Below are 57,432 nucleotides of genomic sequence, written 5' to 3' on the forward strand. Positions count from 1 at the left end.
TAACAACAGCGCGATACCCGCCTGCTGCAAACCGGCCACGAAACCGGGCCCGGCCGATATCCCGATGACCGCAATGAAGACATTCAGGCCCAGCGTATTCATCAACCACAGCGACGGTGCGGGAATGCGACCGAAGGTCGGGTGAACGGTGCGCAGCCACCCCAGCAGCAGCCCGGCCAGCAACGCGCCACCAGTGGTAGACAGGCTGATCGGAAAACCGCCCATTGTAATTGCAAGCGTGCCGATGACACCCCCGATGAAAATGCCCCAGCCCACAAAGGCCAGATCGGTCGTGTCAACGGGCCGGTCGGCGTACCCGATTTCGGCGATGGCCGCCTCGACATGGCGCTTGCTGCCCAGAATGGTCAGAATGTCACCGCGATGCAGAACCGTGCCCGGCAGCAGCGGCAGATCAATCATATTGCGCGTCAGCTTCGACACATACACGCCACGGGCCTGAGGCATCTTGCTGAGCTCATCCAATGTCTTGCCGTGCACGTCCTTGCTTGTGATCAAAACGTCCAGTTTTTCCGATGGGATACTCAGCAGCTCGGGCGCATCGGTTTCTTTGAGGCTGGGCTCCAGCGCTCCGACAAGATCACCGCGTCGGCCTGAGAACATCACGACATCACCCGCTTGCAGCACCGTGTCCGCGTCAACCTCAACGATCTTGCCACCTCGGCTGAGGCGTTCGGCATAGACGCGGACACCGGGCAACAGGTCGTTGACGGGCTGGCCGAGCAATTCGCTGCCTTCGGGAATCTCAAAAGCGCGCGCCTCGATCGCGCGATAGGCCGAAACGATGCCGCCTCCGGTCTCGACATCTTCGCCGCCACTCAGCTTGGCCTCGTATTCCTTGCAGGCGGCCACCAGGTCAACACCGATCAGGCGCGGGCCGATCTTGGCCAGAATGATAGCCGACCCGATCGTGCCGTAGATATATGTCACCGCATAGGCGACCGGGATCTGGTTGGAATAGGTTTTGGCCTGCTCGGCCGACAAACCCAACTGGTTGATCTGGTCCGTCGCCACTCCGATCGCCGCAGAAATCGTTTGCGAGCCGGCATACAGGCCCGCGGCGTAGCCAAGCTCGAGCCCGGCGATCTTGGCCGACACGACCGGAACGATCAGACACAGGGCTAAAACACTTAGCGCAAAAAGCACCTCGCGCGCGCCGTCAACCTTGAGGCCGCGAATGAACTGCGGCCCAACGCCGTAGCCAACTGCGAAGATGAACAGGATGAAGAAGGTGGACTTCACCGCTGAATCGATACTGATCTGTGCCTGCCCGATCACGACGGCCGCCAACAGGGTGCCCGTGACCGAACCCAGACTGAACCCCATGACCTTGATTGGTCCGACCAAAAACCCGATGCCGATGGCGAGAAAGACAGCCAGTTCCGGATAGGTTTGCAGGATATTCACCAGCCAATCGACCATACTGCGCCTTTCGGGTTTGTTACGTCGCTCAGTCCACCCTGAACGTCAGCTGTCCGGAGGCCCGGACGATTGCGATCAGCGCAGGAATTTCCAAGGTCACGATACCCCACGGGTACCGTTTGTCCATTGAATTATCTGAATTTGTTTGGCGTCCGAGCCGCGCGGAGTTGTGTCCGCCAGCGGCGGCACAGGTTTGGAAAATCGTCGGCAACCGCCTGGATCAATCGAACCTGCGCACTGATTTCGGCCCCTGCGATGTCACGGAATGCAGGGACAGCGAATGATCCATGTTCCGCATACGGTGGCGCAGCATTTCACGTCCAAGCCGCGCCAAATCAGCTGCGTAGTCAGGGTTTGCGGCAACATTCTTGGCCTCGCCCCGACCGTGGTGGTCGAACAACAACGGCGGCAGGTCGGCTGCAAACTCGACCAGGGTAAAGCGTTCGTCACGCAGGATGCCCAGACACGAGTCGCTGTGACCCGTCCCAAGGTCACCCTGAAACTGAGTGGGCGTCAGCGGATCGGCAAAGTCCAGCTCACTAAAGGAATACCGGCGCCAGTCCCGAGGCACGGCACCACGCAGCAGCGGCAACAAGGATCGACCATCCATCGAGTTCGGGATCTCTTGCCCTACCCAGTCCAGGATCGTGGGTGCGACATCAATTGACTCGGTCGGCACTTCGACACGCTGGCCGGCCATCTGAGCATTGCCAGGCATACGAATGATCAGCGGCGTGTGGTAAGCCGCGTCATACACCGACATTTTGCCCCAGGAATAATGATCGCCCAGCATCTCGCCATGATCCGCGGTGATCACCACCAGCGTGTCATCGTACTGGCCGCTGTCCTTGAGAAACCGGATGACCCGGCCGATATGATGGTCGACCTCGGTTGCCAATCCAAGATAGACGGCCCGCAGGGTCTGAGTGTTCTCATCCGTCGGCTCCACCTCGGCAAAACCTTGCACGCAGTCTTTTGGTGTATTCGAGGCCAGAGCGGGTCCAAAGAACGGGTGCCCGACCTTTTCGTCCTCCGGGCTGGGCAGACGGTTTGGCAAAGGCAACGCGTTGGGATCGTACATCCGGTTGTAGGGCGCGGGCGCCACCAGTGGCGGATGCGGTCGGATATACGTCAAATGCGCGAACCATCCCGAGTTCCGATAGGCGGCAATTCCGTCCAGAAAACCGTTGGTTAGAAATGCGGTGTCGCTGTCCTCGGCCGTGTAGAGGGCCGGGTCGTTCAATTTTGGGGCCGACCCATCCGGCGAAACCGGCTTGTAGAGATCCCAGTAGTCTTCAAACTCGTATCCCCGGCGCATTAAGTAGGAACGCCAAGGATAGGACTCCTCAAGGCGCATTTCGAGTACTTCGTGAAACCCGTGCATCGGATTTTCGTAGGTCTTCACCGACGGATCATTCGGATGATGAACCCGTGGATCGGCCGAGGTGTCCGTATAGCCGAACAGCATCGGCAGATAGCCGGCTTTTCGCATCTCGGTCGCGATGTTCGGCGTGTCATGGCGCAGCGGCGTGCCATTGCGGACCGAACGATGGTTCATCGCGTATTGCCCGGTCAGGATAGAGGCGCGGGACGGTCCGCAGGGATTGGTTACGGAAAAATGCCGGTCGAACGAAACGGCCTCGTCCATGAAGGCGCGCAGATTGGGCAGGTTGACATGATCAGCCAGAGCACCGCGCAGACAATCGGCCCGCAATTGGTCGATGATGATGAAAAGAACGTTTCCTGCTTGGCTCATGCCGTGATTCCCATTGGAAAACTGGTGTTCGACGGTGCGGACTGTGTCGGGGTTCCCTCGGGCAGGCAACCGGTTTTGCGCCAATTCTCGACTCTAGGGCGACCCGGGCCGTGCAAACCGGTAACCCCCGCATCCAAATCGCCGCCCGGTTGAACAAAGCCATTGCGGCCCGGAACGGTTTCCCGTCTGATACCGGCATGACGAAACCCTCGATTGCAGTCGAACAGGAAGGCGGCACAGCGCGCGTGATTGTGTCTGGCGAAATGCTGACACAGTCGTTGAGCGCCGTCGAAGACGCCTTTCGCGCCACCCGTCCGGATGCGGCGCATGTGACGGTCGACATGTCCGACATCGATGCGCTGGACACCGGCGGCGCGTGGCTGATCGCGGACCTGAAAAACCGCTGCGCAGCCATAGGGGCGACCGTGGCTTTCGACGGGTTGAAACCGGCACATTCCGCGCTGCTGGAAACCGTCTCGGAGAACATTCCCAAGGACATTCCCGCCGAGGCCCCACCAAAAGGATTCATGCCATGGCTTGAGAGCCTGGGCCAATCAACGGTGGGCGCCGGGCGCGACACCATGTCGATTCTCGGCTTTCTGGGCCTGACCCTGCACCGGCTGGGCCGCACGATGATCATGCCGTGGCGCCTGCGCCGCGCGGCGGTCGTGTCGCAGATGGAGGAAACCGGGTTCAAGGCCCTGCCCATCGTGGCGCTGATGGGGTTTCTGATCGGCGTGGTGCTGGCTTTTCAGGGGGCCACCCAGTTGAAACAGTTCGGCGCGGAAATTTTCGTGGTCGAGCTGATCTCGATCTCGGTATTGCGCGAGCTGGGTATCCTGCTGACCGCCATCATCGTGGCTGGTCGATCCGGCTCGGCCTTCACGGCCTCGATCGGCTCGATGAAAGTGCAGGAAGAAATCGACGCCATGCGCACATTGGGTCTGGACCCGATCGAGGTGCTCGTCATACCACGGGTTCTTGCACTGCTTATCATGCTGCCGATCCTGGGCTTCGTGGCCGACATCGCAGGCCTTTTTGGCGGCGCCCTAATGAGCTGGATCGATCTGGGCGTCAGCCCCGGAATGTTCATTACTCGCCTGAAGGAAAACACCAGCGTCTGGCACCTGGCGGTTGGGCTGATCAAGGCGCCGTTCTTTGCCATGGTCATCGGGGTAATCGCCTGTTGGCAGGCAATGCAGGTCAAGGGTTCCGCCCAAAGCGTCGGCCAACGCACCACCGCGTCAGTTGTTCAGTCGATTTTCATGGTCATTGCCATTGACGCGCTGTTTTCCATTTTCTTCTCCGAGATCGGTGTCTGACATGGATGGATCTGCTCAGACATCGACCGCCAAGCTGGACGCGCAGCGCGAAGCGGTGATCCGTGTGCGCAATCTGCGCAACCAGTTCGGTCCGCAGGTGGTGCATGACGATCTGAACCTGGATGTCTGGCGCGGCGAAGTGCTGGGCATTGTCGGCGGGTCCGGGACCGGCAAGTCCGTCCTTCTGCGCACCATAGTCGGGCTGAACAAACCCGCGGCAGGCAGTATCGAAGTTTTGGGTGTCGACGTGCTGAACGGTCCCGAGGCCGACCGACGCCGCATCGAGAAACGCTGGGGCGTGGCCTTTCAGGACGGGGCACTGTTTTCCTCGCTGACCGTGCTTCAGAACGTCATGGCCCCATTGCGCGAACACACCGGCCTGAGCGAGAGCTTGATGCGGGCGCTCGGCAGCCTCAAGATCAGCCTTGTGGGGCTGCCACAGCTGAGTTGCGGCAAGTTCCCGTCAGAGCTGTCAGGCGGAATGCGCAAGCGGGCCGCGCTGGCCCGAGCATTGGCATTGGACCCCGAGATCGTGTTTCTGGACGAGCCCACCGCCGGGCTGGATCCCATCGGCGCCGCGGCCTACGACGAATTGATCGGAGAATTGCAACAGGCCTTGGGATTGACCGTATTCATGGTAACACATGACCTGGACAGCCTGTACGCGATCTGCGACCGCGTTGCGGTTCTTGCAGAAAAGCGCGTGCTGGTGGAAGGTCCGATTGAAGACATGACCAAGGTCGACCACCCTTGGGTGCAGGAGTACTTCACAGGCCCCCGGGCCCGCGCGGCGCAACAGAAGGGGCAGGACAGGTAGAGGCGATGGAAACCCGGGCGAACTATATCCTGATCGGCGCGTTTACACTGGCGGGCATCCTGAGCGCGTTCGGCTTCTTCCTGTGGCTGGCCAAGTTCGAAGTCACGCGCCAATACGCTTACTATGACGTGCTGTTCGACAACGTGTCGGGCCTGTCAGCCGCCGGTGGCGTCAGCTATAACGGCCTGCCCGTGGGGCAGGTCATTTCGCTGGACCTGGATGACGATGATCCATCCAAAGTAAGGGTCCGGCTTGAGGTTGATGCTGACATTCCGGTGACCACGGACACGATCGCGCAGTTGCAGTCGCTTGGGGTGACCGGCGTCAGCTATGTCGAGCTGTCGGGCGGGTCGCCCGATGCCGAGAGGTTGCCGCAGAACAGTGTCATCAAAAGCAAGCGCAGCGCCATCCAATCCCTGTTCGAAGGCGCACCCAAGGTCCTGGACGAGGCGGTGACCTTGCTGGAGAACCTGAACGCAGTGGTGGATGACAACAATCGCAAAGCCGTGTCGGATATCCTCGACAACCTGGCTTCGGCCTCGGGCCGGCTGGACAAGACCCTGAACGATTTTGAATCCCTGTCCAGCGATCTGGGCGGCGCGGCAAAGGACATCGGGGCCTTCACCAAACGCCTGGACCAGTTGGCCGATACCGCAGAAACCACGCTGACCACCGGAACTGATACGCTGAACAGCATCAAAACGGCCTCGGAATCGGCAAAAACCGCACTGGACAGCGCGAACCAGACGCTGGCCACGGCCAACAAGGTCATCGAAGACGACGTCCGCCCCTTCATCGAGCGCGGGTCACAACTCGCGGACCGCCTGATCGGGCTGTCGGATGAAGCCGCGGTCACCATGGCAACAGTGAACAACACGTTTGCAAACGCCAACCAAACGCTCGACTCGGTGACCTCGGCCATGGATACGGCGAAAGGAACTCTGGCATCCGCAGAACGCGCGTTCGACTCGGCCAATCGCGTGATGGACGTAGATGTCGCACAGGTTGTTGACGACATCCGAAACGCCGCCACCAAAGTGGCCGAAACGGTAACGAACGTTACCGACAAGATCGACCAGATTTCAGCGGACGTTCTGAGCGCGTCGCAATCGGCATCGGACCTGTTGGGAACGATCGACGGCATCGTTCAACAAAACCGCCGGCAGGTTTCAGACTTCCTGCGGGTCGGACTGCCTCAATTCGTTCGTTTCGTGGAAGAATCCCAACGCCTTGTCATCAGTCTGGACCGTCTTGTCGACAAGGTCGAGCGCGACCCCGCGCGTTTCCTTCTGGGCACCCAAGCATCGGAGTTCCGTCAATGATCAGGCCCCTTTTTCTGACCCTTGCAATCACGACGCTGGGCGGATGTGCCGGTCTGGGCACGTTGAAACAGGCCTCGAAACCGAACGACCTGTATCTGCTGACCCCCAAGAGCACGTTCTCGCAGTCTTTGCCCCGGGTGCAGAAACAGATCGTCATCCAGGAACCCACTGCGACCGCTGCGGTGAACACCGACCAGATTGCCGTGCAGCCGACGCCCCTTCAGGTTCAGTATCTGCCGCGTGCCCGGTGGGTGGACCGAGCACCTTTGATCGTTCAGGCTTTGATGGTCGAAAGCTTTGAAAACAGCGGTCGCGTCGCCGCCGTGGGCCGTTCGACGGTCGGCTTGCGCGCCGACTACATCATCGTTCCGGACCTGCGCGAGTTTCAAGGGATTGTCGTCGGAGAAACCGAAAACTCGAAAACCGTAAAAATCGAAGTGCGAATGAACATCAAGATCATCGACGAGTTCGAAGACAAGATCATCGCTTCAAGCTCGTTCCAGGAAGCCGTTGTCTCGACCAGCGACGAGACGCCGGATCTTGTTACCGCTTTTGACACCGCCTTGGGCAAAACCATGCGAGACGCAGTTGAGTGGAGCGTGCGGAAGATTCATTCGCACGCTGCCAACAATCCGCGCCCGTCGTTGAACTGACACGGATTGCCCACCCTTTATTTTGACAGGGATTGCGCCAGACGCATCAGGGTCACGGCTTCGGTCCGGTACCCGAAAGGATCGGCCCCACGGGCTGTGTTGCCCATCGCGATTGCATCATCATAGCTCCAGTCGGACAGGTAAGTGCCGCCGCGCAACAACTGGCCGAAACCTGCAATCGCGACGGAAAACCTCACGTCGTCCGTCTGGCGGCCCTGCCCGTCCAAGATCGGTTGCTCGATCAACTGGCCGCGCGTGTCGCCGGGTGTTTTGTACCGCAGCTTGAAATAGCCGATTTCATCACTGCCCGAAGCGGGGGCGGTGTTTCCATACCGTAGCGGTGCATTGCGAATTGCGTTGGAGCCGACCGGCGTGACTTCGTAAATCGCGGTCACGCTGTGGCCAGCACCTATGTCGCCCGCATCAACAGTGTCATTCAAAAAGTCCTCGCGGCGCAAAGCGCGGGTTTCGTACCCGATCAGGCGGTATTCGGCGATTTGGGCAGGGTTGAATTCGACCTGAATCTTGACGTCGTTGGCAATTGGAAACAGCGCACCGGTCAGTTGGTCAACCAGCACTTTGCGGGCCTCGCCCAGCGTGTCGATGTAAGCCGCCTGACCGTTTCCGTTCTGGGCCAGGGCCTGCATCGTCGCGTCATCAAGGTTACCGCGCCCGAAACCCAGAACGCTCAGGTATGTTCCGCTGTCGCGCTTGTCAGAGATAAACTCCTTGAGAGCTTCGGGATCGGACAGGCCAACGTTGAAATCCCCGTCCGTGGCCAGAATGACCCGCGTCACCTCGCCCTCGGCGGCCATGTCTTCAGCAACCTGATAGGCTTGCTGAAGCCCGGCTTGTCCCGCTGTGGACCCGCCCGCGTCCAATTGTTCGAGCGCCCGCAGGATCTTGGCCTGATCGGCTGCAGATGTCGGCTCCAGAACCTGGCCCGCACTGCCAGCATAGGTCACGATCGACACCTGATCCTCGGGTCGCAACTTGGGCAACATCAGGCGCAAGGACCGTTTCAACAAGGGCAACTTGCTGGCGTCCTGCATCGAGCCCGAGGTGTCGATGAGAAAGACAAGATTGAGCGCCGGACGCTCCTCGATCACCGGAAGCGTTCCCTGAATGCCAATATGGACCAGTCGAGTACCGGTATTCCAGGGGCTGGGCATGACCGTGATGCTTGGCTGAAACGGCACCGCGCCGTCCGGCGCCGGATAGGAATAGGGAAAATAGTTTACCATTTCTTCAATCCGCACCGCGTCACGCGGGGGCAAGTGACCAGCCAGAAGCGAGGACCTGACGATGGCGTAAGATGCGGTATCGACGTCAATCGAAAACGTGGAAACCGGTTCTTCCGCGGTGACCTTGAGTGAGTTGGTTTCGGCGTTTGCAAATTCTTCGGACGACTGCTCGGGTCGCGCTGGCGGACGAAAAGCGTCGCTCGAAACCGAAGGGGCCACTGTGCTGTCGGCGAGGCGGCCTTGCGAAAGAAGGCTGCGTTTTGCCAGAGGTTCCCGGGCTTCATCCACAACCATCGGCGCTTCGACAACGGGTTCCTCGAGATCCATCTCGGCCGTTTCAGCGTCTGATCGACCGGTTGGCCGAACCGCCTGCGGCTGGCCGATCACCCGGGTCTCGGTACCGAACCTGGGGGACAGCACACCGTCCCGTGTCTGCGGCACGATCATGATCAGCGCAACGGCAGCGATGGCTGTTGTAGCGGCCAGCGTGCCGCGGGTCGAAATTGCATTCAACATGGCTTTGGTTCCTTCTGTCACGCGGGCCAACGGGCCTCGCTTGACATTGGGACGCGTACCGGGTCGGGATCCTTGGAGATCAGCAAAGTTTTTTCTGGCCAGCTCCAAATTGACGGCCCGCCGCTTTTCATCTGCTGCAGGCGTTGCGGCATCCATCAGTGTTTTCAGATCATCGAGCTCATCACTCATTGGGCAAGCTCCTCTTGTTTGATCGCGCGCAGGCGCTTTCGGGCTTCGGACAGGCGCCATGAGACCGTGCCCTCGGACACGCCCAGCACGTCGGCGGCCTGTGCATGGGTCATTTCATCATCCAGCGTCAGCGCCAGTGTCTGACGCAGATCTTCGGGCAAGCTCTGCATGGCCCGTTGCAGCCATGACAGGGCCTCGGCCGTCTCGACGGCTTCGGCGCGCCGCATCTTTTCCACATCGCCCCAGCCGATTGCTGCACGGTTTCGGCTGGCCGTTCGACGCCGCGCATCGTGTGCCGCGTTGCAGACGACCCGATACAGCCAGGTCGTGAACTTTGAACTCGCTCGAAAGCCGACAATTTTGGCGGGCAAGGCGGCACATATGTCCTGCGTCAGATCTTCGGCGACCTCGGCGCTGCCGGTCAGCCGAAAGGCCAGCCGGAACACGCGGTCATAGTGCCGCCCAAGCAGCGTCGCGAACGCTTCCGCGTCCCCGTTGGTGGCCGCATGGGCCAATTCTTCATCCGAGGTCAGTTTGCTCATTCTGACTATTCAGACGCAAGACAGGAACGGATCCTTGGAACATTCGAGAAAAAATCAGAAATGGCTCGCCGACGCCTTCTGCCAATCCGCTGCAAATTCCTGCGGCACTGAATCTTTCAACAAGGCACCTGGCTCGATAAAGGTGTAAAGTTCCGCGTATGAGCACTCGCGCTCGTTGGCAATTCGGCGGTAGATATCGGATGGGCCGAGGTCAGATACGCGCTCTTTCCCCATTGCACCCAGTATTTCGCGAAAGCTTTCCAGGGTGGCGTCATGAAAGCGGTGAACCCGCTTGCGTTTCTGCGGCACGTTGACCGCGCGGCCGCGAATGGGATCCTGTGTTGCGACGCCCGACGGGCAGCGGTTCGTATTGCAATGCAGGGCCTGAATGCAGCCCACGGCGAACATCATCGCCCGCGCCGCATTGCACATGTCAGCCCCCAGCGCGAATTTCTCGATCATGTCATAGCCGGTTGCCACTTTGCCTGAACAGATCACCCGGATCTTGTCCCGCAGACCTACTCCGCGCAGACAGTTGTTCACGAAGATCAGCCCTTCGTTCAACGGTACGCCCAGACGGTTGGTGAATTCCACAGGCGCCGCGCCGGTCCCGCCCTCGGCCCCGTCCACGGTGATGAAATCGGGCAGAATGCCCGTTTCCAGCATGGCCTTGCAGATCCCCATGAACTCGGACCGGTTGCCGATGCACAGCTTGAACCCGACCGGTTTGCCCCCGGACATTTCGCGCAGGTGCTGCACAAAATGCATAAGGCCCGTTGGCCCGTCAAAGGCCGAGTGAATGGGTGGCGAAATCACATCCTGATGCACGGGTACGCCACGAATAAGAGCGATCTCTTCATCGACCTTGGCCGCCGGCAGAACACCGCCATGGGACGGTTTCGCGCCTTGGGACAGTTTGATCTCAATCGCCTTCACGACATCCTTCTGGGCATTCTGGGCGAACTTGTCCTTGTCAAAGCCGCCCTCTGCCGTCCGACAACCGAAGTATCCGGTGCCAATCTGCCAGATGATATCACCGCCTTCGGCAAGATGGTGCGGCGACAGCCCGCCCTCGCCCGTGTTGTGTGCGAAACCGCCATCCTTGGCCCCGCCGTTCAGGGCGCGGATTGCGTTGGCGCTGAGTGCCCCGAAGCTCATCGCTGAAACGTTCAGCCGCGATGCAAGATAGGGCTTTTCACACTGAGGACCGCCAAGCATCACACGCTCTTCGCTTTCCGGAACGTCCTTGGGCGCAAGCGAGTGATTGGCCCGGTGATATCCGACTTCGGTGATATCGTACTGGGTGCCGAAGGCCTGAGTGTCGACCTGTCCCTTTGCTCGTGAATACACCAGCGCGCGAATGATCCTATTGAAGGGCCGCCCGCTTTCGTTGGTTTCCACGAAATACTGGCGGATTTCCGGGCTGACGAACTCCAGCATATACCGGAAATGGCCCAGAACCGGATAGTTGTTCAGTACGTTGTGTTTGGTGGTCAGCATGTCGTACAGCCCGACCAACGCGTAAGGGACCAGCAAAATCAGCAGCCAGAATGCCGGAGGCCAGTACAAACCCCAGACCACGGTCAAAGGCAGAACCACATAGGTCACAACATAATATATTCGACGTACGATCATCTTGCTCTCCCTTGGGCCAATCGGTCAGAGGTTGGCCTTGAGTTCCTTGACCCAGTTGTCCCACTGCGCATGTTCACCCTTGGCCAGCAGGATGCCTTCTTTCAGTTTCGACATGCCGAAACCCCAGGCCATCTTGGTATCGATATGCGGAGGCATGACCAACTCGCCGGGCGTGACCATGGCGTCGATGATGAATGGCTTTCGGCTCTCTTTGGCCCGCGCGACGGCCTCGGGGATGTCAGCCGCATGTTCCACACGGACCCCATCCCCACCGCAAACCCTCGCGTATTCCGCAAAGTCCGGGTTCACCAGATCGGTAGCAGCGGGGTTCAGCGGATAACCCGCCACCTCCATCTCCATCTTCACGAAGCCCAGCGTCTGGTTGTTAAAGACCAGCACCTTAATGGGCCACTCGTAGCGCACGGCAGTCACGAAATCCTGCATGGACATGCCGAAACCGCCATCACCGCAGAACGCCCAAACCTCGCGCTTCGGATCCAGCGCGGCGGCTCCCAACGCCGACGGCAACCCGGACCCCAGTGACGAATGGTTGAACGACCCCACCATGCGCCGTCCGCCTTTCATCCGGGTCTGACGCGCCACCCAGACCGTGCATTCGCCGATATCCATTGCAAATATCGCGTCATCGGCAGCCTGGTTGGAGACCTGCCGCGCGAATAGCTGCGGGTGGAGTGGCTCGGTGTCGCGCTCGAGACTGGAGTCGCGGTCTTGCTGCGCCAGCCATTTCGTACACAGCTTGACCTGACGATCGGCAAACGCCCTGTCGTCCTTTGCTGCCAGCTTTGGCAAGAGCAGATCCAGCGTCGCGCCCACATCCCCCAGCAATCCCGATGCGATGGGCGCGCGGCGTCCCAGATGTTCGACGTTGCGATCGATCTGGATGATTTTCGCTTTTTCCGGCAGGAACCACTCGTATGGGAAGTCCGTCCCCAGCATCACCAGCACATCGCAGTCGCGCACTGCGTGATACCCGCCGGGATTGCCGATCAACCCGGTCATCCCGACCACGTTGGGATCATCATAGTCAAAAATGTCCTTGCCCTTGAGGGAATGCGTGATCGGCGCGTTCAGCCGCTGCGACAGAGCCAGAACCTTGTCCTTGGCTTCTCTGCATCCCACGCCGGCGAAAAGGGCGACTTTCCTGCCCGCGTTGATGATCTCGGCCGCACGGTCGATTTCGGATTTGGGCGGGATCAGCGTTGATGGCGTTTTCAGGATCGGGTGCAGTTGGTGCAAGCTGGGCACCTGCTGTTCGGATACGTCGATGGGCAGTTCTATCCGCACGACCTCGCGGTTGATCAAGGCGCGTTGCACGGCAATCTGAGCCAGTCGCGGCATCTGGTCCGGCGAATTGATCACGGCCTGATAGCCGCAGACATCCTCGAACACTTTCTCAAGATTGACTTCCTGGTGGTATCCGGTCCCGCGCTCCCGATGAGCAACCTGACCTGTGATCGCCACGACCCCTGCACCCTCACGCCGGGCGTTGTACAGTCCATTGATCAGGTGAAGCGCTCCGGGACCGACGGTTCCGGCACAAATCCCGATCCCGCCGGTCAGATGCGCCTGGGCATAGGCTGCGTAGGCTGCGTTTTCCTCGTGCCTGACCCCGATCCATTCGAACCGGCTATCCCCGCGCATGGCTTCAAGCAGGGGGTTGAGCGCATCGCCCGTCACGCCGAAGATCTGGCGCCCTCCGGCATCCGCGAGAATATCCAGCAATACCTTGCATACGGAATTCGACGTCATGACCTGCCCTCTGGTTCCGACCCCATCGGGCCTGTCCCGATAGATCGTGGGCAGGTTGCCCTTTGATTGCAAGCCTTTGTACGGCCACCCCTAGCATCGGGCGGATTTGCGGTGGCTTGGTTGCGGCGGTTGAACCCGGGCGGCACAGCCGCTATCCAAATCCAAACCCCACAGGCGGAGAAGCGTCCTTGGCCAAAACTCAGGCGGCAGTTTCGGGGAAGCCCATGATGTACGCCGCCGTCTTTGTCGGCGGGGCGGCTGGGTCGATCCTGCGCGAACTGTTTGCGCTGGAAATCCCGGGGATGCCGTTGCTGACATCGACCTTCGGCATCAATGTTGTGGCCTGTTTCATTCTGGGATGGCTCTACGCCATACGGGGCCGGGTGCATGCCCATGTTCTGCACCTCGGGGCCGTTGGTTTCTGCGGCGGATTGTCGACGTTTTCGTCCTTTGCCGCCGAACTGGAACGGATCGCTGAAACCGACGGCTGGTCGGTCATCTTCCCGTTGGCGGCCGAAGTCATCTGCGGTTTGGGCGCGGCCATTCTGGGCGAGGCAATCGGACGCCGCCGCCGCTCAGGAGGATCGGCCGAATGACCGACCTGTATCTGCATGCGGTGTTTGGGCTGGGCGGCGGACTGGGAGCAGTCCTTCGCCACTGGGTCGCGCGGGCCATCACCCACGACCTGCCGGTCTCGACGCTGGTCGTGAACGTATTGGGCAGCCTGTTGTTGGGGCTTTGGATCGGCTACCTCGGCGGGCCCGTGGAGATGGCCGAAGAAGAAAAGCGCCTGGTTTTCGGTTTTTGCGGAGGGTTCACGACATTCTCCAGCTTTGCCTACCAGTCTCTTGAACTGCAGCGTGAGCGGACGATTGTCTTTGCGGGTGGAAACATCCTGCTCAGCCTCGGACTGTGCTGGCTAGCCTTGTGGCTGGGACTGTGGGTGATGGGCTAGCCGGTCGCTACATGCCCGGCATATGCATCCGCATTGCAAGATTACCCAGGATCCAAACCGTTCCAAGAATGATGATCAGCAGAACCAGCGTCGAGAACAGGACCAAATCCAGATCTTCACGGCTGCTGCGGCGACGGTCGATATGCAGGAAATAGACCAGTTGAACGATCAACTGCGCCAGACCCAACAGCCCAATTGCAAGATAGACACCCTTGGTCTCGATGCCGAACCAGTAGGCGATCGCAAATACGGTGAGTGTCAGCAACAGCGAGCCGCCATAGCCGATCACATACCGGCGCCGCTCGCGCCTGTGCATCTCGGACCGTTTATCCATAGGTCAGCCCTCCGAAATACACGATGGTGATGATGCCGATCCAGATCAGGTCAAGGAAGTGCCAGAACAGCGCCAGCCGCACCACGCGCGAAATCACGAGGTCGGTCATCCCCATGACCCGCAGTTGAATGCCCAGAACGACCAGCCACACACAGCCCGCGGCCACATGCAGCCCGTGCAGAGGCACCAGCCCGTAGAAGGCGGACAGGAAACCGCTGCGCTGCGGGATGCCGCCCTTGTCCGCCATCGACATGAAATCGCGGATCTCGAGGACCAGAAAACTCAGCCCAAGCAGCAGCGTAACCCCGAACCACAGGACGATCCGACCGCGCGGCAGGTTGTATTTCAGCGCCAGCATGGCAAGTCCAACAGTCAGGCTGCTGGTCAACAAGATCAGCGTCTGGGCAAAGATGCTGTAGAGATCGAACAACTCGTGCGGACCCGGACCACCGGCCTGCGCGTCGATCATGGTGATGTAGACGCCGAACATCAGCCCGAAATAGACTAGGTCGCTCATCAGAAAGACCCAGAAACCGAAGGTCACCACTTCGGTCGCCTTGTGCGCGCTGGCATGACGCCGCCCAAGGTTCAGACCGGGGTAACTGTGGGTTGGTGCAGGCTTCATGTCGCCGCCTCCAGATCCGGTCGGGCAAGCCCGGTGTTTTCTGGCGCACCTTCGTGATCCCGGTTCACAGGGGTCGCGTTGCGGACCAGGTCCAACCAGGCCTCGTGCTGCCTGCGCACCTCGTCAGCAGACACCACTTCTTCGGTATCGGTCTGAAAGGTCCACAGGACGAACGACAGTATCATCATCACGGTCACCAACGCCGCCAGCCACCAGATCCACCAGACCAGCGCAAACATCCACACACCGCTGAGCACGCAGAGCACGAAACCGATGCTGGTGTTGCGCGGCATGGTGATGTCCTCGTACCGGTCGGGGTGCGGGTAGGCCTCGCCACGCTCTTTCGCGGTGGCGAAATCGTCGCGGTCCGTGACATGCGGGATGATCGCGAAATTGTAGGGCGGCGGCGGCGCCGGGATCGACCATTCCAGCGTGCGGGCGTCCCAAGGGTCGCCAATCGGAACGCGGCTCTGTTCCCGGTTGCGGATGCTGACCCACAGCTGCACGACGACCGAAAGCAAGGCCGCCAGAATGACCAGCGCGCCGATGACGGCCGTGATCATGTAGGGATGAAAGCTCGGATCCTCCCAGCTGTAGGAGCGGCGCGGCATACCCATCAGACCGACGAAATACAGCGGCAGGAAGGTCAGCATGAAGCCCACCGTCCACAGCACGACCGATATCCGCCCCCAGGCCTCATCCAGGCGGAAGCCGAACGCCTTGGGAAACCAGTAATTGTAGCCCGCAAGCAATCCGAACAGGACACCCGGCAGCAACACGTTGTGGAAATGCGCGACCAGGAACAGCGTATTGTGCACCTGGTAATCGACGGTCGGGTTGGCCAGGATCACCCCGCTGAGCCCACCGATCACGAACAACATCAGAAAGGCCAGCCCGTACAGCATCGGCACCGAGAACCGGATGCGGCCGCGATACAGGGTGGCCATCCAGTCATAGACCTTGACGCCGGTGGGTATAGCGATCAGCATCGTGGCGATGCCGAACACCGCATTGATCAGGGCGCTTTGGCCCATGGTGAAGAAATGGTGCAGCCAGACGGTAAACGACAGCACCGCAATCGACATGGTCGCGATCACCAGCGAGTTGTAGCCATAGAGCCGCTTGGCCGAGAAGGTCGCGAAGACTTCGGAATAGATGCCATAGGCCGGCAGAACCAGCAGATAGACCTCGGGGTGGCCGAACAGCCAGAACAGGTTGGCATAGTTCATCATGTTGCCGCCCAGGTCATTGGTGAAGAAATGGAAATCAAGATACCGGTCGGCGGCCAGCAATAGTGCCGCCACCCCCAGGGGCGGCATGGCGAACACGATCAGGATCGAGCTGCAGATGATCGTCCAGCAATACATCGGCAACCGCATGAATTTCATCCCAGGCGCGCGCAGTTTGTAGATCGTGACGGCAAAGTTGATCCCCGTCAGGGTGGTGCCGATGCCCGACACCACGATCGCCCAGATCCAGTAATCCGGCCCCACACCCGGATTGAAGGCCGCGCCGGTATAGGGCGGATAGGCCGTCCAGCCGCCGGTGGAAAACTCGCCCACCACCAGTGAGACCATCAGCATCATCCCCGCCGAAACCGTCAGGCCGAGGCTGATCTGATTCATCACCGGAAAGGCCACGTCGCGTGCGCCGATCATCAGCGGGACGAGGAAATTCGCCAGTCCGAACACGAAGGGCACCGCAACGAAGAAGATCATGATCGTGCCGTGGGTGCTGAACAGTTCGGCAAAGTGTTCGGCCTCGAGGAACCCCTCGCCCGGCCCGGCCGCCTGTTGGGCGCGCATCACGACGCCTTCCAGAACGCCGCGCGCCAGCATGACGATGGCAAAGACGATATACATGATGCCGATCTTCTTGTGATCCGCGCTGGTCAACCAGTCGCGCCACAGCGGCCCCCACAGGCGAAACCAGGTGAGCAGTCCCAGAACCGCGGCCACCCCCACGATCACCACGCCCGCCGCGGCATTGGCCACGATTTCATTCGTATTGGGGTCTTGGATCAGCCCGGCGATGGGGAAGGCATCCCAGTTCAGACGGCCGAAGAAACCGGACTCGGCAGATGTCATTGCTTGTCCTCCTGGCCGAATTGGGCGGTTCCCGGTTGCTGATCCTGCGGCAGAGGTTGCCCGTTGTGATACCGGCCCAGGATGCTGTGGAACAGATCGCCATCATCCAGGCGGAAATACAGCGCATTGTCCGGCATCTGCGCGGTGCCAAGCGCGGCCTGAACCTCGTCCCGGTCTGTCCGCATGGCCAACGTTCGGTAGGTTGCCGGGTCCAGAACGATACCGTTCTGCCGAACACGGTCGACCCATGAGTCGAAATCCGGCGGCGGCATCGCGACCGTCTGGAACTTCTGCTTGGTGAAGCCGCGCCCGTTGTACTGGGTGTTTTCGCCCTGCATTTGTCCGGGGGCATCAGCCACGAGATGCAATTGGGTCGTCATTCCCGGCATCGCGTAGATCTGCCCCGCAAGGGCGGGAACCATGAATGACTGCATCACCGTGTCCGTCGTCAGTGTCAGGGCGACTTGTTGTTTTGTTGGCACCCCGAACTCACCCACCGTCGCGATGCCCAGGTCGGGGTAGATGAACAGCCATTTCCAATCCAGCCCCACCACCTGCACACGCAGGGCCGGTTCATCTCCGAACGGCGCCGCGTAAGGGTCCAGCCGGTGGGTTGCTTTCCAAAGATAAAAGGACAGCAGCGCCACGATCACCACCGGCACACCCCACATCGCGGTTTCCAGCAGGGGCGAGAAATCCCATTTGGGCCGATAGGCAGCCGGGCTTTGCGCGCGGCGCCGAAAGCGAAGAGCGATCAAGGGAACCAGAACCAGAACCGGAATGACCGCAATCAGGATCAACGCGGTCGCGCGCACCAGGTGTGTTTTTTGGACCGCCGCAATAGGGCCTTGAGGATCCATGAAACTGTCGCTGGCCAGAGCCGATTGCGCCGCGCCCAACCACAATACGACCACGATCAGCGCTGTCAGTACCGCAGGTATCGTCCTGTTTCCGCTCACGCCGGATCGCCCTCATCAAACCTCAGGTTGGTGCAACTATCGGCAGAGTCAGCAGATTTCACAAGGTTTTTCCCGGGCGGCCGTAACCCACGTCACCATCGAGTTGACTTGGCCAGTGGGTCGCGTCAGTCATTGGGTCATGCGTTTAATGCTTTTTCTGATTGGACTGATCGCGTTTTCCGGCGCAGCGATCGCGCAGGACCGAGCCGCGGTCGAGCGGCAGTTTCAGGACTGGTTGCAGCAACAGGTCTGGCCGTTGGCTCGGGCGCAGGGTGTATCGCGCCGCACGTTTTACAGCGCAACCGACGGGGTTCGCCTGAATTGGGAACTGCCCGATCTTGTTCCGCCGGGCTCTCCGGCGCGGACGCCCAAAAAGCAAAGGCAAGCCGAGTTCGGGTCCCCCGGCCGGTATTTCAACGCAAATTCGGTTCAGGGTGCCGCCGCCGGCGGTCGGCGTATGGCCAAGCGTCATGAGGAAACGCTGCGCCGGGTCGAGGAACAGACCGGCGTTCCCGCCCGGATCATCCTTGCGGTCTGGGGCCGAGAAAGCGGCTATGGGCAGGTTCCGATCCGGCATGACGCAATCCAGGTGCTGGCCACCAAGGGATTCATGAGCACGCGCGCGGAGTATTTCACCGGCGAACTGATCGCCGCGCTGCAGATCGTCGAGGCTGGTCACGTGAACGGCCGCGCGATGAAAAGCAGCTGGGCCGGCGCGTTGGGCCAGCCCCAATTCATGCCGACCAGCTTTTTGAACCACGCGGCCGACGGCAATGCGGACGGGCGGGCCGACATATGGGGGTCGGCTGACGACACGATTGCATCGATCGGAAACTACCTCGCGCGGCACGGTTGGGTCAGCGGCCGCGATTGGGGGTTCGAGGTGACCGTACCGGCATCTGTGTCCTGCGCGCTTGAGGGTCCCGATCAGGGTCGCCCGATCCGCGACTGGGTCGCCATGGGCATCACACGCGTCTCGGGCCGCCCCTTCCCCGAACACGAGCTGCGCGGCGAGGGCTACCTGATGATGCCGGCTGGCCGGAACGGTCCGGCCTTTGTCGTAACGCCCAATTTCTACGTTCTCAAAGACTACAACATGAGCGACCTCTACGCCTTGTTCGTGGGCCATGTGGGCGATCGCATTCAGTATGGCGTGGGCGATTTCAAAGGCCGCTGGGGCAAGGTGGGCGGTCTCTACCGGTCGGATATCGCGACCATGCAGCAGGCGTTGATCGCGATGGGGCACGACGTGGGCGGTGCCGACGGGCTCCCGGGATACAAAACCCGCCGGTCGATCGGCCGCTGGCAGGAAGAAACCAGCAAGCGCCCCACCTGTTTCCCCGAGGCCGGGATGAAGTCGCGGTTGCGTCCCTGACCGTTGGCGATTCGCCTGATCGGGCGAAAGCGAGCGGCGAAATTCTGCCGAAACAGATCGCGCCTCGGGCTGCAATCCGAGCGGCTCGGGCACGAAAATATCGCAACGATACACGCCATCGTTACAAAATTTCAGCGACCAAGCGTCACGAAGTTTCTTTCTACCTTTAGGCGATCCGGACTCATGGGAAGGCTTTAACCCTGCCCAAAATAGTGGCACGGTCTCGGCCAGCGAGAGGAAGCTCTTGCATCCACTTCACCGACTGCAATCCAGAAAGCTGCGACGCAGTGATCCTTGCGAATTGGCACAACCCAAAATCCAAAAGAACCGGGTCCCAGCGGATGTCGGGCAACCAGGGCCGCCGGACGCCATCCCATATGGATGCGCAGACCGCCGCCACAATAATTGGGAGAAGATCATGAACACCATCCTTCGAAACTCGGTGGCGGGCCTGCTGTGCTCGACCTTCATCACCGGTGCGGCGCTGGCCGCGGGCACCCATCCAGTCACCGGCGAGCCGCTGGCCGATGACCAGACCTTCGTCTACCGCGTGCTGGACGAGCACAGCTCGGTCGACCCGCAGGTGGTCGAGGACGTGTCGGGCGCCGAGATTGTCCGCGACCTGTTCGAAGGTCTGATGAACCAGGACGAAGACGGCAAACTGGTTCCGGGCGTGGCCACCGGCTATACCACCAACGAGACCAAGGACGTTTACACCTTCACCCTGCGCGACAACGCCAAGTGGTCGAACGGCGATCCGGTCACCGCACATGATTTCGTTTTTGCCTGGAAGCGCGCCGTCGATCCGGCCCTGTCCTCGCCCTATTCCTGGTTCATGGAACTGATGTCGATCGAGAACGCCGCCGAGATCATCGCGGGCGACAAGCCGGTCGACGATCTGGGCGTCAAGGCGATCGACGACCACACGCTGGAAGTGAAACTGAGCGCGCCGCTGCCCTATTTCCCGCAGATGACCACGCACTCGACTACCTTCCCGGCCCCGCAGAAGGTCATCGAGCAGTTCGGCGATGAATGGACCAAGCCCGGCAACATCGTGTCGAACGGCGCCTATGTCCTGACCGAGCACCTGCCCAACGAACGCTCGGTGCGCGAGCGCAACCCGATGTACTGGGACAACGACAACACCATCATCGACAAGGTCGTGGCTCTGGTCATCAACGATGAAAACGTGGCCCTGACCCGCTATCTGGCCGGCGAGCTGGACCGCACCGAGGTGCCCGCAGGCCAGTTCCCACGCCTGAAGAAGGAATACCCGAACGAGGCGATCAGCTTCCCGCGCCTGTGCAACTACTACTACACGTTCAACCTGTCCGACGGCGGCCCCGAGGCCTTCAAGGACCCGAACGTGCGTCAGGCCCTGTCGCTGGCGGTTGACCGCAAGATCATCACCGAGAACATCCTGGCCGGCGGTCAGCCCGAAGCCTACACCTTCGTGCCCGAAGCCACCGCAGGGTTCACCCCGCCGGTCGTGGAAATGGCGTCGATGACCCAGGCCGAGCGCGACGAGCTGGCGAAGGAACTGCTGGCCGAGGCCGGATACGGTCCCGACAACCCGCTGAGCTTCGCGATGGTCTACAACACCTCCGAGGCGCACAAGAAAGTCGCCGTGGCCCTCAGCCAGATGTGGAAGCAGAAGCTGGGTGCCCAGGTCGAGTTGGCCAACATGGAATGGAAGATCTTCCTCGAAGAGCGCGGCAACCAGAACTTTGAACTGGCCCGTGGCGCATGGTGCGGCGACTACAACGAAGCCTCAACCTTCCTGGACCTGCTGCAGTCGGATTCCGGCTACAATGACGGCAAGTACAACAATGCCAAGGTCGACGAGCTGCTGGCCCAGGCCAAAACCTCGGACGATCCGGCCCCGCTGTACACCGAGGTCGAGCGGATCATCGCACAGGAAACCCCTGTGATCCCGATCTACCACTATGCCGGTGTCTACATGATGGACAGCGACGTGGGGAATTGGCCGGTGAACAACGTCGAGCAGAACTGGTACTCGAAGAACCTCTACAAGATCGCCGAGTAATCATCATCCTTTGATCGCGCCCTGCCCCGGACATGCTCTGGGGCAGGGCCAATAATTGGGGGCATGAAATGCTTGCCTATGTCATCCGGCGACTGCTGATCGCCGTTCCGACGATCCTGTTGCTGATCGTCGCCAGTTTCTTTCTGATGCACTTCGCGCCCGGCGGGCCCTTCACCTCGGAGCGGCCGTTGCCGCCGCAGGTTCTGGCCAATATCGAGGCGCGCTACGGGCTGGATCAGCCGCTGTGGAAACAGCTGTGGGATTACCTGTACAACATCGTGGTGCATTTCGATTTCGGCCCGTCCTTCAAGTTCAAGGACCGCGACGTGAACGACATCATCGCGCAGGGCTTTCCGATTTCGCTGACCTACGGGATGCTGTCCTTCCTCGTGGCCACGCTGGTGGGCGTCAGTTTAGGCATCGCCGCCGCGATCCGCCACAACAGCTGGATCGACTATTTCGCCGTGGGTCTGGGCATCGCCGCCCAGGCGCTGCCGAACTTCATCATGGGCCCGATCCTGATCCTGACCTTCACCCTGTGGCTGGGCTGGCTGCCGGGCGGCGGCTGGAACGGGGGCCAGTGGCAATATTTGATCATGCCCGTCATCGCGCTTGCGACCTCATACATGGGTTCGATCGCGCGGATCACGCGTTCGTCGATGCTTGAGGTTCTGAATTCGAACTTCATCCGCACCGCGCGGGCCAAGGGCCTGCCCACCCGCACCGTGATCTGGCGCCATGCGCTGAAACCCACGCTGCTGCCGGTGGTGTCCTATCTGGGGCCGGTCTTCGTCTATGTGCTGACCGGTTCGGTCTTCGTTGACATCTATTTCTCGACCGGTGGGCTGGGGCAGGCCTATGTGGGTTCGGCCCTGTCGCGCGACTATGCCGTGCTGCTGGGGGTCACGATCCTCTATGGCGTTCTGACCGTTCTGGTGAACCTGCTGACCGACCTGGCTTATGCCTGGTTCGATCCGAAAATCCGTTACTGAGGGGGCTGGCAAATGCTTGGAAAATCTCAGAAAGCCGCCCATCTGGCCGAAGACATCACCGATTACACGGTCATTCAGGGACGTTCGCTTTGGCAGGACGCGCGGATGCGTTTTGTCCGCAACAAGGCCGCCATGGCCAGCGTGTTCATCCTGGCCCTGATCGTACTGTTCACGATCATCGGGCCCTACTTTGCCGTCTGGAGCAATGAGGAAATCGACTGGAACGTCATGGGCGACGTGGCCGGCATGGGTATGCCGTCCATCGAGACCGGCCACTATTTCGGCGTCGACGATCTCGGGCGAGACCTGTACAGCCGGGTCATCCAGGCCACCACAACCTCATTGCTGGTGGGTCTGATCGGGGCGGCCACCGCGCTGATCGTGGGCACGTGCTATGGCATCGCCGCCGGCTATATCGGCGGGCGCGTCGACGGCGTGATGATGCGCTTCGTCGACATCCTCCTGGCTATTCCGGCCACGCTGGTCATCATCCTGCTGCTGGTCGTGGCGGGGCGGTCGTTCTTCATGCTGTTCATCGCACTGGGTGCGGTGGGATGGCTGACCATGGCGCGGATCGTGCGCGGCCAGACCCTGACCCTGAAGAACCGCGAATTCATCGAGGCCGCCCGCGCCGCCGGTGTCAGCGAGTTCACCATCATGTACCGCCACATCCTGCCCAACCTGCTGGGCGTGGTGATCGTCTATGCCTCGCTGCTGGTGCCCGAGATGATCCTGACGGAAAGCTTCATCTCGTTCTTGGGGCTGGGGATCTCCGAGCCCTATACCTCGTTGGGTCGTCTGATCGCCGAGGGCGCCGGAACCATGGGTTACGGCACGTTGTGGCAACTGATGTACCCCCTGGCATTTTACGTCACCATCATCATCACGATGTTCTTCATCGGCGATGGCCTGCGTGACGCACTGGATCCGAAGGACCGCTGACATGAGCCTGCTTTCCGTAAAGAACCTGAGCGTTCAGTTCGACACGCCCGACGGGGTGGTCGAGGCCGTCAAGAACATCAGCTTTGAAATCGCGCCGGGCGAATGCCTGGGCATCGTCGGCGAAAGCGGGTCGGGCAAAAGCCAGACCTTCATGGCCGCGATGGGGCTGCTACCGCCGGCGGGCCGGGCCACCGGGTCGGTGCTGCTGAACGGGCAGGAAATTCTGAACCTGCCCGTGAACAAGCTGAACCAGATCCGCGGTGCCGATGTGGGCATGATTTTTCAGGACCCGCTGACAGCCCTGACTCCGCATCTGCGGGTTGGCCAGCAGATGCGCGAAGTCTTGCAGGTGCACGAAGGCCTGCAGGGTTCGGCCGCGCGGCAACGGTGCCTGGAATGGCTGGACCGCGTGCGCATCCCTGAGGCCGCGCGCCGTCTGGACCAGTTCCCGCACGAGCTGTCGGGCGGGATGCGCCAGCGGGTGATGATCGCCATGTCGATGCTGTGCAATCCCAAGCTGCTGATCGCCGACGAACCGACCACCGCGCTGGACGTGACCGTTCAGGCCGACATCCTGGACCTGATGGTGCGTCTGCAAAAGGACGAAGGCACGGCCATCGCCCTGATCACGCATGACATGGGCGTCGTGGCCCGCATGTGCGACCGGGTGCAGGTCATGCGCCTGGGTGAGTTCGTCGAGGCCGGTGACACGCGCGAGATCTTCCACGCGCCCAAGCACGACTATACCCGCACCCTGATCGAGGCCATGCCCCGCATCGACGCGGGCGACGCGCCCAAAGCGGTGGAGACCGACGAGGCGCCGCTGCTGAAGGTCGATGACGTCAAGGTGCATTTCCCGATCCACGTTCCGGGCGGCATCTTTGGCCGCAAGGTGCCGTTGAAGGCGGTGAACGGGGTCAGCTTTGACATCCGCAAGGGTGAAACCCTGGGCGTGGTCGGTGAATCTGGCTGCGGCAAGTCCACCCTCGCCCGTGCCGTGCTGCAGCTGATCGAGCCGAGCGACGGGAATGTCAGCTGGCTGGGCCATCCGATCGTCGGGCTGAAACGGGCCGAGCTGAACAAGTACCGCAAGGATCTGCAGATCGTGTTCCAGGACCCGCTGGCCAGCCTGGACCCGCGAATGACGATCTCCGCCTCGATCGCGGAACCGCTGAAAACCTATCGCCCCGACCTGACCGAGCGCGAGCGCAAGCAGATGGTCGCCGAGATGATGGAACGGGTCGGCCTGAACGCCAACATGATCAACCGTTACCCGCACGAGCTGTCGGGCGGTCAGAACCAGCGGGTGGGCATCGCCCGGGCGATGATCAACAAGCCCAAGCTGATCATCTGCGACGAGGCGGTCTCGGCGCTGGACGTATCGATCCAAGCGCAGATCGTGCAGCTTCTGAAGGAACTGCAGCAGGAGTTCGGCCTGTCGATGATCTTCATCAGCCACGACCTGTCGGTGGTGCGCGCGGTGTCGAACCGGATCATGGTTCTGTATCTGGGTCGCATCGTCGAACTGGGCGATGGCGAGGTGATCTGCGCGAACCCGGTTCATCCTTACACGCAATCGCTGATCTCGGCGGTTCCGATCCCGGACCCGGATGTCGAGCGCAGCCGCCAACGGCTGAAACTGCCGGGCGAACTTCCCTCACCCATGGATCCCAAGGCGGCGCTGCGGTTCCTGCCCAGCCGTCTGGCGGCGGGTCAGACCGACTATGTTCCCGCGCTCAGCGAGATTGCGCCTGGGCACTTCGTGGCCGAGCATGATCCGCTGGAAGCGATCATGGCAAACGCTTGATCCTGTCCCCGAAGCCGGACAACCGGCTTCGGGGTCCTTGCCCGTTAAGGCAGAGTTATTGGAACTGGGTGTTTTGACTTTGCCATGACCAAATGGCACCCTTCGGTCGTTTTCGGCCTGTTTTTTCGGGCATCATTGATTGATCCGGTTTCGCAGCCTAAGAGGAAGCCCCGGATGCACCACGTCCGCCGGCTAAGTTTTTGAATTTGAGAGGTCACATGTCACGCAAGGTCACCAAGGCGATTTTCCCTGTCGCAGGATTGGGCACCCGGTTTCTTCCGGCAACGAAATCCGTTCCGAAGGAAATCATGACGCTGGTTGACCGGCCTCTCGTTCAATATGCCATCGACGAAGCCCGCGCTGCGGGTATTACCGAGTTCATCTTCGTCACATCACGCGGGAAATCGGCGCTCGAAGACTATTTCGACCACAATCTCGTGCTGGAGCAGGAACTGAAAGCCAAGGGCAAGGATGATTTGCTGGAGGTTCTCGAGAATACCAACATGGAAAGTGGTGCTATCGCCTATATCCGCCAACACAAGGCTCTAGGGCTGGGACACGCCGTCTGGTGCGCCCGCCGCCTGATCGGCGATGAACCCTTTGCGGTCATGCTGCCGGACGACGTTATTGCGGCCGACAAACCCTGCCTGCAGCAGATGGTGGAGGCTTATGAGGAAACCGGCGGCAACATGGTCGCCGCGATGGAGGTCGCACCCGAAAAAACCAGCTCGTACGGGATTCTGGACGCCGCCGACAGTTCCGGCAAGGTGATCCGCGCCCGCGGCATGGTCGAAAAGCCCAAGGCCGACGAAGCTCCGTCGAACATGGCGGTGATCGGTCGATACATTTTGGGGCCGTCGGTGCTGTACAACCTCAATCAGATGAAGAAAGGCAGCGGCGGGGAAATCCAGCTGACCGATGCCATCGCCGAAGACATCGGCAACGGTGTCCCGGTTTTCGGATACCGCTTTGATGGTCAACGCTTCGACTGTGGATCCAAGGCAGGCTTCCTGCAGGCCACGGTGGCCTTTGCGCTGGCCCGAAATGACCTGCGCGACGACCTGAGCGCCTATCTGAATGATATAGTTGCCACAGGTCGGGCTGCCCAATAAGCGGCGGTCCTTCACCCACCCTGTGATGACTGCGATAAACGTCAGAAAACCAGCCGAAAAGCCCATTCGTCATGACCACCATCTATCCTGTCATTCTGTGCGGCGGCTCCGGAACCCGGCTTTGGCCGCTGTCCCGAAAAAGCTATCCCAAACAGTTCGTGCCGCTGGTTGGAAACAGCAGCCTGTTGCAGGACTGTGCGGACAGGATGCGAGGCCCCAAGGACGCGCCATACGCCAAGCCCCTGATACTCACCAATGAATCGTTCCGCTTCATCGTCACCGAACAGCTTGCCGCCATTGGTGTCGACCCCGGTCCGATCCTTATTGAGCCTGAGGGCCGCAACACGGCTCCAGCGGTCTTGGCGGCCGCGCTTTACCTGTCGAAGGTAGACCCGGATGCTTTGATGCTGGTGGCGCCGTCCGATCACGTCGTTCCCGACAAATCCGCGTTCCAGGCGGCGGTTTCGCAGGGTGTGACCGCCATCGCGAGGGACCGCCATCTGGTGACGTTCGGGATCACTCCGGACCGGCCGGAAACCGGATATGGATATCTGAAGCTAAGCGCTGCGCCCGACGCGACAGGTGATGCGGTCGCATTGGACCATTTCGTTGAAAAGCCCGATCTGGATCGGGCCAAGGCCATGATTTCCGATGGCAGTTACCTGTGGAATTCCGGCATTTTCCTGTTTGCGGTGCGCGACATCATCGCTGCGTTCCAGGATCATGCACCCAACTTGTTGCCGCCGGTACAGACTGCCGTCGAGGACGCGAAGGCCGATCTTGGCTTTCTGCGACTGGATGCATTGGCCTGGGGGAAAGTCGAAGACATTTCGATCGACTACGCGGTCATGGAACGGGCCAAAAACCTGAGCGTTGTTCCCTATGCCGCCGGCTGGTCGGATGTCGGCAGCTGGTCGGCCGTCCAGGAGCTGAGCAGCCCCGACGAAAACGGCGTTGCGACCACCGGTGAGGTGACGACGATCGACTGTAACAACGTGTTGATCCGGTCCGAGTCAGCCTCCCAAGAAGTCGTGGCCATGGGGCTCGAGAACATGATCGCTGTGGCCATGCCAGATGCCGTTCTGGTGGCCAGCATGGACAAGGCACAGGATGTCAAACAGGCCGTGGCCGCCCTGAAGGCGAAAGGGGCACCGCAAGCCGAAGCTCTGCCGGTCGACCATCGCCCCTGGGGCTGGTTCGAGAGCCTGGTCGTGGGCGAACGATTCCAGGTCAAACGGATTCACGTAAACCCCGGTGCGTCCCTGAGCCTGCAGTCCCACCACCACAGGTCCGAGCATTGGATCGTCGTAGAAGGTACCGCCAAGGTCACGATCGATGACGAGGTTCGTCTGGTCAGCGAAAACCAGTCTGTCTACATCCCCCTTGGCGCGGTTCACCGCATGGAAAACCCAGGCAAGGTGCCTATGGTCCTGATCGAGGTCCAGACCGGCGCCTACCTCGGAGAAGACGATATTATCCGGTACGAGGATGTCTACGCCCGTAGCTGATCCTGGCTGACCACCGCGGCTCCGGTCGCCAACGGTTCACTCTTTGGGCGTACAGGACAGAATCAGCTGGCCGACCTCCATACTAAAAATATCCACAGCCGCCCCAAAAGGGCGGCTTTGTTTCGTATTTGGAAATCCACAAGTAACCAAATCCTTTTTGTACCGTTCGCACGTGAAAGCGGGGATTCATCCCACCCGCGGCAGGGTGGCGCGCAGCGAATTCCATGAATCGATGGCCCAAGGAGGTTCCCGCCCGTGTCCCAAATCACCCCCCGTTTGAATCTGCCGTTTCTGCAACCCTCACAGGCGCAAAAACACGTCACCCACAACGAAGCGCTGCGGCAGCTGGACCTGATCGTGCAGCTGAGTGTTGTGGCTCTGGATGAAACCATTCCACCTGCGGCACCAGATCAAGGTGCCATCTACGGCTTGGGGGCCAGCCCGACAGGCGCCTGGGCGGGGAAGCCTGGGCAGCTCGCGGCTTGGCTGGACAATGTTTGGGTCTTTGTCACGCCGGCAAACGGATGGCGTGTTTGGGACCAAGCAGGCGCCGCGCTCAAGGTCTGGGACAACGGCGGATGGATTGAACCTCCGGTCAATACTGCGAACCTTGCCGGGGTCGGGGTCGCAACTGGATACGATCCGACCAACCGCCTTTCGGTTCGGAGTCCCGCCACATTGCTGAGCCATGACGGAAGCGGCCACCAGTTGAAGATCAACAAGGCGAGCGCGACTGACACGGCCTCACTCCTGTTTCAGTCCAACTGGACCGGCCACGCTGAGATGGGCCTTGCGGGCAGTACCGATTTTTCCATCAAGGTTTCACCGGACGGCGGCTCTTGGACCGAGGCGGTGCGCGTGGATGCCACATCGGGAGCGATCAGTGGCGCGGCCGTTCAAGCCAACCCTGAAGATGTAACACCCGGACGGCTGATGCGAGCCGACTACGGATACGGCCCTGGTAACCTCTTGGGTCAGGTAACGCAGTCTGGCGGGACCCCGACCGGCGCAGTGATCCAACGCGGCGCAAATGCAAACGGCGAATTCGTTCGTTTCGCGGACGGAACTCAGATCTGCACCCTCGCGGCGAGCGCGGTGACTTGTACCGCCGGCATGGGGCCACTGTTTGCAAGCGCCCAGAATACTTGGACTTTCCCCGCGCCTTTTGCTGCGGGCAGCACTCCGGTCTTGAGCGGCAGCGGTAATGCTCTGGGACGGTTCATCAGCTTCGATTTGCCAAACGAAACGCAGGTAGCGTGGCAAGTTCTCTCGGCGGTGTCCGATCCGGCGGCAATACCCCCGGCGGTCTCGGCCATCGGTCGCTGGTTCTGATCAGCGAACGCACCCGGTCTTTGGGCCGGGTGCCTATTTGGCCCGAAGGTCGTCGGCCGATTGATCAAGGAACCAGTCATAGGTCTCGCGGATACCATCTTCGAGGCCTATGCGTGCCTTCCAGCCCATCTTGGCTAACCGGGAAACGTCCATCAGCTTGCGCATCGTACCATCTGGCTTGGTGGTGTCCTGCGTGATCCGGCCGGTATATCCGGTGATCTTGGCGATCAGTGCGGCCAGCTTGGCAATTGAAACGTCCTGCCCGCAGCCCACATTTATGTGGCTCAGCATGGGTTGCGTATTCGCCTGATACACGTCCTGCGGCAAATCCATTACGAACAGCGATGCCTCGGCCATGTCATCGACATGCAGGAACTCACGCCGCGGCTTGCCGGTTCCCCAGATCACCACCTCGTCCAGCCCGTCGCGTTTGGCTTCGTGGAAGCGGCGGATCAGTGCTGGCAGAACATGGCTGTTCTCAGGGTGGAAATTGTCTCCCGGCCCATACAGGTTGGTCGGCATGACCGACCGGTAGTCGACCCCGTGCTGGCGGTTGTAGCTTTCGCACAGCTTAATCCCGGCGATCTTGGCGACCGCATAGGGTTCGTTCGTCGGCTCCAAAACACCTGTCAGCAACGCGTCTTCGCGCATCGGCTGCGCTGCCTCACGCGGGTAGATGCAGGAACTGCCCAGCTGCAGAAGACGCCGTACGCCGGCCGCAAAAGCCTGATGGATCACGTTGCACTCGATCATCAGGTTTTCGTAAATGAAATCTGCAGGATACGTGTTGTTTGCGTGGATCCCCCCCACCTTGGCAGCGGCCAGGATCACGACGTCTGGGCGCTCGGCCTGCATGAAGGCGCGGACGGCCGACTGATCCGTCAGATCCAATTCGGAATGGGTTCGGGTCACCAGTTCAAGCGCCTCGCCATCGGCCTGGCGCGCCTTGAGCTGACGCAGGATTGCTCCGCCCACCATGCCACGATGTCCGGCGATGTAGATCTTGCGCATTTCTGCCTCCTCAGCCGTTTTCCAGGCTGACCGGCAATTCGAACCCATGCTCTTTCAACAAGGCGTGGCGCTTGGCGGTTTTGAGGTCTTCCCGCACCATCTCTGCGCACATTTCCTGCACGGTCAGCTCCGGCTCCCATCCCAATTTGGCCTTGGCGTTCGACGGGTCACCCAGCAGCGTCTCCACCTCGGCCGGGCGGAAATACTGCGGGTCGATCCGCATGATCACGTCGCCGGGTTTCAGCGCTGGGGCGTTGTCGCCTTCAATCGCCGTCACCGTTGCAACCTCGTCCACACCGCTGCCCGAAAACTCCAGGGTGAGCCCAAGCTCGGCCGCCGACCATTCGATGAATTGCCGCACGGAATACTGCTTGCCGGTGGCAATAACGAAATCCTCGGGCTTGTCCTGCTGCAGCATCATCCATTGCATCCGCACGTAGTCCTTGGCATGACCCCAATCGCGCAGACTGTCGATATTCCCCATGTAAAGGCACTTCTCCAAGCCCTGGGCGATGTTGGCCAGACCACGCGTGATCTTGCGGGTGACAAAGGTTTCGCCGCGGCGCGGGCTTTCGTGATTGAACAGGATTCCGTTGCAGGCATAAATCCCGTACGCCTCGCGGTAATTGACCGTGATCCAATACGAATACAGCTTGGCCACCGCGTAGGGCGAGCGGGGATAGAACGGGGTCGTTTCGCGCTGCGGAGTTTCCTGGACCAGCCCGTAGAGTTCCGACGTGGACGCCTGATAGAACCGCGTCTTGTTCTCAAGTCCCAGGAACCGGATCGCCTCAAGCAGGCGCAAGGTGCCGATGGCATCGACATCCGCGGTATATTCCGGAGACTCGAAGCTGACGGCCACGTGAGATTGGGCGCCCAGGTTGTAGACTTCGTCGGGCTGAACCTCTTGGATGATGCGGGTCAGGTTCGAGGTATCGCTCAGATCGCCGTAATGCAGCCGCAGCTTCGGATCAGGCTCGTGGGGGTCCTGGTAGATGTGGTCGATCCGCTGGGTGTTGAACGAGGATGCCCGACGCTTGATCCCGTGAACCTCATAGCCCTTTGCCAACAGAAATTCGGCCAGGTAAGACCCGTCCTGTCCTGTAACTCCAGTGATCAGCGCTTTTTTGGTCATCAGTTTGTTCCACCAGTTTCATGGACGCCCATTTGTCGCCCCAAAAACAGCAAGATGTCATGGAATGCAACCCGAGGCCACCGTCAGGCATTGAAACCGGCGGAAGTTTCTCCGAATGTGTGGCCGCCCGAGGTGGCATTGGTAACAAGGGAATTTGAATAATGCGTATTGCGATGATCGGCACCGGATATGTGGGTCTGGTGTCGGGTGTGTGCTTCTCGGATTTCGGTCATGACGTCATTTGCGTCGACAAGGCCGAAGCTAAGATCCAGATGCTGCAGGACGGAAAAGTTCCAATCTACGAACCGGGACTGGATGTTCTGATGGCCAAGAACGTGGCCGCCGGCCGGCTGAGCTTTACCACCGATCTGGCGAATGCAGTGAAAGGCGCGGATGCCGTCTTTATCGCTGTCGGGACACCAACCCGCCGCGGCGACGGCCATGCGGATCTGACCTATGTGATGGCAGCGGCCGAGGAAATCGCCCATGCGATGGATGGCTACACCGTGGTGGTGACCAAATCCACGGTTCCGGTCGGGACCAACCGCAAGGTTCAGGAAGTTGTCGCGGCAGCCAACCCCAAGGCAGACTTTGATGTCGCCTCGAACCCGGAATTCCTGCGCGAAGGCGCTGCAATCGACGATTTCATGCGTCCGGACCGCGTCGTTGTAGGGGTCGAGAACGACCGCGCCGCCGAGGTGATGGCCGAAATCTACCGCCCACTTTACCTGCGCGATTTTCCGATCCTGACGACGGATCTGGAAAGCGCCGAAATGATCAAATACGCGGCAAACGCCTTTCTCGCCACCAAGATCACGTTCATCAACGAAATCGCTGGCCTGTGCGAGCGGGTCGGTGGCGACGTCAAAGAAGTGGCGCGCGGCATCGGTCTGGATGGGCGCATCGGAAACAAGTTCCTGCATGCCGGCCCCGGCTACGGCGGATCATGCTTTCCCAAGGACACCGCGGCGCTTGCGCGGATCGGACAGGAACATGCCTTCCCCATGCAGATCACCGAAACCGTCATGCGAGTTAATGACGAAGTCAAAAAACGCATGATCGAAAAGATCCGCGAAGCTTGCGACGACAGTTTCAACGGCAAGACCGTGGCGGTTTTGGGGGTGACGTTCAAACCCAACACCGACGACATGCGCGACGCTCCATCACTGACCATCGTGCCCGCCCTGATCGGTGGCGGCGCCAAAGTTCGCGTGGTCGACCCTCAGGGCCGATCCGAGGGTGAGGCTCTGCTGCCGGGTGTAGAGTGGGTCGAAGACCCGTATGCCGCTGCCAAGGACGCGGACGCAGTGGTGCTGTTGACCGAATGGAACGAGTTCCGCGCGCTGAACCTGACGCAGATGGCCGCTGAGATGAAATCTCCACGCATGGTCGACCTGCGGAACATCTATTCACGCGACAAGGTCAAGAAATCTGGTTTCGAAACCTATGTCGGGGTTGGGCGCTAGGCGTCCAATCCCCTGGCCTTTGGGTTTCGAACCCGGCTCAATCATAGAGCGGAACGGTGGCCTTGGCCCCAGCTGCCAGCGCCTTGCCCAGATCGCGGCGCACCTGTTCGTACAGGGCAAGCGACTCGTCGGAAAACAGGGTGGCGGGCGGATCGACATGGATGAAGTTTCCCTGCCGGTCCTCTCCGCGCGCGACCATCGCGTAGTCGCGGTCCGCCACCAACTGCTTCGCATTCGGGCTGATATAGCGGATGGCCATCCCGATACGCCGATCGTCCGACCGGTTCGGACCCGAGCCATGAATGGTCAGCCCGTGGTGCAGTGACATCTGCCCGGGCGCCAGTTCGATATGGGTTTTGTCTTCCTCGGCCACTTCGACCGCAATCTCCTGCCCGCGCGACAGCAGGTTGGTCTCGGAATAGGTATCATTGTGCGGAAGTATTGGGTTCTTGTGGCTGCCCCGGACAAAATCCATGCAGCCGCTTTCCACGGTTGCCGGCGACAGTGCCAGCCAGGCCGTAACCTGATCCGGGGTTTCGCCCATCCCCCAATAGGTCAGGTCCTGATGCATGCCAACTGTCTGGACGGTGCGCGGTTCTTTGATGAAAAACTCGGCCGACCAGATCATGATGTCCGAACCCAAGACGCCTTCGACGGCATCCAGAATACGCGGATCCATGGCCAACCGCGCCGCCAGCGGCATGACCAGGTGTGAATTCACGCGCTTGTAGGTATTCAGCGGCAGAGGCAGATCGGCGGCCATCCAGTCGCGTTCAATCTGTTCGAGTTCCGAGCGCACCTGCGCGGCCTCGTCAGCAGACAGAATATCCAGCGGAAACAGGAAGCCGTCTTCCCAGTATTGCGCTGCTTGCGATGGCGTCAGTTTGTGCCGGGCCAAGTCTTGGATGTCGGGCATGGATGCACCTTTTCGGATCGGTTCACGCACAGCCTAGCCGAACCGGTCTTGCGACGAGAACGCAAAGCCTTGCCTGTCAGGATAAGTTCAGCTTAGCCTGATTGCCATGTCGACCCGCATCCCCTCTCTCAACTGGCTGCGCGTTTTCGAGGCCGCGGCCCGCACCGAAAGCTTTGCCCGTGCCGCCGCCCAGCTGAACATGTCGGCCGCCGCCGTCAGCCAACAGGTCAAGGCGCTGGAAACTCGTCTGGGGACACCGTTGTTTCATCGCCATGCCCATGCCGTCACTTTGACCGAGGCCGGGCGGGCGTACCTGCCGGTCGTGCAGCAATCTCTGGTGATGCTGGAATCAGCCACTACTGGCCTGTTCGGCCAGACCCGGGACCAACGGCTGTATGTCCAATCCGTGTTGTTGTTCGCGCAAGGGGTGCTTGCGGCGGGCCTGACCCAGTTCCAAAAATCCCAACCTCAGATCAACCTGTCCCTGACGACCGGGAACCGGATCGCCGACTTCGCCAATCGCTTTACCGACCTGCAGATCGTGTTCGGCAACCCGACGCTGTTCGGCGCCGAAGGTGACATGCTGTTGACCGAGACCCTTTTTCCCGTGGCGCCACCGGACATTGCCGACCAGATCAGCACTCCGCTGGATCTGGCCCGGTTTCCGCTGATCGAGGTTTCGACCCACAGGGCCAGTTGGCCGCACGTGTTCGAAGCCCTGCGGCTGCCGACCGGGCAGGCTCAGTATTTCTTCGCGGACAACTCAGTGATGGCGGCCGAGCTATCCGCGCAAGGGGTCGGGATCGCCCTGGCCCGCGCGCCCGCGTCTGACCGGATCATGCGGATGTCTGGCCTGGTGCCATGTCTGCCCGAGGTGGCCGTGCCGGGCCGGGATGCCTACCACCTGATCTACCCTTCACGGGCCACATTGCGGCCACCCGCGCGCGCGTTCCGTGAATGGTTGTTGGACTACAGCGCGGCAGCCCAAACCCGATAACGGCCCTGCCCGGTCACTTCGCGGATCAACCCACGTTCGGTGAACTTGTCGAGATTGCGCTGCACGGCTGCACGCGATGCCTGCGTCAACTCCTCGGCCAATGGCGCAGATACCATGGGCCATGCGGTCAGCACATCGATCAGGACCGGCGGCGTCCGCCCGCTGAGACCCTTGGTGGCCTCGCGTGCCCGGGCCTCCCACGCGCTGACGCGATCCAGATGCAGCAGCGCGGCCAAGGCCGCCTGCCCTGCCCCACGAACCCAAGCGTTGAGTTTTTCCTCTGGTGTGCCGATGCCGCGCAGCGCCCCGGGGCCCGACAGTGCCAGCGGCATGAACAGTGCCCCGCCCCGACCCATCGTGGCCGCATGCCGCGCAGCGATCACCGCTGCTTCGGTATCCTGTCCCATTCCTTGCGACAGCGCGCGCCACGCGTGAAAGGCAATGGCCGACTGCGTAACAGGGTGCAGAGCTTGTGCGCTATCCATCACTTCGGCCAAATCTGCGACCGCCTCTGGGACTTCGTCTATCCCCTGAGCCATCCGGTCCAGAAAGGCGGCCAGTCCCGATTGCCAGCCGCCGTCCGACGGCCCTGCGCCCGAAGTCAGTCGCCGAACCGCCCAACCCGCCCGAAACAATGCTTGCACATCGTCCCCGGTGGCTCCGATACGCAATCCGGTCCACAGGGCAAGCCGATCAACACTGATCCGGTCACCGGTCCACCACCCCAGGTCGGATACGTCCATCAGGGCCAGCCGGTGAGTCCACCCCTTTGGACCACTGCGCAACCGCTCGTCCAAGGACCCGAAGGTCAAGGTCAGATCCGCCAAGCCCTGCGCCACTTCGGCCTGCGCGGCGCGCCAGTCCCGCGGGTCGAACAAAGCGCCCCGATCGGCACGCGGACCCGGCGGCAACATGTCCTCGGGCGCCGCTGCATCTTCGGGCGGCAGAAACCAAAGGTCTTCGTCGTCCGGCGGATCGACGTCATAGATACTGCGCGGCCCGTCCAGGACATCGTCCTCGTCCGGGTCCGGGTTCGTGGCCTTGGTCGTCATGCCATGCATTGTTCGGCCAATCGCACCGGTTCACAAGAGGTTTCGCGCAAGGCGGCTCAGCCGGCGAATGTCTGGGCCAGGTAATCCAGCTGCAAAGTCAAATCGTTGTCCGGCCGGTTCCCCAACAGCATGTATCCGTATCCGTCGCGCGCCCACCGGGCCGTTGCAAGCCCGCTCAGGACTTCCTGCTTCAACTCTGAATTCGGCGCGCCATCGCCCTGGCGGATCACGCACAGCGCAAAGGGATTGCCATCAGCGTCGGCAAAAACGATCTGAACCAATGGTTTGCCCTTGAAGGACAAAACCTGCGCGGCCTTCAGTTCCAGCCCCGGCAAACCTTCAAGCGAATCCCGGTTCAGCGGGCGGCCCAGTTTCTCTTCGGCCAATGAGATCTGGGCGTCGACGAGCGCCGGCGGGTATTCCAGCGTTGCAATCGAATCCGGCGTGTAAAGCGACTGGTACAAGGCCGCCTGTTCTGCCCATCCCATCGGCTGAGGGCGGGTCAGCCAAAAGGTCAGAGATACGGCCAACACGGCCGCGGCAGCCGCGACGCCCAACAGGCGCCAGGGCCCCGCCGAAGCCGGAATCCTAGGCGGCAGTTCAACTTGTGGCGCGGCGGCGGGAATGTCTCGGAACACCTCACGAACCACCGGCGCGATCGGATCCAGATCCATCAGGCGCTGCTCCAGTTCCGGATCGTTCTCAACAGCGGCCTCGATGGCATCGCTTTCCTCAGACCCCAATGAGCCTTGCAGATAGGCCTTTAGCGTATCGTCGGAAAAGGTCATGAGTCCCTCCGTCGGTCGGACGCAGCGGCATCCTGCGGCATCGCAGCTTGCAGTTTCTTGCGGGCATTGGAAAGCCGGCTCATGATCGTACCAATCGGAACCTCCAGCAACGCGGCGGCCTCGCGATAGCTGTAGCCCTCGACAAAGACCAGCATGACCGTTTCGCGTTGCGCCTCGGGCAGTTGCATCACCTGTGTAAACACTTCCCGCGCAAAAATATTCATTTCGGCGTCGGTACCCGGCGCGATCAATTCGGCGTCCGGCGTTGCGGCCAACCCCTGGGACTTGCGCACGGTCCGCGCCCGCAGCTCGTTCAACCAGATCGACCGGCAGATCGTCATCAGCCACGAATCCAACCGATCAGTATGCGTAACCTGATGGCTGCGCTCCAACGCGCGCAGGCAAGTGGCCTGGGTCAAGTCGTCGGCAACATCCTGCGCCCCCGACAGAGCCAGCGCAAACCGCCAGACGCGTCTGGAATACGCCCCAATCGCCTGACGCACGGCCTGTTCCGAACTGTTGAGGTCATCACTGGGCACTTGGTCGATCCATGTTTCGGCACGCATCCCGCGACGCCAGAACTGGCACAGACAGAGAAGAATTGAAAACGCTTTCTTTCCGGTCGCTTGGCGTCAGCGTCCGACCGCCTCCTCGGACGCTCGCTTGGCAGCCACCAGTGCCAACAATTGGTCCTTGGTTCGTCCGATATGCGCGGACAGAAGCGCACAGGCCTGCTCGACCTGCCCATCCCGGGCAAGGCGCAGCAATTCGCGATGCTCTTTACGGGCCGGTTCGCGTTGTTGCATCACACTGAGATGCATTCGGACATAACGATCCGACTGAAGGCTCACGCGGTGCAGCAGCTCGTTGGTCAGGCTTCGGTTCGCGGCCGCGTAGAGGGCCGAGTGGTACTGATAGTTCAGCGCGCCCCACCGGCTGACGTCATTGGCGTCGTACGAGGCCTCCATCTGCTCCAGCAGGTGTTCGCAGCGCGCAAAGTCAGACCCGGTCATCTGCGGAATTGCCCAGCGGAACAGGTCGGTCTCCAACAGCGACCGCAGGTCGAAGATCTCGCCGATCTCGGACAGAGAATGGCGCGTGACCCGCGCCCCGCGGTTGTTCGTCAGCTGAACCAGACCTTCGGCATCAAGCTGTTTCAGCGCCTCGCGCACCGGCATGCGCGACACGTCATAGTCTTCGGCCAATGCCTCTTGACGGATGGTCTCGCCTTCCGCCAGATCACCGCTGAGAATGCGTTCACGCAAGTCGGACGCAATTGCATCGGGAAGGCTTTGACGGGTGATTGCGCGTTTTGCTGCCAAGGATCTGTCCGCATTTGCATTTTGGATACAAATATCCGCCCCGAGGCGCTTTTCCAACCGCCTATCGGGTTGAACAGGGCTAGGGTTCCCCGCTACCCCTTTGGCAACCGAGATCAAACCCAGGAACGGAACATGAGCGAAACGGTACGGCTGACGCCTAAAGAAATGACCGATCTGAGCCTGAAGGTTCTGTCCCATGTGGGTTATGGCCCCGACCACGCGCGGGCGATCGCGGAACTGCTGACCACCTGCCAAATGGACGATTGCCAGTCGCACGGTCTGTTTCGTCTGTTCATGTGCGCCCAGACCATGCAGGCGGGCAAGATCGACGGCCATGCGCAGCCCCAGGTCGCCGCCTCGGACAATGCCATCGTGCGCGTCGACGCACAGGGCGGCATGTCGTTGCTGGCGTTCCAGAAAGGCTTGCCGCGGCTGGTCGAGAAGACCCGCACCCACGGGATCGCGGCCATGGCGATCAAACGCTGTTTTCATTTCTCGGCCCTGTGGCCCGAGGTGGAGGCCCTGTCGGCCAAGGGGCTTGCAGCCATGGCGATGGTGCCCAGCCATTCCTGGGTGGCGCCTGCGGGGGGCACGCGCGGCAGCCTGGGCACCAACCCGCTGGCCTTCAGTTGGCCCCGCCTGGGCCAAGACCCGTTCACCTTCGATTTCGCCACCAGCGCCTTCGCCCGCGGCGAGATCGAGCTGTACAAGCGCGCGAACAAACCCCTGCCCGAAGGCGTGGCGATTGACAAGGCCGGCAACCCCACGACCGACCCGCAAGCGGCGCTGGACGGCGCGATGCTGACCTTCGGCGGCTACAAGGGCTCGGCCCTGTCGATCATGATCGAGCTTCTGGCCGGCCCGCTGATCGACGACCTGACCAGCCTGGAGAGCATGGAATTCGCCCAAGGCACGGGCGGCGCGCCTTATCACGGCGACATCATCATCGCCTTCGACCCCGACCAGTTCAGCGGCGGGCGGCGACAGGCCAACGACGCGCGGGCCGAGCGCCTGTTCGCCGATATCCTCGATCAGGGCGCGCGCCTGCCGTCACAGCGCCGCTTTGCCGCCCGCGCGCGCAACACCGCCCGGGGATATGCCGAGGTTTCCGCGCAACTGCATCGCGACCTGCTGGCCCTTCTGGACTAGGCTCCCCAGGTGTCGCGCAGGCGGTAACCTTGCGGCCAGGGGTCGTCGGGGTCCAGCATGTGCTGGTGGATGCCGGTGATCCAGCCACGGCCCGAGATCTCGGGCAGTATGGCGGCGCGGTCTCCGACCTGGGTCGTGCCCAGTATCCGGCCGGTGAAGCGCGAGCCGATGATCGACACCGCCTCAAAGCTCTGGCCCGGCAGCAACTGCCCCCGCGCGGCCATCAGCGCCATGCGGGCCGAAACGGCAGTACCGGTGGGCGAGCGGTCGACCTTGCCGGGCTGGATCGCCACCGCGGATCGGCCGGTCAGGCCGGTTTCGGTTTCAGTCAACGGTCCGCAGAAGGCGCAGAACGAGATGTGGTCCCAGTCCGGGTTTTCGGGGTGCGCGAAGCCCAGCTGCGCATTGGCGGCGTCGGTGATCGCCACCCCCAGGCGGGCGATGTCGGCGGCATCGTCCTCGATGATGCGCAGCCCCAGCGCCGCGGCGTCGACCACCACGAAACTGTCCCCGCCATAGGCGGTGTCCACCGTCAGGGTCCCCAGCCCCTCGACCTCGAGCGGCGCGGCGAGTCGGTCGGCAAAGCTGGGCAGGTTCTGCACGAAGATCCGTTCGGCCTTGCCGTTGCGGCACTCGGCCCGCACCCGCACCAGCCCGCCCGGCGCTTCGAGCGTCAGGTGGGTTTCCGGCTCGGTCATCGGCAGGATGCCCCCGTCCAGCAGCACCGTCGCCACGCAGATCGCGTTCGAACCGGACATGGGCGGGGTGTCCTCGGGCTCCATGATGATGAAGGCGGCGTCGGCATCGGGGTGTTTGGGCGGCACCAGCAGATTGACATGGCGGAACACCCCGCCGCGCGGCTCGTTCAGCACGAAGTTGCGCAGGGTCTGGTCGCGGGCGATGAAGCTGCGTTGCTCCCAGATCGTGTCGCCCGGCGGCGGGGCGACACCGCCGACGATCACATCCCCCACCTCACCCTCGGCATGGGCCGAGATCACGTGGATGGTCTTGCTGCTGCGCATCCCCCGCTCAGAACCGGGTGGCGGCGAAGGGGTCGACCGGGATGGCCGGATCGGTGCCGTCGACCAGTGCGCCCACCAGTTCGGCGGTGCCGGCCGACTGGGTCAGGCCCAGATGGCCGTGCCCGAAAGCATAGACGAGGTTCGGCGATTTCGAAGACCGCCCGATCACCGGAATGCTGTCGGGCAGCGAGGGGCGGAACCCCATCCACTGCGTCCCGCCTTCGGTCTTCAACCCCGGCAGGAACTGGCGCGCCTTGTTCAGCAAGGTATCGGCGCGTTTGAAATTGGGCGGCAGGTCAAGCCCGCCCAGTTCGACCGCACCACCGATGCGCACACCACCGTTGATCTTGCTGGCCACGAAGGCATGACGCGAGAACGCCAGGTGCAGCCGCAGGTCGAACGCGCCCGGCGGCAGGGTCGTGTTGTAGCCCCGCTCGGTTTCGAGCGGGATCAGATCGCCCACCGTTCGGGTGAGGTTGTGCGACCACGCGCCCGCGGCCACGACCACCTTGCTGGCATCCGCCGCACCCTGGTCGAAGCGCACCCAGACGCCCGTGTCCGACAGCTCCAGCGCGCGTACGGGGCGCGTTTCGATCACCCCGCCACGGTCGCGAAACACCTGTGCCAGATGCTCGACCCAGCGTTTGGGATCGACGGTATTCCACCAGTGTGGCGTGAACCCGGCATGGGTAAAACGCGGGCTGAGCCCGGGCTGGATCTCGGCGATCGCTTCGGGGCTTTCCAGCAGATCGAAGGCGATGCCATGCCGGCGACGCAACTCCCACGTGGGCAAGGCGGCGCGGAACTCGGCCGCGCTTTCGTACAACTGCAACTGCCCGTCGCGCTGCATCATCGCCTCGCCACCCGTATCGGCGATCTGCCGTTCGGTCGCGGCCTGGCACAGGCGCATCAGGTTGGCCTGCGCGGCGACCAGCGCCTGGTACCGGCTGGGGCGGCTGGCCCGCCAGAACCGCCACATCCACGGCGCGATCTGCAGGGCATAGGCGGGCGGGATCGACAGCGGCCCCAACGGATCGAGCAGCCATTTCGGGGCCTTTTTCATGATCCCCGGCGTGGCCAGAGGTTCGACCTCGGGGAAGGCGAACGCCCCGGCATTTCCCGCCGAACTGCCCGCGGCCACGCCTTCGCGGTCCAGTATCTGAACCGTGTAACCCCGACGCTGCAATTCCAGCGCTGCGCTGATACCAACGACGCCGGCACCTATGACGATGACATCTTTCTTCATGTGATCTCTATACCCGAACGGAATGGATCGGCGGGATCAAAAATCAAGCGGCTTTCGGCCATCACGAAAGCCTGACCGGTGATCGAGGGGATCACCCCGCCGTTCGGACCCGGCTGATAGGACAGCCGATAGGGGCTGCCGATGACGCTAGCCTGCACGATTTCTTCACCCGGCGCCAAGCGCCCATCGGCCGCCAGACAGGCCAACCGCGCCGAACTGCCCGTGCCGCAGGGCGAGCGGTCATAGGCGTCATCGGGGCACAGAACGAAGTTTCGGCTGTGGACGCCGGAGGCCGGCGCAGTCTCCTGAAAAATCACATGATCGATCGGCTCGCCCGCTTCGCCGCCAACGCCCTGCGCGACCGAGGCCTGCCGAATGGCGACGCCCAGATCGGTCAGTTGCCGGATGTTCGCGGGCTCGACCGGCACCGGGCTGGGATCGACGATAAAGAACCAATTGCCGCCATAGGCCACATCACCTGTAACCGGCCCGAAATCCGGAACCTCGATCGTCACGGCCTGATGCACCTGCCGGCTTTCGATGTTGGTTACTGTCACTGTGTTGGGATCGTGCAGCTTCACCGTGACCACCCCGGCCGGCGTTTCGATCCGGTGGGTGCCGACACCGATCCGCCCCAGATGGGCCAGCGTCACAGTCAACCCGATCGTGCCATGCCCGCACATGCCAAGCACCGCATCCACGTCGAAATAGATCACCCCGGTCACGCAGGACGGATCGACCGAAGGCACCAGCAGCGCCCCCACCATCGCTGGCTGACCGCGCGGCTCAAGCATGACCGAGCGCCAGAACCGGCGGTGCTGGGTCGCCAAAAGCCCTGCGCGTTCGGACAGAGGACCGCTGCCCAGATCGGGCGCGCCGTCCAGAATCACGCGCGTGGGCTCTCCGCCGGTATGGCTGTCGATCACATGCACGCGGCAATCACCCCGCCTTGCCTTGACCAGTCTGCAAACCAGGCGCGGAACAAGCCGTACTGCTGTTCGCAATAGTGGCGCTGCGCATCGGTCAGCGCGTCAGTTTCGTTGAAGTGCAAGCGGTATTCATCCTCGCCGTTCAGCACCAGAAGGTGCTTGTAGTACAGAACCAGATCAGGGCCTTCGTCGAAACTGGACAGCACGTGGATGGCCTCTGTCAACTCCTGTGCGCGCTGGCGGGCCTCGGCGCTGCCAGAAGCCGCTTTTTTCGACAAAGCGGTCAGCAGCAGAACCTCTTTGGGCAGTACGTTGCCGATGCCAGTGATCGCGCCGGTTGCGCCGCAATTGACGATGCCATGGTAGACCGCCGTATCGACCCCCACCATCAGCGTCACCTGGTCATCACGGCTGGTAATGTTCTCAGCCGCATAGCGCAGATCGTCCTTGCCACCGAATTCCTTGAAGCCCACCAGGTTGGGATGCTCGGCCCGCAGGGCGAAGAACAGGTCAGCGCGGGTGGCGAACCCGTAATGCGGACTGTTGTAGATGACCGCAGGGATATCCGGTGCCGCCGACAGGATGGCCTTGAAATGGTTGCGCTGCGCCATGACCGAACTGCCACGCGACAAGACCCGCGGGATAACCATCAGCCCAGCTGCACCCACCTTTTGCGCATGCGCTGCATGCGCCACGGCGGATTGCGTGTTGACCGCCCCGGTGCCCACCACCACGGGCAAGCCAGCGCCGACCAACCGCTCGACCCCTTCCATCCGCTGTTTGTCGGTCAGCAGTGGCCAGTCGCCCATCGACCCGCAGTAGACGACCGCGGACATGCCCGCCTCAATCATCTGCTGACCCTTTCGCACCAAGGCGTCAAAGTCGGGCTGACGGTCGGGCGTACAAGGGGTCATGAGCGCCGGCATGGTAGCGGTAAAGACGTCGGGTGACATGTGGCTGATCCTTTCCAAGTTGCCCGCGTCCATCGCCGGGCGGTCAGATTTCCTGTCTCAGTCCCGCAGTATCGGATTCTGTATCCAAAATCCATCCAATTCGCCTGACAAAAGAAAAACGCGCCAGGCAGAGAGCCCGGCGCGTTGACACTTTCCAACTGAACAGCGGTTCAGCGCAACCGCATCCCGCTTTCCGGGTCAAACAGCATGGCGCGTTCGGGCCGAACCGAGATTCCGATCCGTTCTCCCGTTTTGCTGCGTTGGTCGTCCCGCTCTTCGACGATCAGCTTGTCGCCGTTGGGCGTCAGCAAATAGCTGTAGGATACGCCGCCAAGCGCCTCGGTCAGATCGACGGTACAGGTGTCGCCGGACCGATCCACGGCAATATGTTCCGGGCGGATTCCCAGGACCACCTTCTTGGCATCGGTCGGCACGCCATTGGTGACGGGGATCGAGTCCGTCAGAGCCGGGTGGCGCACCGTTCCTTCGACGACATCGCACTCCAGAAAGTTCATTGCGGGCGAGCCGATGAACCCCGCCACGAACCGGTTGTCGGGGTCCCGATACAGATCCATCGGAGCGCCCACCTGCTCGATCCGGCCATCGCGCAGCACCACGATCTTGTCGGCCATGGTCATAGCTTCGACCTGGTCGTGGGTGACGTAGATCATCGTCGCGCCGATCTCCTGGTGCAGACGGGCGATCTCGACTCGCATTTCCACGCGCAGTTCGGCATCGAGGTTCGACAGCGGCTCGTCGAACAGAAAAACCTCGGGGCCGCGGACGATGGCCCGACCGATGGCGACCCGCTGACGCTGGCCACCCGACAAGGCCTTGGGCTTGCGCTTGAGATACTGCTCCAGTTTCAGGATTTCCGACGCTTCGGCGACCTTCTTGTCGATCTCGGCCTTGGGCACACCGTTCATGCGCAGACCAAAGCCCATGTTCTCGGCCACGGACATGTGCGGATACAGGGCGTAGGTCTGGAACACCATCGCGACACCGCGCTTGGCCGGATCCATGTGGGTCACGTCACGCTGACCGATGCGGATTTCGCCCTCGGTGGTTTCTTCCAGCCCGGCGATCATCCGCAACAGGGTGGATTTGCCACAGCCCGACGGCCCGACAAAAACGCAGAACTCGCCGTCCTCGATTTCCAGATCAATGCCGTGAATGACCTGGGTCTGGCCATAACGCTTGATTGCGCCCTTCAGGGTAACGCCTGTCATGATGCTTGCATCCTGTCCTTGCGGCCCTCGGGGAACCGCCATGCTTCGGCTTCGGACCCGATCTGGTCGGCCGAACGCCGCACCCGAGGGACCCATTTCTTCAATTGGTCAAAATCCATGCGCTGGGTCGATCCGGTGATCGAGATCGCCCCCAGTACCCGCCCGCCCGATGTCAGGATCGGACAGGCCACGCAGATGATGCCGGGCTCGTGCTCTTCATCATCCATGGCGAACCCCCGTTCGCGGATCCGGGCCAGATCCGCCCGCAGCACCGCCTCCGAGGTCAGCGTCTTGTCGGTAAAGCGGTGAAAGCTTTGCTGCGAAATCGCTTTGTCCAGCCGGTCGTCATCCAGAAAGGCGAGCATCGCCTTCCCCACACCGGTGCAATAGGCCGGACCAACCTTTCCGGCCTCGGAATACATCTCGACCGGGTTTTTGGCATTGCGCTTGTCCACATACAGAACCTGACTGGAATCAAGCTGCGCAAGGTGCACCGTCTCGCCGGTTTCCAGGCTCAGCCCATCCAGGATCGGCCGCGCGATCGGCGCGAGCGAGCTTTGCGTCCAGGCCGAATGCGCCAGCCGCACCAGCCGCAGCCCCGGCGAATAGGTCTGCCGGTCTGGGTCGTAAGACAACATGCCCTGATTGGTCAGCGACTGCAGAAACCGGTACAGGGACGCCTTGGGAAAGCTGCTGCTTTCCAGCAATTCGGCGAACCGCACAGGCCGGCCGAACGCCGCGACCTGTTCCAGCACGTCACATGCCTTGCCGATGGTTCCGTCACCTGCCACGGGTCTGATTTCTCCTCCACTTCCCCTTGCGGACGGGCCGCGAGGGTATTGACAAGCCTAGCCGATTCGATGTGTAGTTTTCAATATATAAAACTTGGTTTCATTATTTGGAACCTCAAAATGGAAGCTAAGGGAGGAAACCATGCATTCCATGTTCAAGCGCACTGCGGCGGCACTGGCGGCCAGTGTGGCACTTGCAGCGCCCGTTTCGGCAGAACTGACCGGCGAGCTGCGAATCTTCCTCGACACATCGAATCCGGCGCCGCGCGCGACGATGGAAGCGATGATTGAGCGTTTCGCGGCACAGCACCCGGGTCTGGAGATCGAGACCACGGTCATCGACCGTGAGGCGTACAAGACCCAGATCCGCAACTTCCTGACGGCGGACACGCCCGACGTCGCGACCTGGTACGCGGCCAACCGCATGAAGCCTTATGTCGAGGCCGGACTGTTCGAAGATGTATCGGACCTGTGGGCCGAGCCGGAAATCGCCGAAAACCTGGCCTCGACCAAGGGCGCGATGACCATCGACGGCAAGCAGTGGGGCGTGCCCTACACCTACTATCAGTGGGGCGTCTACTACCGCAAAGACATCTTTGACGAGCTGGGCCTGTCCGAGCCGACCACCTGGGAAGAAGAGCTGGCCAACTGCCAGAAGATCGTCGACTCGGGTCGCGCCTGCTATACCATCGGCACCAAGTTCCTGTGGACGGCTGGCGGCTGGTTCGACTACCTGAACATGCGCACCAACGGCTTCGAGTTCCACCAGCAACTGGCCAATGGCGAAGTCAGCTGGGAAGACGACCGGGTCAAGCAGACCTTCGCCAACTGGAAGCAGCTGATCGACATGGGCGCGTTCATCGACAACCACCAGACCTACAGCTGGCAAGAGGCCCTGCCCTTCATGGTTCAGGGTGATGCAGCGGCCTATCTGATGGGCAACTTCGCCGTGGCTCCGCTGCGCGAGGCCGGTCTGACCGACGACCAGTTGGACTTCTACCAGTTCGTCGCGATCAACCCCGATGTCGAGCTGGCCGAAGATGCGCCGACCGACACGTTCCACATCCCGGCGAACGCGTCGAACAAAGAAGCCGCGCGCGAGTTCCTGCGTTTTGTTGTTTCGGCTGACGAGCAGACCGAAATCAACAACGGCAAGAACCTCGGACAACTGCCCGTCAACGCCAAATCCTCGGTGGATGACGACAAGTTCCTGCAGGAAGGCTTCAAGATGCTGTCGACCAACAGCCCCGGCGGCGTCGCCCAGTTCTGGGATCGCGACGCACCGGCGGAAATGGCCAAAGTGTCGATGGAAGGCTTCCAGGAGTTCATGGTCAAGCCGGACAACCTGGACAGCATCCTGGCCAAGCTGGAACGCGCACGTCAGCGCATCTATGACAACTGATCGGGTTGTGGCCGGGGCAACCCCGGCCACGCCGTAGCCAAACGCAGGACGGGCACGATCCCGTCCTGCCCATTCCAAACCGGGATTGACCATGACCGCTGTCGACGTCACCGAACACGAAAGCTGGTTCCACAGAAATCAGCAACGTATCGCACCCTGGCTGTTTCTGGCTCCGGGCGTGCTGTTCTTCATGGTCTACGTGATCATCCCCGTATTCCAGTCCTTCAACCTGTCGCTCTACGAATGGGACGGGCTGGGCGCGGCCGAATATGTCGGAATGCGCAACTATGAAGACCTGTATTGGGAATGGGTCGATCGTGACGCCTTCTATGTCTCGCTGAAGAACAACCTGATCTGGCTGATCATGTACCTGCTGGCGATCCCGGCTGGTCTGTTCATCGCGCTGTTCCTCAACCAGACGGTCTGGGGAATCCGGTTGTACAAATCCCTGTTCTTCTTTCCCTTCGTCATCAGCCAGGTCGTAGTCGGGCTGGTCTTCACCTGGTTCTACGACCCCACTTTCGGACTGCTGAACGAGCTTTTGGGCTTGGTCGGGTTGGGTCCGCTGAACGTACTGGGTGATGAACGCTTCGTAACCTACGGCATCATTTTCGCGGGCCTCTGGCCGCAGACCGCCTATTGCATGATCCTGTATCTGACCGGCCTGAACGCCGTGGACCCCGAACAGATCGAGGCCGGCCGGCTGGACGGCGCCAAGGGCGGGCGGATGCTGTGGCATATCATCCTGCCGCAACTGCGCCCGGCGACCTTCATCGCCTTCGTGGTGACCATTATCGGCGCGCTGCGCTCGTTCGACCTGATCTCGATCATGACGCAGGGCGGGCCGTTCGGGTCAAGCCGCGTGCTGGCCTATTACATGTTCGAAGTCGCCTTGTCGGAGTACGGGTTCCGCATGGGCTATGGCGCGGCCATCGCCGTGATCCTGTTCCTGATCATGCTGTGCTTCATCGCCTACTTCCTGTGGTCGATGTACCGCGAAGAAAAGGGGCACTGAGATGTTTCCCAAACCGATCGAAAAACAACCCCGCGCGGCGCAGATTTCCTATCAGGCAATGCTGCCGGTCGCCCTTCTGCTGTGGCTCGGCCCTCTGCTGGCGGTGGCCCTGTTTTCCATCAAGCCCGAGGCGGATTTCACCAACGCCAACTACTGGGGCCTGCCCTCCAGCTTTGAAGGCGCCAGGAACTATGGCCAGGTCTTCTTCAACTCGGACATGCCGCGCTATCTGCTGAACTCGTTCCTGATCACGGTTCCCACGGTGATCGGCGCGGTGGCGCTCAGCTGCATGACCGGGTTCGCGCTGGGGATTTACAAGTTCAAGTCGAACCTGTGGATTTTCTTCATGTTCGTGGCCGGCAACTTCGTACCCTTCCAGATCCTGATGGTGCCGGTGCGCGACCTGACGCTGGACTTGGGGCTCTACAATACGAAAACCGGGCTGGTACTGTTCCACATTGCGTTCCAGACGGGGTTCTGCACCCTGTTCATGCGCAACTTCATCCGCGCCCTGCCCTTTGAGTTGATCGAGGCCGCCCGGGTCGAGGGCATCAGCGAATGGCGCATCTTCTGGTATGTCGTCCTGCCGCTGATGAAGCCCGCAATCGCCGCGCTCAGCGTGCTGATCTTCACCTTCATCTGGAATGACTATTTCTGGGCCGTCGTGTTGACCCAGGGGGCCGAGAGCCAACCCGTCACCGCCGGCATCACCAGCTTCAACGCGCAGTTCCGCGCAGCGTATCACTTGATGAGTGCCGGCTCGATCGTCGCGGCCCTGCCGCCGGTGGCCATGTTCTTTCTGATGCAGAAACACTTCATCGCGGGTCTGACCCTCGGTGCCGTAAAATAACGCCTAGTCAAGGTTTACAGTCATGACCAAGATCACCTTCATCGGTGCAGGTTCCACGATTTTCATGCAAAATATCGTGGGCGATGCCCTGCTGACCCCGTCACTGGCCGACAGCCATTTTGCCCTGATGGACATTGACCCCGAGCGTCTGGCCGAAAGCGAAACCGTGGCCCGCGCGATGATCCGCTCGGTCGGGACCGGCGCGACCGTGTCCACCCATACCGACCGCCGCGCGGCGCTGGACGGGGCCGATTTCGTCATCACCGCCTTCCAGATCGGCGGCTACAGACCCTGCACCGTCACCGATTTCGAGATCCCCAAGCAATATGGCCTGCGCCAGACCATCGCCGACACGCTGGGCGTGGGCGGCATCATGCGCGGCCTGCGCACCGTGCCCGTCCTGTGGGATGTGGCCCGCGACATGGCGCAGCTGTGCCCGAATGCCACGCTGCTGCAATACGTCAACCCGATGGCCATCAACACTTGGGCGCTGGCAGAACGGTTCCCGGCACTGAAACATGTGGGTCTGTGCCACTCGGTCCAGAACACGGTCGAGGAGCTGGCCCATGACCTGGACCTGCCCAAGGATGAAATCCGCTATCGCGTTGCCGGCGTGAACCATGTGGCGTTTTTCCTGCGGCTGGAACATCAAGGCCGCGACCTGTATCCGGCGCTGCGCCGGGGCTATCACGCGGGCCAGCTGCCCAAGGCGCCGCTGCTGATGCCGCGCTGCCCCAACAAGGTGCGGTACGAGGTGATGGATCACCTGGGCTATTTCTGCACCGAAAGCTCGGAACACCTGGCCGAGTATGTCCCGTGGTTCATCAAGGATGGGCGTCAGGACCTGATCGACCGGTTCCAGATCCCGCTGGACGAATACCCCACCCGCTGCGAAGAGCAGGTCGCGAACTGGAAGGAACAGGCCAAGACCCTGACCGACGGGCGCGACATCGAAGTGATCCGCAGCCACGAATTCGCCGCCGACCTGATGAACGCGATCGTCACCGACACGCCCTATGTCGCCTATGGCAACCTGCCCAATACCGGGCAGATCCCGCAGCTGCCGCTGGGCGCGGCGGTCGAAACGCCCTGTCTGGTCGACAGCAACGGCGTGCAGCCCTCGGTCGTGGCCGGCATCCCGCCGCAGCTGGTCGCCCTGATGCGCAGCCAGATCAACGTGCAGGAACTGACCGTGCGCGCCCTGGTCGAGGAAAACCCCGAACACATCTACCACGCCGCCATGATGGACCCGCACACCGCCGCCGAACTGGACCTGCGCCAGATCCGCAGCCTGGTAAGTGACCTGCTGACCGCCCATGCCGACTGGCTGCCGGATTGGTGCCGTCCGGCCCGCGCGGCCTGATCATCCGGCAAACACACAAGAAAACCACGACCCAATACGAAAAAGAAACAAAGACATGAAGAAACGCCGCTCACAGCACTGGTACGGCAAGCTCGACAAGGACGGGTTCATCCATCGGTCGTGGATGAAGAACCAGGGCTTTCCCGATCATGCGTTCGACGGACGCCCGATCATCGGCATCTGCAACACATGGTCGGAACTGACGCCGTGCAACTCGGGCCTGCGCGACCTCGCCGAAGGCGTCAAGCGCGGCGTGTGGGAGGCCGGAGGCTTTCCGGTCGAATTCCCGGTGATGTCGCTGGGCGAAACCCAGATGAAGCCCACCGCCATGCTGTTCCGCAACCTGCTGGCCATGGATGTCGAGGAATCGATCCGCGCCTATGGCATCGACGGCGTGGTGCTGCTGGGCGGCTGCGACAAGACCACGCCCGGCCAGCTGATGGGCGCGGCCTCGGTCGATCTGCCCACCATCGTGGTCAGCTCGGGGCCGATGCTGAACGGCAAGTATCGCGGTCAGGATATCGGCTCGGGCACCGATGTTTGGAAATTCTCGGAAGCCGTGCGCGCCGGCGAGATGACCTTGCAGGATTTCATGAACGCCGAATCCGGCATGAGCCGGTCCAAGGGCGTGTGCATGACCATGGGTACGGCCTCGACCATGGCGTCGCTGGTCGAGGCGATGGGCATGAGCCTGCCCACAAACGCCGCCCTGCCCGCCGTCGATGCCCGCCGGATGGCGCTGGCGCACATGACCGGCAAACGCATCGTCGAAATGGTGGACGAGGACCTCAAACCCTCGGACATCCTGACCAAGGCGGCGTTTGAGAACGCCATTCTGGCCAATGCCGCGGTGGGGGGGTCCACCAACGCCGTGGTGCACCTGCTGGCGCTGGCCGGCCGGGTGGGCGTGGACCTGACCCTGCAGGATTTCGAGATCGGCTCGGACATTCCGCTGCTGGTCAACTGCATGCCCTCGGGCAAATACCTGATGGAAGATTTCTGCTATGCCGGCGGGATGCCGGTGGTCCTGTCCGAGCTGAAATCGCATCTGCGCCCGGCCCGCACCGTTCTGAACAAGGACATCTCGGCCCACTATGAGGGCGCGGAATGCTTCAACCGTGACGTGATCCACGCCTTTGACGATCCGGTGAAACCGGCCGCCGGGCTGCGCGTTCTGCGCGGCAACCTGGCGCCGAACGGGGCCATCGTGAAACCCTCGGCCGCCACAGACAGCCTGCTGGAGACGGAAGGTGAGGCCTATGTCTTCGACAGCATCGAGGACCTGAAGGCCAATATCGACCGCGACGACCTGCCTGTGACGCCCGAGACCATACTGGTGCTCAAAGGCTGCGGGCCCAAGGGCTATCCGGGCATGCCGGAGGTCGGCAACATGCCGATCCCCGCCAAACTGGTGAAACAGGGCGTACGTGACATGATCCGCATTTCCGACGCACGCATGTCGGGCACCGCCTTCGGCACCGTGATCCTGCATGTCAGCCCCGAGGCGCAGGCGGGCGGTCCTCTGGCGCTGGTGAAAACCGGTGATCGCATCCGCGTCTCGGCCAGCAAGGGCGAGCTGGAACTGCTGGTCGACGAACAGGAACTGGCCGCCCGCCGCGCGGATTGGCAGCCCGACGACCCGCATTACACCCGCGGCTATGCCAAACTGTATATCGACCATGTCCTTCAGGCCGACCGCGGCGCTGACCTTGATTTCCTGGTGGGCAAGGACACCCGCCTTGTGACCAGAGAGAGCCATTGATGACCCAGCCAGCAACCTTCCATGACCTCGACGGCGCGTCCGTCTTCATCACCGGCGGCGGGTCGGGCGTGGGCGCGGCCCTGACAGACGGGTTCCTGGCCCAGGGCGCAAAGGTCGCCTTCATCGGCCGGTCCGACGCCAGCGCATTCGTCGAAGAGATGCGCGCCAAACACGGCCGCGCGCCCTTGTTCCTGCAGGGCGACATGACCGACACCGCGCTGCTGCACGAAACAATGACCAAGGCTGCCGAGGCCCACGGTCCGCTGAACGTGCTGGTCAACAATGCCGCAAACGACAAGCGCCACAGCCTCGAGGAAACCACGACCGAGTTCTGGGATTGGATGATCGAGGTCAACCTCAAGGCCTATTACTTTGCCTGCCAGCAGGCCGCGCGCCAGATGGCCGAGACCGGCGGGTCGATCATCAACTTCAGCTCGATCAGCTACATGATGGGCAATGCGGGCTATCCGATCTATACGACGGCCAACGCCGGAATCACCGGCATGACCCGCTCGCTCGCGCGCGAGCTGGGGTCGAAGAACATCCGCGTCAACGCGCTGGCGCCCGGCTGGGTGCTGACGCAGAAACAACTGGACATGTGGGCCACGCCCGAGGATCTGGCCGCGCATATGGATCGACAGTGCCTGAAGGAACATCTGAGCCCGGACGACATGATCGCGCCGACGCTGTTCCTGGCATCGACTGCCAGCCGCGCCATGACCGGGCAATGCATGGTCGTCGATGGCGGCGTGGTCACAACGGGGTGAGGACATGAACACCGAGTGGATCGCAGTAGACTGGGGCACCTCGCATCTGCGCACCTGGGCGATGCAGGGCGACACGGTGCTGGACCACGCCCAATGCGACCGGGGCATGGCAACGCTGGGCCGGGATCAGTTCCAGGACGCGCTGCTCACGCTGGTCCAGGGCTGGCTTGGCGTGGCGCCCGTCGACGTGATCGCCTGCGGCATGGTCGGTGCCCGGCAAGGCTGGGTCGAGGCGCCCTATGTGGCGGTGCCGGCCAAGCCGATCTCGACCGTTCCGGTGCGCGTGCCCGGCACCGATCCACGCATCCGCGCCTTCGTGGTACCCGGCCTGAAACAGGGCGATCCCGCCGACGTGATGCGCGGCGAGGAAACCCAGATCGCCGGCTACCTGTCCACGCGCCCGCATTGGGATGGCGTGATCTGCCTGCCCGGCACCCACACCAAATGGGTGCAGGTCAGCGCCGGCGAGGTCGTCAGTTTCCGCACCTTCATGACGGGTGAACTGTTCGATCTGCTGGGCCAGCACTCGGTGCTGAAACACTCGGTGGGCGAAGGCTGGGACGACGACGCCTTTGCCACGGCCGTGGCGGACACGCTGTCCAAGCCCGAGCAACTGGCCGGGCGGCTGTTCGGGCTGCGCGCGGCCGACCTGCTGCACGGCCAGGATCCGGCCACCGCCCGCGCCCGCCTGTCGGGCGCTCTGATCGGTGCCGAACTGGCCGCCACCCGCCCCTATTGGCTGGGTCAGCAACTGGCCATCATCGGGACCGAGGCCCTGTCGAACATCTATGCCACCGCGCTGCAGCAACAGGGCGCATTCGTCGAAACCGCCGACGCGACCCAAGCCACGCTGGCCGGTCTGCTGCAGGCCCGCACCCTCACGAGGCAAACCGCATGAGCCGCCCCATCATCGCCATTCTGCGAGGGCTTGAACCGGCACAGGCCGAGGCCGTCGGCCAAGCCATTTTGGACGCCGGAATCGACCGGATCGAGGTTCCGCTGAACTCGCCCGACCCGCTGGACAGCATCGGCCGTCTGGCCCGTTCGATCGGCGACCGCGCGCTGGTCGGGGCCGGAACCGTCCTGACCGTGGACGAAGTCGAACAGGTGGCCGCCGTTGGCGGCAAGCTGATCGTGTCGCCAAATTGCGATGCCGAGGTTATCGCGCGCACGGTGGATCTGAGCCTTCAAAGCTGGCCCGGGGTCTATACCCCGACCGAAGCCTTCGTCGCCCTGCGCGCCGAAGCCACCGGGTTGAAACTGTTTCCCGGGGTGATGGCCGGACCGGTGGGGCTGGCGGCCATGCGCCCGATCCTGCCCAAGGGCACGCAGGTCTATGCCGTGGGCGGCGCGGGGCCCGAGAATTTCGGCGACTGGCTCAAGGCCGGGGCCGACGGTTTCGGCATCGGCTCGGCCCTGTTCAAACCCGGCATGTCCGTGGACCAGATCGCCGAAAACGCCCGCCAGATCGTCGCCGCCTTTGACGAGGCCGCGCGATGAGCCAGGTCTTTGACGACCGCCCGTGCGCGTTGGGCGAAGGCCCGCTGTGGCACCCCGAACGGCAACAGCTGTTCTGGTTCGACATCATCAACAAGCGCCTGATGACCCGCGACGCGGGTGGCCCGCAAAGCTGGGATTTTGCCGAGCACGTCTCGGCCGCAGGCTGGATCGACCGCGACACGCTGCTGATCGCGTCGGAAACCGGCCTGTGGCGGTTCGGGCTTGAGACCGGTCACAAGGACCGCATCGTCGCGCTCGAGGCCGACAACCCGGTGACCCGCTCGAATGACGGGCGGGCTGATCCGTGGGGCGGGTTCTGGATCGGCACAATGGGCAAGCGCGCGGAACGGGGCGCGGGGGCGATCTATCGTTTTTGGCGGGGTGAGCTGCGGCAGCTGGTGCCGGACGTGACCATCTCGAACGCGATCAGTTTCGCGCCTGACCGGTCTTGCGCCTATTTTTGCGACACGGCCACCGGGCAGGTGCGGCGCTGGGGCCTGAACCCGGAAACCGGCTGGCCCGAGGGCGACAGCGCGGTGTTTCTGGACCTGCGCGCCGAGGGGCTGAACCCCGATGGCGCGGTCGTCGATGCCGCGGGCAACCTATGGCTCGCGCAATGGGGCGCGGCGCGGGTCGCGGTCTATGACGCCGGCGGAACCTTTCTGCGCGCGGTGAACTTCCCGGCGGCCCATACCTCGTGCCCCGCTTTCGGCGGGCCGGATCTGACGACGCTGTTCTGCACCTCGGCCCGTGAAGGGCTGGATGCGGACACCATCGCATCGCACCCCACCAACGGAATGACCTTTGCCGCCGAAAACGCGGGCCAAGGTCAGGCGGAACACAGAGTCATCCTATGAACCCCGAACTTGGCGTTTGCTATTACCCCGAACATTGGCCCCAGTCGATGTGGGCCGAAGATGCCGCGCGCATGGTCGAGGCCGGCCTGCGCTGGGTCCGGATCGGCGAATTCGGATGGAGCCGGATGGAGCCGGAACCGGGCCGGCTGACATTCGACTGGCTGGATCAGGCCATCGAGACCCTTGGTGCAGCCGGGCTGAAAGTGGTGCTTGGAACCCCAACCGCCACGCCGCCGCGCTGGATGCTGGACCGGCACCCGGACATGCTGGCGGTGGACGAAAACGGGCAGCCGCGCAAGTTCGGCTCGCGCCGTCACTATTGTTTCAGCCATCCCGGGTATATCGAGGAATGCGTCCGCATCGCCCGGATCATGGGCGAACGCTATGGCCACAACCCGCATGTGGCCGCCTGGCAAATCGACAATGAATATGGTTGCCACGACACCACCGTCAGCTACAGCGAGCCTGCGCGGCAGGCCTTCCGCCGCTGGCTGGCCAAACGCTATGGCTCGGTCGAGGCGCTGAACGCGGCCTGGGGCAATGTGTTCTGGTCTATGGAATACAGTGATTTCGATCAGATCGACCTGCCCAACCTGACCGTGACCGAACCCAACCCCGCGCATGTGCTGGCCTTCCGCCGGTTCAGCTCGGATCAGGTGGTGGCCTTCAACCGGGCGCAGGTTCAGGCGCTGCGGCCCCTGACCGACGCGCCGCTGCTGCACAACTACATGGGCCGGATTCTGGATTTCGACCATTTCGAGGTGGGCGCCGATCTGGATATCGCCGCCTGGGACAGCTACCCGATCGGGTTCCTGTCCGACCGGCTCGAGGCCGACGCGGCACACAAGGCAGCCTTTCTGCAACAGGGCGACCCGGACATGCAGGCCTTTCACCACGATCTGTACCGCGCCGTCGGGCGCGGCCGCTGGTGGGTGATGGAACAGCAGCCTGGACCGGTGAACTGGGCGCCCTACAACCCGGCCCCCCTGCCGGGCATGGTGCGGCTTTGGTCGCTCGAGGCCGTGGCCCACGGGGCCGAGGTGGTCAGCTATTTCCGCTGGCGGCAGGCGCCTTTTGCGCAGGAACAGATGCACACGGGCTTGCTGACGCCGAACAACCACCCCGCCCCCGGTCTGGCCGAGGCGCAGCAGACGGCCGAAGATCTGGCCACGCTGGGACCGGTCGAACCGGTGCAGGCGCGGGTGGCCATACTGTTCGACTACCCGTCGGACTGGGCCTGGGCGACCCAGCCTCAGGGCGCGGGCTTCAACTATTTCCGGCTGGTGTTTTCCGCCTATCGCGCCCTGCGCCGCGCCGGGCTGTCGGTCGACGTCGTTCCGGCCTCGGGCTTGGACGACGCCGACTATGATCTGATCCTCGCTCCCGGACTGGCCACGCTGGACGACGCGCTGGCCGACCGCCTGCGGGCGGCCGCGAAACTGACGGTTCTGGGCCCGCGCGCCGGAGCAATCACGGCTGATTTCCAGATCCCGGCCCAAGGCCGCCCCGGCCTGCAGGCGTTGGACTGCGACGTGGCGCTGGTGGAATCCCTACCGCCCGAGATCACCCGCCCGGTTCAGGGCGGCGGAGCGGCGCAACACTGGGTCGAGCGGTTGACCGGCCACGCGCCCGATCAGTTGACCTTCGAAGACGGGACTCCGGCGCTCAAGGGCAGTGACCAGCTTTGGTACCTGGCCGGGTTCCCGGACGAAGGCCTTTGGGACCGGATAGTTGAGATGGCGGCGCAGAAAGTCGGGCTGCCATTGCACCAGATGCCGCCCGGCCTGCGGCGGCGCGAGACCGCGACCCATGACTTCCTGATCAACTACAACGCCACACCGGTGGATTGGAACGGCCACAGCATCGCTGCCTGCGGAGTCGCCATCCTGAAACGCCATCCGCCCGGCCAGGAATGAACCAGAACCGGGCGGATGTGGTGCTCTGGTAGGCGCTTCTTCCTACTCGTCGGTCTTCAGACTGTTTGGATCGAAGACATTGCCGAACCCACTGTTGCCCGAAGGCTGATCGTCAGGCTCGGCTGAGCTTTCGTCGTCCTGACCACCCAATGTGTTCGGAGCGAACACATTGCCAAAACCGCTGTTGTTCGACGGTTTGGGCGTGGATTGCTGCGCGTCGCCTTGCTCGGCCTCGCGCTGCTTGCGCTGCTCCTCGCGTTGCTTGCGCAATTCCTGAATGCGCTGCTCGGCTTCCAAACGCTTTTCTTCCTTGACGTCCGCGATGCACTGGGCCGGGTTGTAAGCCATGGCCGTCCCGACGACAGTGATCGTTGCCACGGCAAACATGACCAGCAGCACGGCCGCCATGTTCCCCGAGAAAAAGCTGGGCAACTTGATCTTGCCCGCAAGCTCCTCGACCGTGGCTTCCTTGCGCGCGGCGGCGACCAGTTCCTGACGCTTCAACTTGGCTTCGTTCAACAGGGCGAAGAACACGGTCAGCGCCACGATGATAAAGGCCAGCGCCGAAATCGCGGGTGTAATGCCGTAGCGCACCTTTTGAGCCAGTTCGATTGTCAGTGTCGGGTATTCGCCGAACGTGAAGGTGGTGGTGTTGTAGTTCTCGAACGAGGCCAGAAACGCCAGCACCGCCGCCGAGGCAATCGCCGGGCGCA

The 57,432-nt window shown here is 62.0% G+C and carries 51 protein-coding genes (2 of these 51 running past the window's edge); 27 read left to right on the plus strand and 24 right to left on the minus strand.

Annotated features, from left to right (window positions below):
- Positions 1-1,440: the 5' portion of an aspartate-alanine antiporter gene (gene aspT, locus ACR0EF_RS13615; RefSeq protein WP_170372778.1), read on the minus strand. It extends 246 nt beyond the left edge of the window; the window shows 1,440 of its 1,686 coding nt (coding positions 1-1,440); it begins with the start codon at positions 1,438-1,440; its stop codon lies off the left edge, out of view.
- 220 nt (positions 1,441-1,660) lie between these two features.
- Entirely contained in the window at positions 1,661-3,196 is a 1,536-nt protein-coding gene (locus ACR0EF_RS13620; RefSeq protein ID WP_170372776.1) for a sulfatase-like hydrolase/transferase, read from the minus strand.
- Between the two features lie 197 nt (positions 3,197-3,393).
- Between ACR0EF_RS13620 and ACR0EF_RS13625 the strand changes: the two genes are divergently transcribed.
- The 4 genes from ACR0EF_RS13625 to ACR0EF_RS13640 are packed head-to-tail and all read left to right on the plus strand — an operon-like array spanning position 3,394 to position 7,310.
- Positions 3,394-4,518 (plus strand): MlaE family lipid ABC transporter permease subunit, encoded by a 1,125-nt coding sequence (locus tag ACR0EF_RS13625; protein WP_174820309.1) that lies wholly within the window; start codon positions 3,394-3,396, stop codon positions 4,516-4,518.
- 1 nt (position 4,519) lies between these two features.
- Positions 4,520-5,335 (plus strand): ABC transporter ATP-binding protein, encoded by an 816-nt coding sequence (locus ACR0EF_RS13630; protein ID WP_170341340.1) that lies wholly within the window; start codon positions 4,520-4,522, stop codon positions 5,333-5,335.
- 5 nt (positions 5,336-5,340) lie between these two features.
- A complete protein-coding gene (locus ACR0EF_RS13635) occupies positions 5,341-6,657 on the plus strand; it encodes an MlaD family protein (protein WP_170372774.1) in 1,317 nt (438 codons plus the stop codon).
- Positions 6,654-7,310 (plus strand): ABC-type transport auxiliary lipoprotein family protein, encoded by a 657-nt coding sequence (locus ACR0EF_RS13640; protein ID WP_170372022.1) that lies wholly within the window; start codon positions 6,654-6,656, stop codon positions 7,308-7,310. The genes ACR0EF_RS13635 and ACR0EF_RS13640 overlap by 4 nt, the downstream gene beginning before the upstream one ends.
- 17 nt (positions 7,311-7,327) lie before the next feature.
- Here the strand turns inward: ACR0EF_RS13640 and ACR0EF_RS13645 are convergent, their stop codons facing one another.
- The 4 genes from ACR0EF_RS13645 to ACR0EF_RS13660 are packed head-to-tail and all read right to left on the minus strand — an operon-like array spanning position 7,328 to position 13,206.
- Positions 7,328-9,259, minus strand: coding sequence for a vWA domain-containing protein (locus tag ACR0EF_RS13645; RefSeq protein ID WP_170372020.1), 1,932 nt, complete (start codon positions 9,257-9,259; stop codon positions 7,328-7,330).
- Positions 9,256-9,801, minus strand: a complete 546-nt coding sequence (locus tag ACR0EF_RS13650) for an RNA polymerase sigma factor (protein ID WP_170365935.1) — start codon at positions 9,799-9,801, stop codon at positions 9,256-9,258. Before ACR0EF_RS13650 ends, ACR0EF_RS13645 begins: the two co-directional genes overlap by 4 nt.
- A gap of 54 nt (positions 9,802-9,855) precedes the next feature.
- Positions 9,856-11,436, minus strand: a complete 1,581-nt coding sequence (locus ACR0EF_RS13655; RefSeq protein ID WP_170372016.1) for an FMN-binding glutamate synthase family protein — start codon at positions 11,434-11,436, stop codon at positions 9,856-9,858.
- Between the two features lie 24 nt (positions 11,437-11,460).
- Positions 11,461-13,206, minus strand: coding sequence for a thiamine pyrophosphate-dependent enzyme (locus ACR0EF_RS13660; RefSeq protein WP_170372772.1), 1,746 nt, complete (start codon positions 13,204-13,206; stop codon positions 11,461-11,463).
- 224 nt (positions 13,207-13,430) lie between these two features.
- Here ACR0EF_RS13660 and ACR0EF_RS13665 point away from each other — a divergent pair, with 224 nt between their 5' ends.
- Positions 13,431-13,802, plus strand: coding sequence for a fluoride efflux transporter FluC (locus ACR0EF_RS13665; protein WP_254433981.1), 372 nt, complete (start codon positions 13,431-13,433; stop codon positions 13,800-13,802).
- Positions 13,799-14,161 carry a fluoride efflux transporter FluC gene (locus ACR0EF_RS13670; protein ID WP_170372770.1) on the plus strand — a complete coding sequence of 121 codons (363 nt, stop codon included), beginning with the start codon at positions 13,799-13,801 and terminating at the stop codon, positions 14,159-14,161. Before ACR0EF_RS13665 ends, ACR0EF_RS13670 begins: the two co-directional genes overlap by 4 nt.
- A 7-nt stretch (positions 14,162-14,168) precedes the next feature.
- Here the strand turns inward: ACR0EF_RS13670 and ACR0EF_RS13675 are convergent, their stop codons facing one another.
- Genes ACR0EF_RS13675 through ACR0EF_RS13690 form a run of 4 tightly spaced genes read right to left on the minus strand, consistent with a single transcriptional unit; the run spans position 14,169 to position 18,166 of the window.
- Positions 14,169-14,495, minus strand: coding sequence for a cytochrome o ubiquinol oxidase subunit IV (locus tag ACR0EF_RS13675; protein ID WP_244952445.1), 327 nt, complete (start codon positions 14,493-14,495; stop codon positions 14,169-14,171).
- On the minus strand, positions 14,488-15,120 hold the full coding sequence (locus tag ACR0EF_RS13680) for a cytochrome c oxidase subunit 3 (RefSeq protein ID WP_170365940.1): 633 nt from the start codon (positions 15,118-15,120) through the stop codon (positions 14,488-14,490). Before ACR0EF_RS13680 ends, ACR0EF_RS13675 begins: the two co-directional genes overlap by 8 nt.
- Positions 15,117-17,207 carry a cbb3-type cytochrome c oxidase subunit I gene (locus ACR0EF_RS13685; protein ID WP_170372012.1) on the minus strand — a complete coding sequence of 697 codons (2,091 nt, stop codon included), beginning with the start codon at positions 17,205-17,207 and terminating at the stop codon, positions 15,117-15,119. The genes ACR0EF_RS13680 and ACR0EF_RS13685 overlap by 4 nt, the downstream gene beginning before the upstream one ends.
- Positions 17,204-18,166, minus strand: coding sequence for a cytochrome ubiquinol oxidase subunit II (locus ACR0EF_RS13690; RefSeq protein ID WP_367646412.1), 963 nt, complete (start codon positions 18,164-18,166; stop codon positions 17,204-17,206). The genes ACR0EF_RS13685 and ACR0EF_RS13690 overlap by 4 nt, the downstream gene beginning before the upstream one ends.
- Before the next feature lie 139 nt (positions 18,167-18,305).
- On the opposite strand from ACR0EF_RS13690, the gene ACR0EF_RS13695 reads away from it, so the two are divergent.
- The 8 genes from ACR0EF_RS13695 (at position 18,306) to ACR0EF_RS13730 (ending at position 29,281) form a co-directional block, all read left to right on the plus strand.
- The gene (locus ACR0EF_RS13695; protein ID WP_170372767.1) at positions 18,306-19,541 is read left to right on the plus strand and encodes a lytic murein transglycosylase; all 1,236 of its coding nucleotides are present in this window, start codon (positions 18,306-18,308) and stop codon (positions 19,539-19,541) included.
- A 418-nt stretch (positions 19,542-19,959) separates the two neighbouring features.
- Complete coding sequence (locus ACR0EF_RS13700) at positions 19,960-21,588, plus strand: peptide ABC transporter substrate-binding protein (RefSeq protein WP_170372765.1); 1,629 nt, start codon at positions 19,960-19,962, stop codon at positions 21,586-21,588.
- A gap of 68 nt (positions 21,589-21,656) precedes the next feature.
- Entirely contained in the window at positions 21,657-22,580 is a 924-nt protein-coding gene (gene oppB, locus ACR0EF_RS13705) for an oligopeptide ABC transporter permease OppB (RefSeq protein WP_093963128.1), read from the plus strand.
- Between the two features lie 12 nt (positions 22,581-22,592).
- Entirely contained in the window at positions 22,593-23,522 is a 930-nt protein-coding gene (locus ACR0EF_RS13710; RefSeq protein WP_170372008.1) for an ABC transporter permease subunit, read from the plus strand.
- Between the two features lies 1 nt (position 23,523).
- Positions 23,524-25,329 (plus strand): ABC transporter ATP-binding protein, encoded by a 1,806-nt coding sequence (locus ACR0EF_RS13715; RefSeq protein WP_170365946.1) that lies wholly within the window; start codon positions 23,524-23,526, stop codon positions 25,327-25,329.
- A 218-nt stretch (positions 25,330-25,547) separates the two neighbouring features.
- Positions 25,548-26,441, plus strand: coding sequence for a UTP--glucose-1-phosphate uridylyltransferase GalU (gene galU, locus ACR0EF_RS13720; protein WP_093963131.1), 894 nt, complete (start codon positions 25,548-25,550; stop codon positions 26,439-26,441).
- A 71-nt stretch (positions 26,442-26,512) separates the two neighbouring features.
- Positions 26,513-27,949 carry a mannose-1-phosphate guanylyltransferase/mannose-6-phosphate isomerase gene (locus ACR0EF_RS13725; RefSeq protein ID WP_170372006.1) on the plus strand — a complete coding sequence of 479 codons (1,437 nt, stop codon included), beginning with the start codon at positions 26,513-26,515 and terminating at the stop codon, positions 27,947-27,949.
- 255 nt (positions 27,950-28,204) lie between these two features.
- Complete coding sequence (locus ACR0EF_RS13730; protein ID WP_170372004.1) at positions 28,205-29,281, plus strand: DUF2793 domain-containing protein; 1,077 nt, start codon at positions 28,205-28,207, stop codon at positions 29,279-29,281.
- Between the two features lie 33 nt (positions 29,282-29,314).
- Here ACR0EF_RS13730 and fcl read toward each other — a convergent pair whose 3' ends face one another.
- Both fcl and gmd read right to left on the minus strand, forming a co-directional pair.
- Positions 29,315-30,292 (minus strand): GDP-L-fucose synthase, encoded by a 978-nt coding sequence (gene fcl / locus ACR0EF_RS13735; protein ID WP_170372763.1) that lies wholly within the window; start codon positions 30,290-30,292, stop codon positions 29,315-29,317.
- 10 nt (positions 30,293-30,302) lie between these two features.
- A complete protein-coding gene (gmd, locus tag ACR0EF_RS13740; RefSeq protein ID WP_170372761.1) occupies positions 30,303-31,427 on the minus strand; it encodes a GDP-mannose 4,6-dehydratase in 1,125 nt (374 codons plus the stop codon).
- Positions 31,428-31,588: 161 nt separating this feature from the next.
- On the opposite strand from gmd, the gene ACR0EF_RS13745 reads away from it, so the two are divergent.
- Complete coding sequence (locus ACR0EF_RS13745) at positions 31,589-32,893, plus strand: UDP-glucose dehydrogenase family protein (protein ID WP_170367380.1); 1,305 nt, start codon at positions 31,589-31,591, stop codon at positions 32,891-32,893.
- Between the two features lie 37 nt (positions 32,894-32,930).
- Here ACR0EF_RS13745 and ACR0EF_RS13750 read toward each other — a convergent pair whose 3' ends face one another.
- Positions 32,931-33,809 carry a phytanoyl-CoA dioxygenase family protein gene (locus ACR0EF_RS13750; protein ID WP_170372760.1) on the minus strand — a complete coding sequence of 293 codons (879 nt, stop codon included), beginning with the start codon at positions 33,807-33,809 and terminating at the stop codon, positions 32,931-32,933.
- A 106-nt stretch (positions 33,810-33,915) separates the two neighbouring features.
- Here ACR0EF_RS13750 and ACR0EF_RS13755 point away from each other — a divergent pair, with 106 nt between their 5' ends.
- Positions 33,916-34,806, plus strand: coding sequence for a LysR family transcriptional regulator (locus ACR0EF_RS13755; protein WP_170371998.1), 891 nt, complete (start codon positions 33,916-33,918; stop codon positions 34,804-34,806).
- Here the strand turns inward: ACR0EF_RS13755 and ACR0EF_RS13760 are convergent.
- The 4 genes from ACR0EF_RS13760 to ACR0EF_RS13775 all read right to left on the minus strand — a co-directional run bounded on the left by ACR0EF_RS13760 (position 34,779) and on the right by ACR0EF_RS13775 (position 37,968).
- Positions 34,779-35,858, minus strand: a complete 1,080-nt coding sequence (locus ACR0EF_RS13760) for a helix-turn-helix domain-containing protein (protein WP_170371995.1) — start codon at positions 35,856-35,858, stop codon at positions 34,779-34,781. The two genes, ACR0EF_RS13755 and ACR0EF_RS13760, sit on opposite strands and share 28 nt — an antisense overlap.
- Before the next feature lie 56 nt (positions 35,859-35,914).
- Positions 35,915-36,646 carry a hypothetical protein gene (locus tag ACR0EF_RS13765; RefSeq protein WP_170372758.1) on the minus strand — a complete coding sequence of 244 codons (732 nt, stop codon included), beginning with the start codon at positions 36,644-36,646 and terminating at the stop codon, positions 35,915-35,917.
- Complete coding sequence (locus ACR0EF_RS13770) at positions 36,643-37,212, minus strand: RNA polymerase sigma factor (protein ID WP_170341291.1); 570 nt, start codon at positions 37,210-37,212, stop codon at positions 36,643-36,645. The genes ACR0EF_RS13765 and ACR0EF_RS13770 overlap by 4 nt, the downstream gene beginning before the upstream one ends.
- A gap of 66 nt (positions 37,213-37,278) precedes the next feature.
- Positions 37,279-37,968: a GntR family transcriptional regulator gene (locus tag ACR0EF_RS13775; RefSeq protein ID WP_170341289.1), complete on the minus strand. Its 690-nt coding sequence runs from the start codon at positions 37,966-37,968 to the stop codon at positions 37,279-37,281.
- 132 nt (positions 37,969-38,100) lie between these two features.
- Between ACR0EF_RS13775 and ACR0EF_RS13780 the strand changes: the two genes are divergently transcribed.
- On the plus strand, positions 38,101-39,117 hold the full coding sequence (locus tag ACR0EF_RS13780) for an Ldh family oxidoreductase (protein ID WP_170371991.1): 1,017 nt from the start codon (positions 38,101-38,103) through the stop codon (positions 39,115-39,117).
- Here ACR0EF_RS13780 and ACR0EF_RS13785 read toward each other — a convergent pair.
- From ACR0EF_RS13785 to ACR0EF_RS13810, 6 genes are all read right to left on the minus strand, one after another.
- Complete coding sequence (locus ACR0EF_RS13785; protein ID WP_170372756.1) at positions 39,114-40,139, minus strand: trans-3-hydroxy-L-proline dehydratase; 1,026 nt, start codon at positions 40,137-40,139, stop codon at positions 39,114-39,116. The genes ACR0EF_RS13780 and ACR0EF_RS13785 overlap by 4 nt on opposite strands.
- A gap of 7 nt (positions 40,140-40,146) precedes the next feature.
- The gene (locus ACR0EF_RS13790; RefSeq protein ID WP_170371988.1) at positions 40,147-41,385 is read right to left on the minus strand and encodes an NAD(P)/FAD-dependent oxidoreductase; all 1,239 of its coding nucleotides are present in this window, start codon (positions 41,383-41,385) and stop codon (positions 40,147-40,149) included.
- Positions 41,382-42,317 (minus strand): 4-hydroxyproline epimerase, encoded by a 936-nt coding sequence (locus ACR0EF_RS13795; protein ID WP_170371986.1) that lies wholly within the window; start codon positions 42,315-42,317, stop codon positions 41,382-41,384. Before ACR0EF_RS13795 ends, ACR0EF_RS13790 begins: the two co-directional genes overlap by 4 nt.
- Positions 42,308-43,267 carry a dihydrodipicolinate synthase family protein gene (locus ACR0EF_RS13800; RefSeq protein ID WP_170372754.1) on the minus strand — a complete coding sequence of 320 codons (960 nt, stop codon included), beginning with the start codon at positions 43,265-43,267 and terminating at the stop codon, positions 42,308-42,310. The genes ACR0EF_RS13795 and ACR0EF_RS13800 overlap by 10 nt, the downstream gene beginning before the upstream one ends.
- A 170-nt stretch (positions 43,268-43,437) precedes the next feature.
- Positions 43,438-44,496: an ABC transporter ATP-binding protein gene (locus tag ACR0EF_RS13805; RefSeq protein ID WP_170372752.1), complete on the minus strand. Its 1,059-nt coding sequence runs from the start codon at positions 44,494-44,496 to the stop codon at positions 43,438-43,440.
- Positions 44,493-45,287, minus strand: coding sequence for an IclR family transcriptional regulator (locus ACR0EF_RS13810; protein ID WP_170367390.1), 795 nt, complete (start codon positions 45,285-45,287; stop codon positions 44,493-44,495). The genes ACR0EF_RS13805 and ACR0EF_RS13810 overlap by 4 nt, the downstream gene beginning before the upstream one ends.
- Before the next feature lie 142 nt (positions 45,288-45,429).
- On the opposite strand from ACR0EF_RS13810, the gene ACR0EF_RS13815 reads away from it, so the two are divergent.
- From ACR0EF_RS13815 to ACR0EF_RS13860, 10 genes are all read left to right on the plus strand, one after another.
- Positions 45,430-46,689, plus strand: coding sequence for an ABC transporter substrate-binding protein (locus ACR0EF_RS13815; RefSeq protein ID WP_170372750.1), 1,260 nt, complete (start codon positions 45,430-45,432; stop codon positions 46,687-46,689).
- Positions 46,690-46,780: 91 nt separating this feature from the next.
- Complete coding sequence (locus ACR0EF_RS13820) at positions 46,781-47,704, plus strand: carbohydrate ABC transporter permease (RefSeq protein ID WP_093963149.1); 924 nt, start codon at positions 46,781-46,783, stop codon at positions 47,702-47,704.
- 1 nt (position 47,705) lies between these two features.
- A complete protein-coding gene (locus ACR0EF_RS13825; protein WP_093963150.1) occupies positions 47,706-48,554 on the plus strand; it encodes a carbohydrate ABC transporter permease in 849 nt (282 codons plus the stop codon).
- 22 nt (positions 48,555-48,576) lie between these two features.
- Positions 48,577-49,917: an alpha-glucosidase/alpha-galactosidase gene (melA, locus tag ACR0EF_RS13830; protein WP_170372748.1), complete on the plus strand. Its 1,341-nt coding sequence runs from the start codon at positions 48,577-48,579 to the stop codon at positions 49,915-49,917.
- 55 nt (positions 49,918-49,972) lie between these two features.
- Positions 49,973-51,679: an IlvD/Edd family dehydratase gene (locus ACR0EF_RS13835; protein WP_170341254.1), complete on the plus strand. Its 1,707-nt coding sequence runs from the start codon at positions 49,973-49,975 to the stop codon at positions 51,677-51,679.
- Positions 51,679-52,446 carry an SDR family NAD(P)-dependent oxidoreductase gene (locus ACR0EF_RS13840; RefSeq protein ID WP_170341250.1) on the plus strand — a complete coding sequence of 256 codons (768 nt, stop codon included), beginning with the start codon at positions 51,679-51,681 and terminating at the stop codon, positions 52,444-52,446. Before ACR0EF_RS13835 ends, ACR0EF_RS13840 begins: the two co-directional genes overlap by 1 nt.
- A gap of 4 nt (positions 52,447-52,450) precedes the next feature.
- Entirely contained in the window at positions 52,451-53,344 is an 894-nt protein-coding gene (locus ACR0EF_RS13845; RefSeq protein ID WP_170372746.1) for a 2-dehydro-3-deoxygalactonokinase, read from the plus strand.
- The gene (locus ACR0EF_RS13850; protein WP_170372744.1) at positions 53,341-53,946 is read left to right on the plus strand and encodes a 2-dehydro-3-deoxy-6-phosphogalactonate aldolase; all 606 of its coding nucleotides are present in this window, start codon (positions 53,341-53,343) and stop codon (positions 53,944-53,946) included. The genes ACR0EF_RS13845 and ACR0EF_RS13850 overlap by 4 nt, the downstream gene beginning before the upstream one ends.
- Positions 53,943-54,803, plus strand: coding sequence for an SMP-30/gluconolactonase/LRE family protein (locus ACR0EF_RS13855; RefSeq protein WP_170367395.1), 861 nt, complete (start codon positions 53,943-53,945; stop codon positions 54,801-54,803). The genes ACR0EF_RS13850 and ACR0EF_RS13855 overlap by 4 nt, the downstream gene beginning before the upstream one ends.
- Positions 54,800-56,719 carry a beta-galactosidase gene (locus tag ACR0EF_RS13860; protein WP_170371974.1) on the plus strand — a complete coding sequence of 640 codons (1,920 nt, stop codon included), beginning with the start codon at positions 54,800-54,802 and terminating at the stop codon, positions 56,717-56,719. Before ACR0EF_RS13855 ends, ACR0EF_RS13860 begins: the two co-directional genes overlap by 4 nt.
- A gap of 42 nt (positions 56,720-56,761) precedes the next feature.
- On the opposite strand, the gene ACR0EF_RS13865 is transcribed toward ACR0EF_RS13860, so the two are convergent.
- On the minus strand, positions 56,762-57,432 hold the 3' portion of the coding sequence (locus tag ACR0EF_RS13865) for an ABC transporter permease (RefSeq protein ID WP_170365990.1). The gene runs 586 nt beyond the window's last position; only the last 671 of its 1,257 coding nucleotides appear in the window; the start codon falls outside the window, past its right edge; it ends in the stop codon at positions 56,762-56,764.

The organism is Ruegeria sp. CG8 (assembly GCF_056537165.1).

Excerpts from the sequence above, each read along its gene's own strand:
- ACR0EF_RS13750 (WP_170372760.1), bottom strand. The coding sequence starts at position 33,809 with ATGCCCGACATCCAAGACTTGGCCCGGCACAAACTGACGCCATCGCAA.
- ACR0EF_RS13660 (WP_170372772.1), bottom strand. The coding sequence starts at position 13,206 with ATGACGTCGAATTCCGTATGCAAGGTATTGCTGGATATTCTCGCGGAT.
- ACR0EF_RS13645 (WP_170372020.1), bottom strand. The coding sequence starts at position 9,259 with ATGAGTGATGAGCTCGATGATCTGAAAACACTGATGGATGCCGCAACG.
- ACR0EF_RS13620 (WP_170372776.1), bottom strand. The coding sequence starts at position 3,196 with ATGAGCCAAGCAGGAAACGTTCTTTTCATCATCATCGACCAATTGCGG.
- ACR0EF_RS13805 (WP_170372752.1), bottom strand. The coding sequence starts at position 44,496 with ATGACAGGCGTTACCCTGAAGGGCGCAATCAAGCGTTATGGCCAGACC.
- ACR0EF_RS13715 (WP_170365946.1), top strand. The coding sequence starts at position 23,524 with ATGAGCCTGCTTTCCGTAAAGAACCTGAGCGTTCAGTTCGACACGCCC.
- ACR0EF_RS13680 (WP_170365940.1), bottom strand. The coding sequence starts at position 15,120 with ATGAAGCCTGCACCAACCCACAGTTACCCCGGTCTGAACCTTGGGCGG.
- ACR0EF_RS13685 (WP_170372012.1), bottom strand. The coding sequence starts at position 17,207 with ATGACATCTGCCGAGTCCGGTTTCTTCGGCCGTCTGAACTGGGATGCC.
- ACR0EF_RS13855 (WP_170367395.1), top strand. The coding sequence starts at position 53,943 with ATGAGCCAGGTCTTTGACGACCGCCCGTGCGCGTTGGGCGAAGGCCCG.
- ACR0EF_RS13780 (WP_170371991.1), top strand. The coding sequence starts at position 38,101 with ATGAGCGAAACGGTACGGCTGACGCCTAAAGAAATGACCGATCTGAGC.
- ACR0EF_RS13825 (WP_093963150.1), top strand. The coding sequence starts at position 47,706 with ATGTTTCCCAAACCGATCGAAAAACAACCCCGCGCGGCGCAGATTTCC.
- ACR0EF_RS13815 (WP_170372750.1), top strand. The coding sequence starts at position 45,430 with ATGCATTCCATGTTCAAGCGCACTGCGGCGGCACTGGCGGCCAGTGTG.
- ACR0EF_RS13630 (WP_170341340.1), top strand. The coding sequence starts at position 4,520 with ATGGATGGATCTGCTCAGACATCGACCGCCAAGCTGGACGCGCAGCGC.
- ACR0EF_RS13850 (WP_170372744.1), top strand. The coding sequence starts at position 53,341 with ATGAGCCGCCCCATCATCGCCATTCTGCGAGGGCTTGAACCGGCACAG.
- fcl (WP_170372763.1), bottom strand. The coding sequence starts at position 30,292 with ATGCGCAAGATCTACATCGCCGGACATCGTGGCATGGTGGGCGGAGCA.
- ACR0EF_RS13835 (WP_170341254.1), top strand. The coding sequence starts at position 49,973 with ATGAAGAAACGCCGCTCACAGCACTGGTACGGCAAGCTCGACAAGGAC.
- ACR0EF_RS13785 (WP_170372756.1), bottom strand. The coding sequence starts at position 40,139 with ATGCGCAGCAGCAAGACCATCCACGTGATCTCGGCCCATGCCGAGGGT.
- ACR0EF_RS13820 (WP_093963149.1), top strand. The coding sequence starts at position 46,781 with ATGACCGCTGTCGACGTCACCGAACACGAAAGCTGGTTCCACAGAAAT.
- ACR0EF_RS13710 (WP_170372008.1), top strand. The coding sequence starts at position 22,593 with ATGCTTGGAAAATCTCAGAAAGCCGCCCATCTGGCCGAAGACATCACC.
- ACR0EF_RS13670 (WP_170372770.1), top strand. The coding sequence starts at position 13,799 with ATGACCGACCTGTATCTGCATGCGGTGTTTGGGCTGGGCGGCGGACTG.
- ACR0EF_RS13745 (WP_170367380.1), top strand. The coding sequence starts at position 31,589 with ATGCGTATTGCGATGATCGGCACCGGATATGTGGGTCTGGTGTCGGGT.
- melA (WP_170372748.1), top strand. The coding sequence starts at position 48,577 with ATGACCAAGATCACCTTCATCGGTGCAGGTTCCACGATTTTCATGCAA.
- ACR0EF_RS13800 (WP_170372754.1), bottom strand. The coding sequence starts at position 43,267 with ATGTCACCCGACGTCTTTACCGCTACCATGCCGGCGCTCATGACCCCT.
- ACR0EF_RS13700 (WP_170372765.1), top strand. The coding sequence starts at position 19,960 with ATGAACACCATCCTTCGAAACTCGGTGGCGGGCCTGCTGTGCTCGACC.
- ACR0EF_RS13765 (WP_170372758.1), bottom strand. The coding sequence starts at position 36,646 with ATGACCTTTTCCGACGATACGCTAAAGGCCTATCTGCAAGGCTCATTG.
- ACR0EF_RS13790 (WP_170371988.1), bottom strand. The coding sequence starts at position 41,385 with ATGAAGAAAGATGTCATCGTCATAGGTGCCGGCGTCGTTGGTATCAGC.
- ACR0EF_RS13845 (WP_170372746.1), top strand. The coding sequence starts at position 52,451 with ATGAACACCGAGTGGATCGCAGTAGACTGGGGCACCTCGCATCTGCGC.
- ACR0EF_RS13635 (WP_170372774.1), top strand. The coding sequence starts at position 5,341 with ATGGAAACCCGGGCGAACTATATCCTGATCGGCGCGTTTACACTGGCG.
- ACR0EF_RS13665 (WP_254433981.1), top strand. The coding sequence starts at position 13,431 with ATGATGTACGCCGCCGTCTTTGTCGGCGGGGCGGCTGGGTCGATCCTG.
- ACR0EF_RS13755 (WP_170371998.1), top strand. The coding sequence starts at position 33,916 with ATGTCGACCCGCATCCCCTCTCTCAACTGGCTGCGCGTTTTCGAGGCC.
- ACR0EF_RS13675 (WP_244952445.1), bottom strand. The coding sequence starts at position 14,495 with ATGGATAAACGGTCCGAGATGCACAGGCGCGAGCGGCGCCGGTATGTG.
- oppB (WP_093963128.1), top strand. The coding sequence starts at position 21,657 with ATGCTTGCCTATGTCATCCGGCGACTGCTGATCGCCGTTCCGACGATC.
- gmd (WP_170372761.1), bottom strand. The coding sequence starts at position 31,427 with ATGACCAAAAAAGCGCTGATCACTGGAGTTACAGGACAGGACGGGTCT.
- ACR0EF_RS13860 (WP_170371974.1), top strand. The coding sequence starts at position 54,800 with ATGAACCCCGAACTTGGCGTTTGCTATTACCCCGAACATTGGCCCCAG.
- ACR0EF_RS13640 (WP_170372022.1), top strand. The coding sequence starts at position 6,654 with ATGATCAGGCCCCTTTTTCTGACCCTTGCAATCACGACGCTGGGCGGA.
- ACR0EF_RS13840 (WP_170341250.1), top strand. The coding sequence starts at position 51,679 with ATGACCCAGCCAGCAACCTTCCATGACCTCGACGGCGCGTCCGTCTTC.
- ACR0EF_RS13650 (WP_170365935.1), bottom strand. The coding sequence starts at position 9,801 with ATGAGCAAACTGACCTCGGATGAAGAATTGGCCCATGCGGCCACCAAC.
- ACR0EF_RS13760 (WP_170371995.1), bottom strand. The coding sequence starts at position 35,858 with ATGACGACCAAGGCCACGAACCCGGACCCGGACGAGGACGATGTCCTG.
- ACR0EF_RS13770 (WP_170341291.1), bottom strand. The coding sequence starts at position 37,212 with ATGCGTGCCGAAACATGGATCGACCAAGTGCCCAGTGATGACCTCAAC.
- ACR0EF_RS13725 (WP_170372006.1), top strand. The coding sequence starts at position 26,513 with ATGACCACCATCTATCCTGTCATTCTGTGCGGCGGCTCCGGAACCCGG.
- ACR0EF_RS13655 (WP_170372016.1), bottom strand. The coding sequence starts at position 11,436 with ATGATCGTACGTCGAATATATTATGTTGTGACCTATGTGGTTCTGCCT.
- ACR0EF_RS13695 (WP_170372767.1), top strand. The coding sequence starts at position 18,306 with ATGCGTTTAATGCTTTTTCTGATTGGACTGATCGCGTTTTCCGGCGCA.
- ACR0EF_RS13625 (WP_174820309.1), top strand. The coding sequence starts at position 3,394 with ATGACGAAACCCTCGATTGCAGTCGAACAGGAAGGCGGCACAGCGCGC.
- galU (WP_093963131.1), top strand. The coding sequence starts at position 25,548 with ATGTCACGCAAGGTCACCAAGGCGATTTTCCCTGTCGCAGGATTGGGC.